General features: G+C 38.2%; 46 protein-coding genes and 9 pseudogenes (2 of these 55 only partly in view). 18 read left to right on the top strand and 37 right to left on the bottom strand.

All coding sequences use genetic code 11. The features are described from left to right. On the bottom strand, positions 1 to 375 hold the 5' portion of the coding sequence (locus E4O00_RS02960) for a CbiQ family ECF transporter T component (protein WP_253678497.1). The gene continues 186 nt to the left of window position 1, outside the view; only the first 375 of its 561 coding nucleotides appear in the window; the start codon lies at positions 373 to 375; the stop codon falls past the left edge of the window. 102 nt (positions 376 to 477) lie between these two features. Further along, a pseudogene (locus tag E4O00_RS02955) lies at positions 478 to 1,329 on the bottom strand (Rpn family recombination-promoting nuclease/putative transposase). A gap of 249 nt (positions 1,330 to 1,578) precedes the next feature. On the opposite strand from E4O00_RS02955, the pseudogene E4O00_RS14135 reads away from it, so the two are divergent. The 3 genes and pseudogenes from E4O00_RS14135 (at position 1,579) to E4O00_RS02930 (ending at position 8,251) form a co-directional block, all read left to right on the top strand. Next, positions 1,579 to 7,139, top strand: a pseudogene (locus E4O00_RS14135) (alpha-2-macroglobulin). A gap of 1 nt (position 7,140) precedes the next feature. Further along, positions 7,141 to 7,524 carry an ankyrin repeat domain-containing protein gene (locus E4O00_RS02935; RefSeq protein WP_253679627.1) on the top strand — a complete coding sequence of 128 codons (384 nt, stop codon included), beginning with the start codon at positions 7,141 to 7,143 and terminating at the stop codon, positions 7,522 to 7,524. Positions 7,525 to 7,558: 34 nt separating this feature from the next. Then, positions 7,559 to 8,251: a class I SAM-dependent methyltransferase gene (locus tag E4O00_RS02930; protein ID WP_253678493.1), complete on the top strand. Its 693-nt coding sequence runs from the start codon at positions 7,559 to 7,561 to the stop codon at positions 8,249 to 8,251. 78 nt (positions 8,252 to 8,329) lie between these two features. Here E4O00_RS02930 and E4O00_RS02925 read toward each other — a convergent pair whose 3' ends face one another. Beyond that, a complete protein-coding gene (locus E4O00_RS02925) occupies positions 8,330 to 10,387 on the bottom strand; it encodes a S9 family peptidase (RefSeq protein WP_253678492.1) in 2,058 nt (685 codons plus the stop codon). A 179-nt stretch (positions 10,388 to 10,566) separates the two neighbouring features. On the opposite strand from E4O00_RS02925, the pseudogene E4O00_RS02920 reads away from it, so the two are divergent. The 3 genes and pseudogenes from E4O00_RS02920 (at position 10,567) to pbpC (ending at position 15,111) form a co-directional block, all read left to right on the top strand. Continuing rightward, positions 10,567 to 11,456: pseudogene (locus tag E4O00_RS02920) on the top strand (Rpn family recombination-promoting nuclease/putative transposase). A 526-nt stretch (positions 11,457 to 11,982) separates the two neighbouring features. Continuing rightward, entirely contained in the window at positions 11,983 to 12,744 is a 762-nt protein-coding gene (locus tag E4O00_RS02915) for a hypothetical protein (RefSeq protein ID WP_253678491.1), read from the top strand. 80 nt (positions 12,745 to 12,824) lie between these two features. After that, positions 12,825 to 15,111, top strand: a pseudogene (gene pbpC, locus E4O00_RS14130) (penicillin-binding protein 1C). On the opposite strand, the gene E4O00_RS02900 reads toward pbpC, so the two are convergent. Both E4O00_RS02900 and E4O00_RS02895 read right to left on the bottom strand, forming a co-directional pair. After that, positions 15,108 to 16,403 (bottom strand): L-cysteine desulfidase family protein, encoded by a 1,296-nt coding sequence (locus tag E4O00_RS02900; protein WP_253678488.1) that lies wholly within the window; start codon positions 16,401 to 16,403, stop codon positions 15,108 to 15,110. The pseudogene pbpC and the gene E4O00_RS02900 overlap by 4 nt on opposite strands. A 76-nt stretch (positions 16,404 to 16,479) precedes the next feature. Continuing rightward, positions 16,480 to 17,580 (bottom strand): formylglycine-generating enzyme family protein, encoded by a 1,101-nt coding sequence (locus E4O00_RS02895; RefSeq protein ID WP_253678487.1) that lies wholly within the window; start codon positions 17,578 to 17,580, stop codon positions 16,480 to 16,482. Between the two features lie 172 nt (positions 17,581 to 17,752). On the opposite strand from E4O00_RS02895, the gene E4O00_RS02890 reads away from it, so the two are divergent. Further along, positions 17,753 to 18,667 carry an alpha/beta hydrolase gene (locus tag E4O00_RS02890; RefSeq protein ID WP_253678486.1) on the top strand — a complete coding sequence of 305 codons (915 nt, stop codon included), beginning with the start codon at positions 17,753 to 17,755 and terminating at the stop codon, positions 18,665 to 18,667. A gap of 12 nt (positions 18,668 to 18,679) precedes the next feature. Here the strand turns inward: E4O00_RS02890 and E4O00_RS02885 are convergent, their stop codons facing one another. The 10 genes from E4O00_RS02885 to infC form a co-directional block, all read right to left on the bottom strand. Then, positions 18,680 to 19,159: an outer membrane protein assembly factor BamD gene (locus E4O00_RS02885; protein WP_253678485.1), complete on the bottom strand. Its 480-nt coding sequence runs from the start codon at positions 19,157 to 19,159 to the stop codon at positions 18,680 to 18,682. Between the two features lie 90 nt (positions 19,160 to 19,249). After that, on the bottom strand, positions 19,250 to 20,599 hold the full coding sequence (locus E4O00_RS02880) for an OmpA family protein (RefSeq protein WP_253678484.1): 1,350 nt from the start codon (positions 20,597 to 20,599) through the stop codon (positions 19,250 to 19,252). 20 nt (positions 20,600 to 20,619) lie between these two features. Continuing rightward, positions 20,620 to 21,909, bottom strand: coding sequence for a lytic transglycosylase domain-containing protein (locus E4O00_RS02875; RefSeq protein WP_253678483.1), 1,290 nt, complete (start codon positions 21,907 to 21,909; stop codon positions 20,620 to 20,622). After that, on the bottom strand, positions 21,909 to 22,952 hold the full coding sequence (locus E4O00_RS02870) for a tetratricopeptide repeat protein (RefSeq protein WP_253678482.1): 1,044 nt from the start codon (positions 22,950 to 22,952) through the stop codon (positions 21,909 to 21,911). Before E4O00_RS02870 ends, E4O00_RS02875 begins: the two co-directional genes overlap by 1 nt. A gap of 56 nt (positions 22,953 to 23,008) precedes the next feature. Next, positions 23,009 to 23,464, bottom strand: a complete 456-nt coding sequence (locus tag E4O00_RS02865; RefSeq protein WP_253678481.1) for a YaiI/YqxD family protein — start codon at positions 23,462 to 23,464, stop codon at positions 23,009 to 23,011. Next, on the bottom strand, positions 23,461 to 23,760 hold the full coding sequence (zapA, locus tag E4O00_RS02860) for a cell division protein ZapA (RefSeq protein WP_253678480.1): 300 nt from the start codon (positions 23,758 to 23,760) through the stop codon (positions 23,461 to 23,463). The genes E4O00_RS02865 and zapA overlap by 4 nt, the downstream gene beginning before the upstream one ends. Before the next feature lie 5 nt (positions 23,761 to 23,765). Beyond that, entirely contained in the window at positions 23,766 to 24,227 is a 462-nt protein-coding gene (locus E4O00_RS02855) for a cell division protein ZapB (protein ID WP_253678479.1), read from the bottom strand. A gap of 1 nt (position 24,228) precedes the next feature. Then, positions 24,229 to 24,588 carry a 50S ribosomal protein L20 gene (gene rplT, locus E4O00_RS02850; RefSeq protein ID WP_253678478.1) on the bottom strand — a complete coding sequence of 120 codons (360 nt, stop codon included), beginning with the start codon at positions 24,586 to 24,588 and terminating at the stop codon, positions 24,229 to 24,231. Between the two features lie 30 nt (positions 24,589 to 24,618). After that, positions 24,619 to 24,819 carry a 50S ribosomal protein L35 gene (gene rpmI, locus E4O00_RS02845; RefSeq protein ID WP_002668131.1) on the bottom strand — a complete coding sequence of 67 codons (201 nt, stop codon included), beginning with the start codon at positions 24,817 to 24,819 and terminating at the stop codon, positions 24,619 to 24,621. A gap of 26 nt (positions 24,820 to 24,845) precedes the next feature. Next, entirely contained in the window at positions 24,846 to 25,373 is a 528-nt protein-coding gene (gene infC / locus E4O00_RS02840; protein WP_253678477.1) for a translation initiation factor IF-3, read from the bottom strand. 103 nt (positions 25,374 to 25,476) lie between these two features. On the opposite strand from infC, the gene E4O00_RS02835 reads away from it, so the two are divergent. The 3 genes from E4O00_RS02835 to E4O00_RS02825 are packed head-to-tail and all read left to right on the top strand — an operon-like array spanning position 25,477 to position 28,523. After that, positions 25,477 to 26,352, top strand: a complete 876-nt coding sequence (locus E4O00_RS02835) for an energy-coupling factor transporter transmembrane component T (RefSeq protein ID WP_253678476.1) — start codon at positions 25,477 to 25,479, stop codon at positions 26,350 to 26,352. 11 nt (positions 26,353 to 26,363) lie between these two features. Next, complete coding sequence (locus tag E4O00_RS02830) at positions 26,364 to 27,902, top strand: ABC transporter ATP-binding protein (protein ID WP_253678475.1); 1,539 nt, start codon at positions 26,364 to 26,366, stop codon at positions 27,900 to 27,902. A gap of 15 nt (positions 27,903 to 27,917) precedes the next feature. Continuing rightward, the gene (locus tag E4O00_RS02825; RefSeq protein WP_253678474.1) at positions 27,918 to 28,523 is read left to right on the top strand and encodes an MptD family putative ECF transporter S component; all 606 of its coding nucleotides are present in this window, start codon (positions 27,918 to 27,920) and stop codon (positions 28,521 to 28,523) included. A gap of 87 nt (positions 28,524 to 28,610) precedes the next feature. Here the strand turns inward: E4O00_RS02825 and E4O00_RS02820 are convergent, their stop codons facing one another. Continuing rightward, complete coding sequence (locus tag E4O00_RS02820) at positions 28,611 to 30,215, bottom strand: ATP-binding protein (protein ID WP_253679625.1); 1,605 nt, start codon at positions 30,213 to 30,215, stop codon at positions 28,611 to 28,613. 108 nt (positions 30,216 to 30,323) lie between these two features. Here E4O00_RS02820 and E4O00_RS02815 point away from each other — a divergent pair, with 108 nt between their 5' ends. Continuing rightward, positions 30,324 to 30,875, top strand: a complete 552-nt coding sequence (locus tag E4O00_RS02815) for a GNAT family N-acetyltransferase (protein ID WP_253678473.1) — start codon at positions 30,324 to 30,326, stop codon at positions 30,873 to 30,875. A 38-nt stretch (positions 30,876 to 30,913) separates the two neighbouring features. Next, the gene (locus E4O00_RS02810) at positions 30,914 to 31,705 is read left to right on the top strand and encodes a class I SAM-dependent methyltransferase (protein WP_253678472.1); all 792 of its coding nucleotides are present in this window, start codon (positions 30,914 to 30,916) and stop codon (positions 31,703 to 31,705) included. Between the two features lie 2 nt (positions 31,706 to 31,707). Here the strand turns inward: E4O00_RS02810 and E4O00_RS02805 are convergent, their stop codons facing one another. Together E4O00_RS02805 and E4O00_RS02800 are read right to left on the bottom strand one after the other, a co-directional pair. Continuing rightward, positions 31,708 to 32,388: a zinc metallopeptidase gene (locus E4O00_RS02805; RefSeq protein WP_253678471.1), complete on the bottom strand. Its 681-nt coding sequence runs from the start codon at positions 32,386 to 32,388 to the stop codon at positions 31,708 to 31,710. A 15-nt stretch (positions 32,389 to 32,403) separates the two neighbouring features. After that, a complete protein-coding gene (locus tag E4O00_RS02800) occupies positions 32,404 to 33,111 on the bottom strand; it encodes a hypothetical protein (RefSeq protein ID WP_253678470.1) in 708 nt (235 codons plus the stop codon). A gap of 293 nt (positions 33,112 to 33,404) precedes the next feature. Between E4O00_RS02800 and E4O00_RS02795 the strand changes: the two genes are divergently transcribed. After that, positions 33,405 to 33,797, top strand: coding sequence for a DUF3784 domain-containing protein (locus E4O00_RS02795; protein WP_253678469.1), 393 nt, complete (start codon positions 33,405 to 33,407; stop codon positions 33,795 to 33,797). A gap of 374 nt (positions 33,798 to 34,171) precedes the next feature. On the opposite strand, the gene E4O00_RS02790 is transcribed toward E4O00_RS02795, so the two are convergent. The 12 genes and pseudogenes from E4O00_RS02790 to E4O00_RS02740 form a co-directional block, all read right to left on the bottom strand. Continuing rightward, a complete protein-coding gene (locus tag E4O00_RS02790) occupies positions 34,172 to 34,936 on the bottom strand; it encodes a class I SAM-dependent methyltransferase (protein WP_253678468.1) in 765 nt (254 codons plus the stop codon). Between the two features lie 142 nt (positions 34,937 to 35,078). Continuing rightward, positions 35,079 to 35,383: pseudogene (locus tag E4O00_RS14125) on the bottom strand (DUF3847 domain-containing protein). Between the two features lie 230 nt (positions 35,384 to 35,613). Further along, the gene (gene arsB, locus E4O00_RS02780) at positions 35,614 to 36,585 is read right to left on the bottom strand and encodes an ACR3 family arsenite efflux transporter (RefSeq protein ID WP_253679620.1); all 972 of its coding nucleotides are present in this window, start codon (positions 36,583 to 36,585) and stop codon (positions 35,614 to 35,616) included. A gap of 56 nt (positions 36,586 to 36,641) precedes the next feature. Next, the gene (locus E4O00_RS02775; RefSeq protein WP_253678467.1) at positions 36,642 to 36,791 is read right to left on the bottom strand and encodes a low molecular weight phosphatase family protein; all 150 of its coding nucleotides are present in this window, start codon (positions 36,789 to 36,791) and stop codon (positions 36,642 to 36,644) included. Between the two features lie 67 nt (positions 36,792 to 36,858). Beyond that, positions 36,859 to 37,167, bottom strand: a complete 309-nt coding sequence (locus E4O00_RS02770; protein ID WP_178947118.1) for a thioredoxin family protein — start codon at positions 37,165 to 37,167, stop codon at positions 36,859 to 36,861. A 12-nt stretch (positions 37,168 to 37,179) separates the two neighbouring features. Further along, positions 37,180 to 38,190, bottom strand: a complete 1,011-nt coding sequence (locus tag E4O00_RS02765) for a permease (protein WP_172621801.1) — start codon at positions 38,188 to 38,190, stop codon at positions 37,180 to 37,182. 81 nt (positions 38,191 to 38,271) lie between these two features. Next, positions 38,272 to 38,541, bottom strand: a complete 270-nt coding sequence (locus E4O00_RS02760; protein ID WP_253678466.1) for an ArsR/SmtB family transcription factor — start codon at positions 38,539 to 38,541, stop codon at positions 38,272 to 38,274. Positions 38,542 to 38,634: 93 nt separating this feature from the next. After that, on the bottom strand, positions 38,635 to 38,772 hold the full coding sequence (locus E4O00_RS14120) for a hypothetical protein (protein ID WP_371922251.1): 138 nt from the start codon (positions 38,770 to 38,772) through the stop codon (positions 38,635 to 38,637). A 144-nt stretch (positions 38,773 to 38,916) separates the two neighbouring features. After that, positions 38,917 to 39,606, bottom strand: a complete 690-nt coding sequence (locus E4O00_RS02755) for a flavodoxin family protein (protein ID WP_253678465.1) — start codon at positions 39,604 to 39,606, stop codon at positions 38,917 to 38,919. A 134-nt stretch (positions 39,607 to 39,740) separates the two neighbouring features. Next, a pseudogene (locus tag E4O00_RS02750) lies at positions 39,741 to 39,943 on the bottom strand (recombinase); the annotation flags it as partial. Positions 39,944 to 40,023: 80 nt separating this feature from the next. Then, positions 40,024 to 40,164 (bottom strand): annotated as a pseudogene (locus E4O00_RS02745) (PcfB family protein); the annotation flags it as partial. A gap of 107 nt (positions 40,165 to 40,271) precedes the next feature. Then, positions 40,272 to 42,347: a hypothetical protein gene (locus E4O00_RS02740; protein ID WP_253678464.1), complete on the bottom strand. Its 2,076-nt coding sequence runs from the start codon at positions 42,345 to 42,347 to the stop codon at positions 40,272 to 40,274. Positions 42,348 to 42,551: 204 nt separating this feature from the next. Between E4O00_RS02740 and E4O00_RS02735 the strand changes: the two genes are divergently transcribed. After that, positions 42,552 to 44,168 carry a ClC family H(+)/Cl(-) exchange transporter gene (locus tag E4O00_RS02735; protein ID WP_253678463.1) on the top strand — a complete coding sequence of 539 codons (1,617 nt, stop codon included), beginning with the start codon at positions 42,552 to 42,554 and terminating at the stop codon, positions 44,166 to 44,168. A 7-nt stretch (positions 44,169 to 44,175) separates the two neighbouring features. Here the strand turns inward: E4O00_RS02735 and mnmE are convergent, their stop codons facing one another. The 4 genes and pseudogenes from mnmE to E4O00_RS02715 form a co-directional block, all read right to left on the bottom strand. Beyond that, positions 44,176 to 45,594 carry a tRNA uridine-5-carboxymethylaminomethyl(34) synthesis GTPase MnmE gene (gene mnmE / locus E4O00_RS02730; protein WP_253678462.1) on the bottom strand — a complete coding sequence of 473 codons (1,419 nt, stop codon included), beginning with the start codon at positions 45,592 to 45,594 and terminating at the stop codon, positions 44,176 to 44,178. Further along, on the bottom strand, positions 45,581 to 46,369 hold the full coding sequence (locus E4O00_RS02725; protein WP_253679618.1) for a phosphatase PAP2 family protein: 789 nt from the start codon (positions 46,367 to 46,369) through the stop codon (positions 45,581 to 45,583). The genes mnmE and E4O00_RS02725 overlap by 14 nt, the downstream gene beginning before the upstream one ends. 16 nt (positions 46,370 to 46,385) lie before the next feature. Then, a complete protein-coding gene (locus E4O00_RS02720; RefSeq protein ID WP_253678461.1) occupies positions 46,386 to 46,622 on the bottom strand; it encodes a hypothetical protein in 237 nt (78 codons plus the stop codon). After that, positions 46,622 to 48,701 (bottom strand): annotated as a pseudogene (locus tag E4O00_RS02715) (putative glycoside hydrolase). Before E4O00_RS02715 ends, E4O00_RS02720 begins: the two are co-directional and overlap by 1 nt. A 106-nt stretch (positions 48,702 to 48,807) precedes the next feature. Here E4O00_RS02715 and E4O00_RS02710 point away from each other — a divergent pair. The 4 genes and pseudogenes from E4O00_RS02710 to E4O00_RS02695 all read left to right on the top strand — a co-directional run bounded on the left by E4O00_RS02710 (position 48,808) and on the right by E4O00_RS02695 (position 54,797). After that, complete coding sequence (locus E4O00_RS02710) at positions 48,808 to 49,464, top strand: CpXC domain-containing protein (RefSeq protein WP_253678460.1); 657 nt, start codon at positions 48,808 to 48,810, stop codon at positions 49,462 to 49,464. 6 nt (positions 49,465 to 49,470) lie between these two features. Further along, positions 49,471 to 51,816 carry a hypothetical protein gene (locus tag E4O00_RS02705; RefSeq protein WP_253678459.1) on the top strand — a complete coding sequence of 782 codons (2,346 nt, stop codon included), beginning with the start codon at positions 49,471 to 49,473 and terminating at the stop codon, positions 51,814 to 51,816. 10 nt (positions 51,817 to 51,826) lie between these two features. After that, positions 51,827 to 53,072: pseudogene (locus E4O00_RS02700) on the top strand (carbohydrate ABC transporter substrate-binding protein). A 66-nt stretch (positions 53,073 to 53,138) separates the two neighbouring features. Continuing rightward, a complete protein-coding gene (locus tag E4O00_RS02695; RefSeq protein WP_253678457.1) occupies positions 53,139 to 54,797 on the top strand; it encodes an AMP-dependent synthetase/ligase in 1,659 nt (552 codons plus the stop codon). 37 nt (positions 54,798 to 54,834) lie between these two features. Here E4O00_RS02695 and E4O00_RS02690 read toward each other — a convergent pair whose 3' ends face one another. The 3 genes from E4O00_RS02690 to E4O00_RS02680 form a co-directional block, all read right to left on the bottom strand. Then, on the bottom strand, positions 54,835 to 55,242 hold the full coding sequence (locus tag E4O00_RS02690; protein ID WP_253678456.1) for a ParB N-terminal domain-containing protein: 408 nt from the start codon (positions 55,240 to 55,242) through the stop codon (positions 54,835 to 54,837). 23 nt (positions 55,243 to 55,265) lie between these two features. Further along, complete coding sequence (locus tag E4O00_RS02685) at positions 55,266 to 56,834, bottom strand: hypothetical protein (RefSeq protein WP_253678455.1); 1,569 nt, start codon at positions 56,832 to 56,834, stop codon at positions 55,266 to 55,268. A 76-nt stretch (positions 56,835 to 56,910) separates the two neighbouring features. After that, on the bottom strand, positions 56,911 to 57,671 hold the 3' portion of the coding sequence (locus E4O00_RS02680; protein ID WP_253678454.1) for a M23 family metallopeptidase. Its footprint extends 190 nt past the window's final position; the window shows 761 of its 951 coding nt (coding positions 191-951); its start codon lies off the right edge, out of view — the gene reads right to left on this strand; it ends in the stop codon at positions 56,911 to 56,913.

Genomic DNA, 57,671 nt, shown 5'->3' with positions numbered 1-57,671 from the left:
TAAAAAATTGGGAAGGCCGAGCTTCATCACGCCTTCGACCAAATAAAGGTAAGAATATTTTGAAGAAATAAATGAAATCGTCATCATCGCACACATGAGGCGTAGGATTAGCTTTGCAGAAAAATATCTTTGCTCTATCGGCACATTGTAAAAACCGCGGATAAAAAATGGGAGCAAAACCATTATCACAAAGGGCAGCACACCCAAAACCGATTTTAAGTTTTTAATTCTTTCAGGCGAAAAAATCAAGATCATTGAAATAACTATAAGAACCCAGAGTATTAAAACTTCTATATGCTTAACGCTCGAAAGATAAAACAAAAAAAAGAAAAGAATGTATAAAGTTATGTGAGGCGCCTTTTTTAACTCTTCCATTATTTACTGTCCTTGTAACCAGCTCTTTACTTTATAGCACTTTTGGAAGATAAAGACAAGGGGTTCGGTTAAAATCGGACATCCTTGTTTCTCTCCCCTAATTTATAATTTCTCGATTTCTTCAACGGGAAGGCCTGTAACTTGTACAATCTTTTGGATTGGATCTCCAAGCTGCTTTAATAGTTTTGCAGTTTCAAGTTTATTTTGGTATGCACCTTGATCAAGCCCCTCTCGATAACCTACATGTTTCCATGAGGCTTTGTCGTGTTCATATTTCATTCGGTTTTCATAGAGCCATTTTTCTTTAGGGCTCATTTCCATTACTTGTATTACCGCATCGGCTTTTGCAATCATAGGAGATTCTTGTGCCAGCATCTTTCTTACCTCCGGGTCATAGGTTTCAATAAATTTCAGCCAATTATAAAGTTTCTTTTTCTTTTCATCATGCTCAATATTTTCTTGATCTTTAACCTTGGCTAGGTTTAAAAAGTGGATTTCAAGCTCATCGGAAAGCTTATCGTGTAAATGTTTTTCAACTACATTATACTCGCTGTGAAGAAGATTGTTTAAATCAAAGCCTTCACCCACTATGTTTATTGTAATACATTTAGGCAGTTTTGTATACACTTCACCTGTTTTTAGATTTTCCGTGTACATTTTGGCCCAATAAAAAATAGTTCGTTGAGCAAACTCACTGTTCCACCTATTCTGAATTTCTATGTCAATAATTGTGTTGTTCTTTAGGCGTAATTTTACGTCTAAAATACCTGTTTTATCGCTTATAGCATCCTTATGAAACTACTTATCAAGAAGTTCCAAGCAGGCGATGGTCTCAGACGGAATATCCAGTATACATTCCAAAAAATCCTGTAGAATATCTTTGTTCTCTTCAGATCCAAACACCCTCTTAAATGCGTAGTCGTTTCGTAGGGTAATGTTAAAAAGTTTTTCCATTTTTACCTCTTCAATAACTTTTTTAAAAGAAGAAAAATTTCCCCCTTTCATAATTATTGTATGAAGAGTTTGCAATAAATAGTAAAATTTGAAAAAAGAATTTTGGAAAATACGAATGTTGAAAAGTTCGAATGCCGAACGATAGGAAGTACGAATGTCAAGTGCCGAATGTCGAACTTCGTACTTCGCCATTCGCTCTTTTTTCTTTCTGCAATTGAAAATTTTTAACCTCTGTGCTATTATATAGCTATGAAAAGTTTAACCCCCTCATTAAAACAGCTTTTAAAAGCTCTTATTATTGTTTTGTCGGTATCGGTTTTTGTTGCCGGTTGTAAAAAAAATGAACAAGGCTTGCAAAATGCAATGGATGATATTGAAAGCGTAAGCTACGGAGCCTTAAAGCGGCTTGAGCCTATCAATGTAATTTTTAAGGAAGAAATAAAAAATCCCGAAAACATCGAAAAGGCCTGCGTTTTTAATCCCAAGCCCACAGGCGAATGGAAGATAATAGGTAAAAATCAAATAAGCTTTATCCCCTCATCGGCCTATAATTTTAAGACTGACCTAAACTTGGATTTGGATGTAGGCCTCCTCTTAGAAAACACCGAAAAGAAAAAGACTGTAAGTCTTACATTCAGCATAGCCCAGCCTGAATTTACTTTTTTATCGGGCGAACTCATTCCTGACGAAAGAAGAGAAAATATTTTTAGATTTGAGGGTATAGGCGAAACGGATATCCCTGAAAACTTATCTTCAATAGAGAAGATGCTTACAGCCGATCTAAAATTGGGAAATACAAAGTCGAACCCGGCAATAAAGGTAAGTCAAGGACCAAATTCCAATCAATATAAGATCATCATAAAAGAAATAAGCAGGAAAAAAGAAGTGCAACATTTAAATATCTCATGGGATCTGGCAGCCCTCGGAGGAGCCGGAGGAGACTCCAGGGGTTTTACTGTTGCTGCCCAGTCGGTTTTTCAGGTAACTTCCTTTTCTCAAGAAACCGGAAGCGAAATAAGCGTAAACTTTTCGGATGCTCTCGACCCGTCACAAGATTTAAGGGGTTTTATAAGAATTGCTTCTTCTCCCGAAATTCCTTTTAGATACAGCATCGACGGATACAAGCTTAAAATATTTTCACAAAGCGGAATATTCCCCGACGATACAAAGATATCGATTCTTCCCGGAATAAAAAACTCAAGAGGAAAAAAGCTTGAAGCTGAGGCTAATTTTTCTATTATGGTTGCTTGGGAAAAACCTATCATACGCTTTACAAAGACCGGAAACATTTTACCGCCAAAAGATATGCAGGTAATTGTTTCTACAACAAACATAAACGGACTCATGCTTGAAGCATTTCAAATTTACGATAAGAACATGACGCAATTTCTTCAAGTAAACAGCATAGAAGGAAACCGAGAACTAAACCGTGTAGGAGAACCTGTTTGGAGACAAAGTTTTGATTTTGAATGGAACAACTCGATGAAGAATAAAACTATTCATCGCTCACTCGATATAAGTAAACTGATAAAAAAATTCCCCGGAGGAATGTTCGAGCTTCGTGCGAGCTTTACAAAAAAACACAGTATGTACCAATCTCCTTCAAAGAATAACGAGTTTGCACACCTTCCATTCCCCAAGGACATAAGCGAACTTGAAAATTTTAAAAACATTGAAACAGATTATTGGAACACTTCGGAGATAGAAGACGAGGATAGATACAACTTTTGGCAGCATAGAGAAAACCCGAATCATCCGGCCTTCTACCTCCCTTCTTACAGTAAATACTGTATGGCGACGAAGAAAGTTCTGGTTTCTAACATAGGCCTATCTGCAAAAAAAAGACAGAGACGGTAAACTCTATATAAGCGCCGCCGACTTATTGACGGCAGAACCTATGAGCGGAGTCAAGATAAGCTTATTCAACTTTGCTCAAAAAGAATTGGAGTCCGGAAAAACCGACAGCGACGGACTTTTGATGCTCAAAAACGAAAACCAAGCATTCCTTATCAAAGCCGAAAAAAACGGAGATGTCAACTGGCTTCCCCTTAATTCCGATATACTTTCTACAAGTCACTTTCAAGTAGAAGGCGAATCTTCAAAAAAAGGAGTCAAGGGCTATATTTACGGGGAGCGCGGAGTTTGGCGGCCCGGTGACGATATTCACCTTGTATTTATTTTACAGGATTTGGAAAAGAACCTCCCCAAAGATTATCCCGTTAAATTCTACCTTGAAGACCCCTTAGGCAAAAAAACGGAGTCCAAGGTCTTTACCTCTTCGGTGGACGGTTTTTACAGAATAGATACTAAAACTAATCCTCAAGACAAGACCGGCACTTGGTATGCAAGGGTTACCGCCGGAGGAAAAACTTGGTCTAAGAGCATAAAGGTTGAAGCCATTGTGCCCAACCGTCTTTTTGTAAATCTTAATCCAAAAGCAAAATATTTTTCGGAAGGATACAATCCGGCTGTAATCGGAGGCGAATGGCTCCACGGAGCTAAGGCCTCAAATCTAAAGGCCGAGATTTCCGCCCGCTATGTCTTAAACAGAAATCCATTTGAAAATTATAAAAACTATAATTTTATAAATCCCGAGCTAAGCGTAAGCCAAGATCAAAATCAAATTTGGGAAGGAAATTTAGACGATTCGGGAAAGGCCGATATAAATCTTTATCTTTCCACGGAAGCTAAATCTCCCGGAAAATTAAAGGCTGTTTTTGAAACAAGGATATACGAACCTTCCGGTGCCTTCTCCATGGAAAACAAGGTCTTCGATTATTCTCCTTATTCCCGTTATGTCGGAATGCAGATTCCTAAAAGCGATGACGAGTACCGCGAGATGCTTTATACGGGAAAAGATCAGAGTTTAAATTTTGCGGTTGTAGACCCTGAGGGAAACCCGATAAAAGAAAATGTAAACTTAAATGTTAGCCTTTATAAACTCGAGTGGTATTGGTGGTGGGAAAAAGATGAAGAAACAGCCAACTATACAAACTCAATACATACCCGTCATGTAAGGGACTGGAGCATATCGGCAAAAGACGGAAAGGCAAGGCTGAACATAAAGGTAGACAACGGAAGCTGGGGCCGATATTTGATTATGGTTTCGGATCCGAGCGGCGGACACAGCTCTGCTCAGGTTGTATACTTTGACTGGGAAGGCTGGGCAAGCCGAAGAACAACTGATGAGTCAAGCGATTCAATCATAATGCTCACAACCGACAAAGCAAAATACTATGCAGACGAAACGGCCGAAATTACCTTCCCCGGTTATGAGGGTGCAAGGGCACTCATCACGGTCGAAAAAAACGGCAAGGTTTTAAAACAAGAATGGGTAAAATCTAAGGGGAAGATTTTTTCGTACAAAATAAAACTGGATCCTTCTATGGCACCGAATATCTACGCGCATGTAAGTTTAATACAGGAGCACAGCCAGACAAAAAACAGCCTCCCCATAAGAATGTACGGTATAACACCGGTAATGATAGAAAACAAATTATCCCGCCTAAGTCCCGTCATAAATACGGAACAAAGCTTTGAACCTAACAGCAAGGTTTCGTTTACGGTAAGCGAAGAAAAGGGAAGACCTATGACCTTTACGGTTGCCGTTGTAGACGAGGGCTTACTTGGACTTACAGCCTTTTATACGGGCAATCCTTGGGACAGCTTTTATAAAAAAGAATCTTCACAAATTGCCTCTTGGGATATTTACAAATACGTAATCGGAGCTCACAGCGGAATGATAGAGTCGATTCTTTCAGTAGGAGGAGGAGGCTTTATAGACAATAAGACCTCAAAGAATGCTGAACGCTTTAAGCCCATAGTTTACTTTTTCGGCCCCTTCGAAATCAAGGCAAAGGAAAAGAAAACAATCGAATTCGATCTTCCTCAATACATCGGAGCCTTGCGCATCATGGCAGTTGCAGGCAAGGACGGAGCCTACGGTATAAAGGAAGAAACCGTAAAGGTAAAAAGCGATCTTATCGTAATGCCGACCCTTCCCCGCACCATGGGCATAGGAGAAACAATAGAGGTTCCCGTAACGGTTTTTAACGGAACCTCTTCCGAAAAAAAAAGTAAGGGTAGTTTTAAAGAGCGAGGGAGCCGTAAACTCAAACGAAACAAAAGAAGTCAGCATCCCTGCAAATTCCGATTCTTCCGTTTTCTTTACGGTAAAAACGGATAAGGGAGGCATCACAAAATTTACGGCGGAAGCTTCAGCCTCAGGCATTTCAAAAACGGCAAAGGCCTTTACGGAAATCGATGTACTTTCCAGAGGAACGCCCTACTCTACGGTTGAGCTTATAAATATCGAAGCCGGAAAAACTTTTGCAAAAACTCTTCCGCTAAAAGGCGAAAACGGAACAAAGAGTTTAAGCGTCGAAATATCCCAAATGCCGGCCCTCGGCCTTGAAAACCGGTTGACCTATCTTTTGGGCTATCCTTACGGCTGCATAGAGCAGATAACTTCCAAGGCCTTCCCGCAGTTATACCTGAACACTATAACGGCCTTAGACCAAACCGAAATCGACAGGGCTAAGAGCAATGTAAACTCGGTTCTGGACCGCTACATAAACTATCAGCTCAGGTCGGGCGGATTCAGCTATTGGCCTGACGGAGGATATGAAAGCGCATGGGCTACAAACTACGCAGGACACTTTATGGTAGAAGCCAAAAAGGCAGGTTACGAAGTAAACGACAGCATTTATCAAAGCTGGCTTTCTCATCAAACCGAAACGGCTAAGAACTGGGCCGGCACCTTTGCAGACAGCATGGAAACTCAAGCCTACCGCCTCTACACCCTCGCCCTCGCAGGCAAAGCCGAAATAGGAGCGATGAACCGCTTAAAAAATATGGAACAAAGCCTTAACTCTGTATCAAGGGCCTTCCTTGCAAACGCTTACAGTCTTGCAGGCCACAACAGTACAGCCAAGACCATGCTCGAAAAACTCTACGAGCCGACTACAGTTTATAGAAGCACAGGAGGAAACTTTTCGTCGAACATAAGAGACCTTGCCTTAATCTTAAATGCCTACACCACGGTCGGCGAAAATGCAAAGACGACAAACCTTATTTCGAAGCTTGCAAAAATTTCTTCAAGCAATGAGTGGCTTTCGACACAGGAAACGGCTTGGCTTCTTTTAGCCCTCGCTCCTCACTATGCCTTTGACAAGAATAAGAGTGTAAGCTACGAAATTGTAACCGAAGCAAACGTCATCAAAGATAAATTAAACAATGCCTCAAAGCTTCATAAGATTCCTGTAAATACCGAGACGGCAAAAAAGATAGAAATTAAAAATACGGGAAACGCACCTATCTTTGCAGCAATCAACACAGCAGGAAGGCTTAACCCCGGAAGCGAAACACGGATTGAAGAAAACTTAAAGCTCGATATTGTCTATAAAAATGAGGACGGGCAGGAAGTTTCTCCTGACAACTTAAAAAAAGGACAGAGGTTTAAGATGAGTGTAAGAGTTCACAATAAGACCCAAGGAGCTCTTGAAAACCTTACCCTTTCAATCCCCATCCCGACAGGCTGGGAGATTACAAACACAAGGCTCGGAGGAGATGACGATACGGATTCGGAAGACAAGCGTAACACAAAACGTCTATACGACTTCCAAGATTTAAGGGACACCCATATTTACACCCACTTTGCCTTGGACGGCTACGGCACAAAGGCCTTTGAATTTACCGGAACCGTAACTTACGGAGGAGAATACTATATACCTGCAATCTTTGCCGAGGCAATGTACGATTACGCCTATAGGGCCATCCACCCCGGCACAAGGGTAAAGGCTTTTGAGTAATATGCACATTGACGAATTTATACAAGCTGCAAAAAAGAACGATGTTGGACTGATAAAAGCTTATTTACAAAACGGCTTTGATATTAATACTCAAGACAAGGACGGATTTACGGCTGTTATGAAAACAGCCGAATTCGGCCATAAGGCCTTATTTTGGTTTTTAATCGAAAAAGGAGCAGATGTTTTAATTAAAGCGGATTATAATTTTTCGATAATTCACGCCGTCGCTTTAGGCGGCGACAAAAAAATGCTTGACTATGTAATCTCAAAAGGTGCCTGCATAGATGAAAAAGTTACAGAAGGAGAACAGAGCGGCATGACAATAAAAGATTACGCTCTTTTAGCAAAGAATGATGAATTAAATGATTACTTAAAATCTTTATAACTCATAGGAGGTCTTATGAAACTTTACGATTTAATTGCAGAAAATTACGAGGATATTTTTCCTCTCGAAAAAGAAAAAAGTTGACTTTATTAAAACTTTTTGTAAAGAAGGAAAAATTCTTGATGCAGGATGTGCAACGGGAGAACTTTGTTTTACTCTTTTAAATGAAGGTTTTACACCAATCGGAATAGACCTAAACACAAAAATGATTTCGATTGCACAAAATAAAATAAGTCCTGCCGCTTCAAACATAAGATTTGAAGTTGAGGACATGCTCAATATTGTAAAATTCGGGCAATTCAATGCCGTATTCTGTTTCGGCAACACTCTTCCCCACCTAAAAAATAGGGATGAAGTTTTTTTATTTTTTTCTCATATTTATAAAAGTCTTTTAGAAGACGGAGTTTTTATTTTTCAAATATTAAATTACGATAAAATTATTTCAGAACAAAAGATGAATTTTAAAATAATCGAAAACGGGAATTTGATTTTTAAACGTTCCTATGATTTTGCAGAACAAGAAAGGCTTAAATTTATCATAAACTTTACGGATAAAAAAAATAACGAAAGTCTATCAGATCATACTTTTTTGCTCCCCCTAAAACAGGAATTTTTAAAAGAAAGTTTAAAAAAAGTAGGCTTTAAAAAGATAGGCTGCTATTCGGATTATAATTTTACCCCAAGCGATCTAACGGAATACTCGACAATCTACGCTGCAGAAAAATAAAATATTAAAGTATAAAGAAACCGTTAAAAATTCACCGCAAAGCCTTGAACGGCATTGCGGTGATTAAAGTAAAAAAAACTACTTATTTATCCCAACCATGTTAAGAATAAAGGCGTATTCAAAGGCAGTGTCCTTAATCCTGTCATAGCGGCCTGTAGCACCTCCGTGGCCTGAATCCATATTCATGCGGAGGATTAAAATATTATCTCCAGTTTTATTTGCACGCAGCTTTGCCGTGTACTTTGCAGGCTCGTGGAACAGAACTTGTGAATCATTTAAGCCGCCCGTCACAAGAATGTGCGGATAATTTTTTGCTTCGATATTGTCATAGGGAGAATACGAAAGCATGTAGTTATAGTACTCCTCCTCGTTCGGGTTGCCCCACTCTTCGTATTCTCCTGTGGTAAGAGGCAAGGAATCATCGAGCATGGTGGTAACAACGTCTATAAAGGGAACGGCAGCTACAACCGAATGGAAAAGATCAGGACGCATGTTTGTAACGGCTCCCATAAGAAGACCGCCCGCACTTCCGCCCATGATTGCAATTTTTTCCGAAGAAGTATATTTTTGAGAAATCAGATGCTCGGCACAGGCGATAAAGTCGGTAAAGGTGTTTTTCTTCTTTAAGAGCTTACCGTCCTCATACCATTGCTCTCCCATGTCGCTTCCGCCTCTGATTTGGGCAACTATGTACACAAAGCCCCGCTCGACAAGGCTGTAAACACTAGGACTAAAATACACATCTGAGCTGTAGCCGTAGCTTCCGTAAGAGTAAAGAAGGGCGGGAGCCGCCCCATTCTTTGCCAAGCCTTTTTTGTAAACGGCAGCCATAGGCACCTTCACTCCGTCTTTTGCCTGAGCCCAAAGCCTCTCCACAGTGTAGTCATCGGGATTAAAGCCTGACGGAACTTCCTGCTGTTTTAAGAGCACAGATTTTCCTGCTTCTATATCGTAATCGTATAAGCTGTTCGGGCGGTTTAAGGAGGTGTAATTATATCGAACCTTGCAGGATGTGTATTCAGGGTTAGCTCCCAAATAAGCCGTATAAACCGGTTCCGGGAAGGAAATGTTTTTTACCTCTCCGGTTTTAAGGGATTTAACTTCAATCTCGATAAGGCCGCTTTTGCGGAGCTCTAAAACAAGGCAGCCTTCAAAAACGGACACGTCTTCGATGCGTACATTTTCGTCATGGGCTCTTTCTTCCTTCCATGTGGATTTATCGGAATATGAAGAAAGAGGAGCGGAGTAGATCTTGCCGTTTAAGTTTTGCTTGTCCTTCCAGCGGATAAAAAACTTTTCCTTGTGAGGATAAACAAAATACTCAATACCCTTAACTCGCGGAAGGAAGATTGTAAATTCCGAATGAGGCTTATCGGCGCGTATAAAACGCTCTTCGGAGGTGGTGGAGCTTCCGCTTGTTATAAAAATAAATTCCCTTGTCTTTGTTTCATGCACATAGCAGGAAAACTTTGCATCCTTTTCTTCATAAACAAGAGTTCCTTTTTCTTCATTAAGACCTTGGCGGAAGATTTTGCTTGAACGCAAGGTGCTGTCGATTGCACTGTAAAAAAGAGTTTCGCTGTCCGAAGACCAAGCAACGGAAACGGCTCCGTCATAACTCAAACTTAAATCTTTTCCCGTTTCCAAATCGCGTATTTTTAAAGTGAACTCGGCAAAGGAGCCTGTTTCGTTATAAAGATAAACAGCCTTTTTATTATCGGGACTTATCGTATAATCGTCGAAGATAAAGGCTTGCTTGCCTTCCGCCATTTTATTTACATCGAAGATAATTTCTTCAGCTGAATCAAGCGATGATTTTTTTCTGCAATAGGTTCTGTATTGTTTTCCCTTTTCGACACGGCTATAGTAATAATAACCGTTTTCAAAAACGGGATAGGTTTCATCATCTTCTTTTATGCGGCCTACAATTTCATCGTAAATACTATTTTGTAAATCTTTTGACGAAGCCATTATCTTATCAGTATAAGCATTTTCGGCATTTAAATAATCTATAACCTTTTTATCGGTTTTGTCCTTAAGCCAATAATAATTATCGGTTCTTGTTTTTTCAAATTTCTCAAAATTCGTTGCCCTTATTTCTGCAATAGGCGGTTTTTCAAAATCTGATTGTTTCAATTTGTTTCTCCTAAATTTTTGTAAATATGTTAGTACAATATTATGCTTGTATACTTGAGCCTACATTATAAGGAGATAAAGGCTTTCCGTCTATAGGGGAAAAAGACATAGCTAAGACGCATATCCAACTTGTTCTTATTCTTATCTTATGCTATAATAAAAACACAGGAGGCATAGCTATGAGTAGTTCAAACCGCAAATACAAAGACTCGGTTTTGTCGACCTTTTCAGCGAAGACGAAAAAGCAAAAGAAAACTTTTTATCTCTTTATAATGCCTTGCATGGTACAAACTTACAAATGTCGTGTCCGGTAGAAAATATAAAACTTGATAATGTTATGTACATGAACATAATCAACGATGTTTCCTGCCTTGTAGACGGTAAAATTATCGTATTGGCTGAACATCAATCCACAATCAATGAAAACATGCCTTTGCGCTTCTTACAATATATAGCAAGGCTATACGAAAAACTTCAAAAACCGACTGATAGGTATTTAAAAAAGTTATCAAAAATACCTACACCGGAATTCTATGTTTTTTACAATGGTAAAGAAGACTATCCTGAAACTACAACGCTAAAGTTGTCGGATGCTTTTATTACGAAACCTGAACGGATACCGTTGGAACTTGAAGTAAAAGTATTTAACATAAACAAAAGCAAGGGAGCAGAAGTATTAAACCGTTGTAAGCCGCTTGAAGAATACAGCCTCTTTGTAGAAGAGGTAAGAAAGCAAACTCAATTCGATCCTGAAAACGGCTTTACCAATGCGGTAAAAATATGCATAGAAAAAGGAATCTTAAGAGAATATTTAATGAGAAAATCACGGGAGGTAATCAATATGTTAGTAGCCGAATATGATTATGATACGGACATAGCAGTACAAAGGCAAGAAAGCTTAATGATTGGTATACAGCAAGGCCTTGAGCAAGGTATATCACAAGGCATCGAACGAGGTTCTTACCAAACTAAACTTGAAACAGCAAAAAACCTAGCGGAAATGGGTTTTGCCTTAGAGGCAATTTCAAAAGCTACCGGTTTGAGCATTGAAGAAATTGAAGCTCTATAAAAAGCAAAAAAACGCCCTTGCAATTTTGCCCTTAATCCTGTATACTATTGCTATGTTAAAGACTGCTAAAAGTTACATAATTTATAAAAAACTTAATAAAAAGCACTTGACACAAAAAACCGGAGGCTCTAAAATTCGCAGCCTCGCAGCCTCGCAGCCTCGCCCAAAAATTAAACCACCGGCATCCGTGCCGGTTAATGAATGTCCAAATAAAATTAAATATAAACTACTCAAAAATCGCCCAAGAACAGCGAGTCTTTCAAAATCGGCCTCTCTGCCCTTGGGCTTTTTTTATACTCGTTCAAAAATATACATCCTTGTACATTTTTGAGCTTCAAGCTTTAGCCTTTCGGCTAAAACATCACATATAACACCCCCGAACATCCTGTTCGCCAAAGAGGCGGAAGCGGACACGGATGTCAGTGGTTAGGACTTCGAGAGTTTTGCTGCAAGCAAAACTCTAATAGGAATTGACCTTAATTCTTAATTAAGCATTGTAAATTGAATATTTTAAGGAGAAAAATTTATGAATAATAAAGATCTTGAAAAAGAACTATTAAATCTTGTATGTAAACCTATAAACCCGAAGTTACAAATAACAAAAAAGTCAACGCCTATTCCTTTTTTCGGTAATTACAAAAAAGCCAAGGTGTATACAATTTCATTAAATCCAAGCGATAGAGAATTTTATGATAAGAAAAATAATTTGCTAATTGGTGAAAAAAAGCGTTTATGCTCACGGGAAGTCTTTGGAAAGAAAGATGAGGATTCTCTTTCAGAAAATGAAGGGTTTCAAGTCCTAGAGGCTTGTGAAAAATACTTTGATAATAATCCATATAGATCATGGTTTGATAAATTTAATCGGTTTTTACTTAGTTTTGATTCATCGTATTCTTATTATGAAGGAACTGTTGTTGCTTTAGATTTAGTCCAATGGGCGACAACCGCAAAATGGTCAGCTCTTCAGGAAGATATTAAAAATAAATTATTAGAATCAAGCCTTCCTTATTTAAAAAAATTATTTGCAAGAAGAAACATAGATAAAATTTTTTTAAACGGAAAAACTGTATATTCAGTAATTAAAAAAGAATTAAATTGTAATTTTATTGAAAAATCTATAAAAATTAAAGAAAAAAATATTAAGGTATATTTAGGAAGATTTAATAATATTGATGTAATTGGCTGGAATATATATTTGCAATCTCAAATAGGTTTATCATCCAACGATATTATAAATATTGGGTCTTTAATTCGAGCCGAATATGACAAATGGCATAATAAGAGTTAATTTATAAATACTTAAATCCCGCTTAAATACTATTATCTTTTTTTCCCTTATGCTATAATACCTCCCGGAGAACAAAAAGAATGTATTTTCCTGAACAGCTGCCTAAAAAGAAAATCTTAAAAGCCCTACTCCCGGCCCTTATTTTTACCCTCATAGTTTTATTGTCAATAGTTTTTTTTACTCCCGACTTTAAAAACGATTATTCTTTTACCCTATACAGCTTTGACGGGAAACTATTGGGGGCCTCAGCCGCACAGGACGGACAGTGGCGGTTCCCTCAAAGTTCAAAACTATCTGAAAAATACAAGGAAGCCCTCCTCACATACGAGGACAAAAACTTTTATTTTCATTTCGGAATAGATCCCCTTTCGGTTTTTAGGGCGGTCAAAGAAAATATGGTAAACGGAAAAATAGTTTCGGGGGCTTCGACAATTACGATGCAGACCGCCCGCCTTTCAGAAAAAAATTCTTTAAGGACTTTTAAGCAAAAACTAAAAGAAAGTTTTTTGTCTCTTTTTTTGGAGCTTTCCTATTCAAAAGAAAATATCCTTAATCTTTATTCTTCCCATGCGCCCTACGGCGGAAACGTGGTCGGGCTTGAAGCCGCCTCATGGAGGTACTTCGGAAGAAGTCCCGATGACTTAACATGGGCAGAAGCGGCCTGCTTGGCGGTTCTTCCTAATCAGCCCTCTCTCGTCCGCCCGGGAAAGGGAAGCGAAATCTTAAAACAAAAAAGAGATAATCTTTTATACAATCTTTTTTTGCAAAAAAAAATAGATGAAGAAACCTATGAGCTTTCCCTTGTAGAGCCTCTTCCCGATAAGCCTAAGGCCCTTCCGCAAAAGGCCTACCACTACCTTGAGCTTTTAAAAACACAAAGCACCTATCAAAAAAACATAAGCAGTCTGGATGCTTCTTTACAGGAAATAGTTTTTGAAATTGCAGATCATCATTTTAAAAGAAATCTTTTAAGCGGAGTTTACAACACGGCAGTTTTAATTTTAGATACCGAAACGGGAAAGCCCTTAGCCTATATAGGAAACACAGGCCTTCAAAGCCCGAATGCAAAAAAACGAACATGTCGATATGATTCATGCAAGGCGGAGTTCGGGGAGCTTACTAAAACCTTTTTTGTTCGCGGCCATGCTCGACGCGGGAATGATTTTACCTGATCAGCTCCTCATCGATATTCCGACAAAGATTGCAGGCTACACGCCTCAAAACAGTAACTACACATATTCGGGAGCAATCCCTGCCCGAAAGGCTCTTTCATATTCCTTGAACATTCCCTTTATACGGGCCTTACGAGAATTTACCGTACCTGCCTTTTTGGATATTCTAAAGCGGTCGGGCTTTACCACCTTTAACCGCTCTGCCGATGACTACGGCCTTCCCTTGATTTTAGGCGGAGGAGAGATAACGCTTTACGAAATTACAAACACTTACAGGAAGATGATGTTAAGGGCGCAAAACAAGCTTGGCGAAAAAATTCCTTTTTCTTCCGCTGCCTGTAGGATCACCATGGATGTCCTCACCGAGGGAAACCGGCCTGAAGAAGAAGCCGTCTGGCAGCTCTATGCAGAAAATCAAAAAATTGCATGGAAGACCGGAACAAGTTACGGAAACAAGGATGCTTGGACCATAGGCATTACGCCGAAATATTCCGTGGGTGTTTGGTGCGGAAACGCCTCAGGCGAAGGAAGGCCGGAAATTACAAGCACAAAACTCGCTGCCCCCATCCTCTTTGAAATTTTTAATATTCTTCCAAAGTCAGAATGGCCGGAGCAAGAGTTAAAGGACTTTGAATTTATCAAAACTTGTGCTGATTCGGGCTATCCTGCAGGAGAGTTTTGCAACAGCACAAAAGCGGTTTTAAAACCGAGGGAAAGTCATTGCCAAGACACCTGCCTTTACTGTAAAAGCGTTTCTTTAAGTCCCGACGGCAAGTTTCAGGTTAAGGCAAACGACATAAACGAATTACCTAAAATAGAAAAAAGGTTCGTCCTTCCGGCTGCTGCGGAATATTTTTATAAACAGGGTCATCCCGAGTATAAGCCCCTCCCCCAATGGCTTCCTAAAAGCACAGCATCAAATAAGGGTGAGTTTGAAATTCTATTTCCCGAAGACGGAACATCGGTTTATATCCCGACAGAGCTTGACGGCTCTCTCGGTGCCTTGGTTGCAGAAGCCGCTCATAAAAATCCTGAGGCGGTAATTTACTGGGATTTGGATGGAGAATATTTAGGAAGCACTAAGACTTATCATCAAATGAAGATTCAGGCTGTAAGGGGGAGGCATGAGCTCACCCTTACAGACAATCGTGGAAATACCCGCAAAAGAATTTTTTACGTCTTAAACGAAAATTAGTCCTTGAGCATTACTTGAAGCACAACCTCGTCGGTCTTGTGCATTCCCTCGGCGGCGACAACCCCGATACCGGCTATGGTTTTTTCGATGTCGTCCTTAACCACACCGTCGCCCCCTGCAAAGAAGTTTCCGTCCATTGCAAGCTCATGAGCAAAGAGGGCCGAATCCAAGGCAGAAGCAATTTTGGCAGCACAGGATTGCTTGGCTCCGTCACAAAGAATTCCCGATACGGTTCCCAGAGTGTTTGCTATTGTTCCGCAAACCTGTTCATAAGAGCCGCCCTTCATATAAGTAATGGCAGCGGCACAGGCAGCACCGGCAGTTACGGCTCCGCAATAGGCAGAGAGCCTTCCGATTCCCGTTTTTTGGTGAATGGCTAAAAGATTGCTTACAATTAAACAGCGGATCAGTTTTTCTTCGCTTATCTTATTTTCTCTGGCATATACGACAACCGGAACAGAAACGGCTAAGCCCTGATTTCCGCTTCCTGAATTGGTAATAACGGGATAAGAACAGCCGCACATACGGGCATCGGAGGCAGCGGCCACTTCGCCTTCAGCCTGAACCTTAATCGAAAAACCGTCTCCCTTTCTTTGATTATATTTTAAAATATTTTTTCCGGTTTCAATACCGTAAGAATTTTTTAAACCGTCTTCTGAAACACGCATATTATATTCTATCTGCCTGTTTATTATCGGAGCCACTTCATCGATGGGAACGGTATCGGCAAATTCCAATATATCTTTTACATTTAAGCAAGACCTGTCTGTCAAGGCTCCTGCGGCAGATGTTAAGCTAAAAGGTTTTTCAAAAATAATTTCATCATTCTTTTTAAGAAGAACGATATTGGTATGCTGATGGATTAGCTCGGCAACTCCCTTATCTCCGTTTAGTTTTCCGGTAATCCTTATGTGAAGGCTCGCGGGTGTATCCATTAGCTTAAGTTTAGTGCAGGACTTGGCCAAATACTCATGAGCCAGCTTTACATGTTCCTCAGTAACATCGGCCAAAACTTCCAAGCCCTTATCGGCATTTCCTCCGATAAGACCTATCAATGTTGAAGCCTCCATTCCCTTCATTCCGCCGGTATTAGGCACAATAACCGACTTTGCATTTTTTATTATATTACCGCTGCTTTCAATCAAGATTTCATCGGGAATGCCTCCCATGATCTTGCGTAAATTGGCAGCCGTGTAAGCAATTGCTATAGGTTCAGTACAACCAAGCGCCGGAACCAATTCTTCTTTTAAAATTTGAACATACTTTTCTTTTTTTGCGTTATCCAAGCTCATACTCTTTCTCCAAGTTAAAATTATAACTCAAGTATTTTATTCATATATTAAACTCATGTCAACATATTGCAGATAATTATTGGTTACCTTTTACAATTGTCCGGGCCAATCTAAAGCCCAAAATATATCCGGGATTTACAGGCACTGCATATCCCCAAGATTGAACACGGGAAAAACTTAACCCCTGCTTTACCGAACCGCTTTTTATGATACGAGGTCTGCCACCTACATTATTGATAGGATCAGTAAAATCTCCGGGCTGTCTGCTGTTGTATCTGTCAAAACACCATTCCCAGCAATTTCCCGACATATCATGGAGGCCAAGCCTATTCGGCTTTTTTTGGCCTATTGGATGAATATCTATAATTTCGCCCGAAGAGCCTATATTAAATACAGAGCTGTTATCCCTGTACCAAGCATATTCTCCGGCTTTTTCAATGTCGTCAGTTCCTGCAAATCCGAAATTCCAATCGGCAGCTTTTATATCTCCGCCTCGTGCAGCAAACTCCCATTCGGCCTCAGTCGGCAAGCGGTAGCCGTTATTTTTCATCCGTACATCAGGACTTTCGCTCTTTGTAATATCCAAGGCACTCCTCACAACTTTTCCGTCATAATAATAAACAGGATCAAGCCCTTCTTTTTCGCTTAAAGCATTGCACCAAATAACAGCATCACTCCACGACATTTTTGTTACGGGATAGACTCCGGCCTTTACTGTATTATAAACTTTTCCCAGTTTTTCGGCCTTTTTCTTTAATTCAGGAATCTCATACATTGCTTCAGGATCTGCCGAAGCCCCCATATAAATACCCGGCTGTCCTAAGGACTGGAATTCATATTTATGTCCGCTTTCTTTGATAATCCACTCATAGACCTCATTCCAAAATGAATATGAAACTTCATACTTGCCTATTTCGTAAGGGCTCAAGGTAATTTTTCTGCCTGAGGTAAAAAAGCCTTCCGAACCTTCGCCTTCTATTGTTACCGGTTTTTCAATGACGGTTATCATAGTCTTAAAATTTTCGATTGAATCATAAGGATGATTGACAATTTTTTGTCTGGTCGCAAATAAAATCCCGCCTATCAAAAGAACCGAAAGCAAAAAATAAATAAAAGTCTCGTTTTTATAAGTTCCGGGATTTTTTATAGCCTGTAAGATATTTTTTATAAGCTTCATACTTTCCCCATAGGTAAAAATTTATCAAAAGTTTATAACATATTGAAGCAAAAAAATCAATCGGAATATTTCAATATTTAACTTTTGAGGTTTCTTCTAAAATGTAAATTTATAAAAAAATTATTGAAAATTTTATTTTTATGGATTATACTATTTTTATGGAGGATGATTTATGCAGACAATTTATCAAACAATGAGTGACGGCTCGGCTATTGCAGTTCATCAGTGGCTGACTAAAAAAAGGCCTAGGGCCGTAATTCATATAGTTCACGGCATGGCAGAACATGCTTTAAGATATGCCGGCTTTGCAGAAGATGCATGTACACGAGGCTTTACGGTATTTGCACCGGATCACCGAGGCCACGGTAAAACTTGCGGAAATATAATGCAAAAAGGCTACCTTGCCGATAATGACGGTTTTAAGCGTGTAGTAGAAGATCAAAAAGAAATAAATGAAGAAATTAAAAAGCTTTATCCCGATACACCTATTATAATACTAGGCCACTCTTTCGGTTCTTTTATAACTCAAAACTATATAGAAAACTACGGTAAAACCGTTAATGCCGCTATCTTGGTGGGAAGTGCAGGCCCGAACCCTATGATGAGCATTGCAGGTCTTGCCGCCGGCCTAAATAAAATCTTTTCGGGAAGAAAAAAGCCCTCCAAATTTATGGACAAGCTTAGTTTTAGTGCCTACAACAAAACTGTAGATTCCCCAAAAACAAATTTTGACTGGCTTTCGAGAGATGAAAAAGAGGTTCAAAAATACATTGATGATGAATTTTGCGGCTTTGTATGCACTGTAGGTTTTTACCAGGATTTGGTTAAAGGATTAAAAGAAACACATAGAAAAACAGAAATGGCAAAAATTCCCGCGGAGCTGCCTATTCTCATTACCTCAGGCGGCAGAGACCCTGTTTCAAATCTGGGTAAGAGCGTAAAAAAACTATACGATATTTACAAGGCCAACGGCATAAGCGACCTTAACTTAAAACTATATGAAGGAGCCCGACATGAAATCTTAAACGAAACCAACAAAGAAGAAGTTAAGGCCGATATATTTGAATGGATAGAAAAAAGGCTATAACATAAAACCGGATTACATCTGTTCTTCGGTTTTTTCGGTTTTATCCTTTGTTTTTCTTAAGTTATATTTTTGGATATGCTCTTGAGTTCTTTTATAGTCCTTCCTTGCAAGGACAAGATACTTAGGAGCAAGGCCTGCACCGCCGGCAGTTTCGTATCTTTCAATAATGGCTTTAAGCATATCATCAGCTTCAAGCCACTTTTTTTGATTTATGTAAATATGGGCAATTTCATATTCTGCAGCAGTTTTAATCGAAGGATCATTCCCATAACGCTTTATAACAATTCTATAATATTCAAGGGCATTTCGTAAATAACCGTTATCAACCTCTTCTTGAGCTCTTTGATTTAACTCAATTGGTGTAAGATTTGCAGGAACGGTTTCGTCGGTAGGCAAACTTGAACACGAAAAAAGCAAAAATGATGCAGCCGTCAAAACTGCAAAACCGATTAAATTAAAAATAAAGGATTTAGCCCCAATTTTTTTTGTCATTTTTATTCTCCAAATTTTATTTAAAATCTATTATCAATATATCCTAAACAAATGATATTGCAAAAAGTATCATCCGTTTAATATAAGCATTTATTCACGGATGACCGTAATCTCAACACGCCTGTTTTTTGCCCTATTTTTTTCATTATCGCTTGGAGCCAAGGGTCTTGTACTTCCGTAGCCGGTAGTCATTATCCTTGAGCGGTCAATTCCTCTTTTAGAAATTGCATCTGCAATTCTTTCAGCTCTTCTTACGGAAAGAATTTTTTCGTCCTCAGGTCTATTAAGATCTGCCGTATGACCCTCAATCAAAAACTTTGTATAGGGACCAAGCTTTAAAAGAGCTTCGGCAATTAGATCGATCTTTCCCATTTCTTGAGGAAGAACATCAGGCATATCTGCAACAAAGCGGATATCGTACATCGTTATCTTGATGATATTTTTAGGATTGGATAACTCAATTCCTTTTTCTTTGTGTTTTTCAAGCAGGAGTTCAATGTCATGATAAGCAAAGTAATAGTTTTCATCCGGAAGATTAAAGGGATCGGTTACCCGAAGCATATCCTCATCACATATTATCACAACCCTCCCCTCTTCTAAAAGCTTTAAGTTTTCAGGTCTCGACAAAATACGGCTGCTATCTTCCATAGAGATAATCGGGTCAGTTCTATTTTGACCGAAAACCCCTCTTGCTATGATACGCAGGGGTTCTGTACCGACATATTCCCTATAAAGTTCTTCATTCAAACTTGAAGAATATAAAACAATTCCCAGTTTTTTTGCAATTTTAGGATCTACCATATTTTTTTCATATATCGTAGACATATCTGTATTCCAAATTTTAGGGAAAATACAGGGCTGAAGTTTTTCCTTTGTGTACTCCCCATGAACAGGCAGCAAACCTCTAGCATCTATTAAAATACCGGTATAAGCCTTGCTTACCGTGGTACTTGGGGGGATTAAAGGAACATAAGGCGTAGAATGCTTGATAAAAAGTTTTGCAATTTCATGCATTTCGGTGCTTGTTGTAATCATAGCATGAGATAGATCATTTGAAAAATGAGGATTTTTATAATTCCCCTTTTCAATTATCTTGTTTATGGTGTTTAAATTTACTTTTTCTTCGGCAAGATAGTTTCCCAAACGGTGCGATGAGTCGACTATAACCGAAAGATAAATATCCTTTAAAAGAGACGGCATGTATTTTTCTATTGTGTTAAAAGCCGCATCTCTGTCGCTCGGAAGATAAAACCCGCTCTTATTTATATCAAGTTTTATCAAGGATTCGATTGTGCCGGTTTTCCAGTTTTGTACAGAAGAAGATTCAAGAAAAGGCTCATAGGCGTTTAAGGCTAAACTAAAAAGGAAAAAAAACAAAAAAAAGCCGCTTAAAGCCTTGGCATTTTTTAAAGCTTTGTTTTTATTTAAAAATTTATTCATTTGCTTTATCCCCTTGCTTATCAGTTTATTATCGGCACCTTTAGTTTTTGACCTAAGGAAAGCACCGAATTTACTTCTATTCCGTTTTTTGAGGCAAGAGTTTCAACTTGAACATCATGTTTTAAGGCTATCGACCAAAGGGTATCTCCCTTTTGAATTATGTATATACCATTAAATTCAACATTTTGATCGTCTTTTTTACGCCTGTATGAATTCACCGTTTTTAAGGCCGGTATCCTAAGCACCTGTCCTATCCTAAGAGCCGAAGCCTTGATACCGGGATTATAGTTTATAATGGACTTAATGCTTACGCCGTAGTGTTTTGACAAGGCGTACAATGTATCACCGGATCTTATCTTATAACTGTAATATTTTATAAGAAGGGTGTTTTTTGAAAGCAAATCCTGAACAGCCTCCTTATGTTCCATAGGAATACGCAGATTATATTTTACATTGGGAGGTGTAATATTAAATTTTAAGGACGGATTAAGGGCCGAAAAAAGATCGGTGTCGGCCTTAACTTTTTCTGCAAGTAAAATAAGATCAACAGAGCGTTTTATCGGAATAAGCTCTGTGGCTTCATAATCAAGAGCTTCGCCCCAATCAATACCGTATTTTTCGCTATTCATAAGAATTTCTGCAATAGCTAAAAATTTGGCAACATAGAGGGCTGTTTCGGTTTTTAGGAATTTCTTTTCAGCCAGGTACCAATAGTTTCGGCTTCCTGCCTTTTTTATTGCCTTGTCCAAGGCCCCTACCCCGCAGTTATAAGCCGCAAGAGCCAAGTACCAGTCATTATAATAATTATAATTCCATTTAAGTTTTTTTACCGCGGCGGCACTAGCCTTCCAAGGATCCCGTCTTTCATCCATCCATTCATCAATTTGAATATCATAGCCGCCTATACTGTTCCGCATAAATTGCCAAATGCCTACAGCCCCGGACTTTGAAACAGCCTTAGGTGAAAAGCCCGATTCTATTACCGGTAAAAATAAGAGTTCAGGCGGGAGATTTTCCCTGCGTAATTCTTCAATAATAAAATTCCGGTAAGGGATAGATCTTTGCATTATCGCTTCCAAATATCTTAAGCCGTTTTGATTAAGATACTGATTTCTAAATTTTTCAATTAGAGGATACTTCGGAGGAACAATAACCATACCGTGAAGCGATTTTTGACGGTTATAAACTAGGGAGACCTTGCTAAACTGTCTGAGTTTAGCGGATTCGTCCTCTGCAAAATTTAAAGAGGCTGAATGAATGAAATTAAAACTAAAAAAAATAAAGACTATAAAAAAAAGCCGTATTTTCACTAAATTTTTTCTCCGTAGTAAATGCCTGCCCACTCCCATCTTCCATGAATTTCAGGATCTGCCGGGAAGTTTACCTTCCTAAAATACAGGTACCATATTCTTGAATATTGATTCCAGCCTGAGGTTTTAAGATAGGCTTCGTAGGGTGTAGAAGAAGGGTCTATCTCCGGTTCTATTTTTATATAGCTTCCGCGCATAAAATTTCGTAAAGAAAAATCGGGAGAACCGTAAATATCAGAAAGCTCCTGCTTCCATGCCATCGAAAAAAAGTTGACCTTTGAGCGGTATCTTTCCAAGGTATCAAAGTCCTTCCTTTGAATTGCAGCCTTTATAATCGATAAAAGTTCGTCAAGGCTTTCCATAGTCCAGCTCTTTGTTGAAGAGCTGTAGTCCACGATTTTTCGGGCATAACCGTAATTGTCGGGAATACCGGGTATAACCAAGTCGAAACGGCCGAGGCCTATAAATTTTGAATAGCTTTGAATCGCCAAATGCCATTCTCCGAGTTTTTCGTAATTTTGTGCAAGCATAAAATAAGAATAAGCCGGATCTATGCTGTCATAAAAGTTGGAAAGCAAAAGAGAATAATACTCTACAAGGCGCTTGGGATCAGTTGTTATGTTTATCAAATTTTTTAAGCTCAAATACTGAATGGACTTTCCGGAGATTTCCATATCCTTATCCAGTTTTATAACTCTTTCAAAAAAATAGGCGGCCGGCTCATTCATTTTTTGTTCCATGTATTCGTTTGCCAGCATTAAAAGCCAATACCCCTTATAAGTGTCATCAGGGTCATTTTCTACAAGGGAGCTTAAAAAGACAATCAAAAGCTTATGCTTTTTTTTAACCTTGAGATTTTTTGCTATTCTATCCTTAACGGCAAAGCTCATTTCCTTGCTTTCCGTCTTTTTTAAGACTTCAATAAGAGTTCTTTGCTCGTCTTTTAAGTTATCCATATCATCATATAAATAAAAATCGGGATCTTGTTTGCAGCTTATAAAAATAAGACAAAGCATGAACATCAAAATAAGTTTATTTTTCATTTGCGTTATAATATCATTTTCTCCCTAAAAGTACAATAAGGACTTAAAACTTCTAATCAAGGAGCTTTATGTTTTAAAGCCTTTGTTAAAAGGCTGTCTAAAAGATTTGAAAATTTGTGAATCTCCTTTTTGCCGAAAGAGGCAGTTTTTTCCGGAGCGAGACCGTTGGCTTGAAGCTCATACATGAAATTCCTTGCAGACAGGTAGGTATTTATATTATCGCGGGTAAAAATAGTTCCCCTGTCGTTTATAACATAAAGCCCTTTATCTACCAAAAGTTTCGCCAAGGGGATATCCCTCGTTATAGCCAAATCTCCCTCAGCCGAGTTTTCGGTTATGTAGAGGTCGGCCGCCTGTTCCGTATTTTCGGTAACGATCATGCTTGAACCCTTAGGCACGGGGATTTCCCTGTTTGCTGCAAAGATTACGGGCAGATTTAGACGTTCTCCCGCCTTGGCCGTAATTTGTCTTATTCTTACAGGGCACGAGTCGGCATCCACCCAGATTTTCATATTACCTCATTGATTTTTTCTATCATCCGCATAGCGGATTTTTCTATGTCACAAGCTTTTTGGATAAGATCTTGTGAATTTTGTTCCGAAAATTCTTCCTTGTAAAGCTCATCGGTAATTAAAATGCCCGTAAGAATGGCAAGTTTTAAAGGATCGGTAACCTTTGAGCTTTGCCTCACTTGATCTAAAACATTTAGATAGTGATTGTAAATTCTATTCAGATATTCATGAGTTTCGTTAGCTTGAATGGCAAAGGAAGTTCCCAATACATCTATATTTAATTGTCCTTTGCTCATTTTGCCTAAAATATATCCATCTGTTTACTTGTATCGGAAGTTTGTCCAAGTACATCGTCAAGATCTTTTTGAAGATTACCGGAACCGGGGTCTTCCGAAACAGGATCTGCTGCAGGAGCTTGTTGTAAAGGGGGGGTAGGAGGAGGTGAAAAAGACTCCGGTTCAGATTCGGCTGAAACAGGGACTGCAGTTTCAAATTCAGAGGCAGAAGGCCTCATTTCGTGTTTTTTTGTATAAGAGGCATCCTCAAACGCACTTAATTGATTAAGTGCGTTGATTATTCCTTCCTCGATCTTAGATTGGTCATCCTTAAAAGTTACTATAAGCTTCTCTAATTCGGCAATCCGCTTGTCTCTAGCTTCAATTTCCTTTTTTAGAGAATCTTTTTCGGTATGAAGGCTTTTTATCATCTGTACAGCCCTTTCTACCTTGTTTTCAAGGAGCCTTACCTGATCGAGATTGAGCATATTAGACTCCTAAAGCCTTTTTTGAAGCTTCTACGACAGCCTTAAAAGCGGCAGGATCTTCGATTGCCATGTTTGACAGGGCCTTTCTGTTTAATTGGATTCCGGCCTTGTTCATTCCGGCAATAAAGCGTGAATAAGAAATACCCTCAGCTCTAACGGCTGCATTGATACGGGTAATCCATATCTGCCTCATATCGCTTTTTTTATCTTTTCGTCCTACATAACTGTGAAGCAAGGCCTTTCGAACTGCATCGCGGGCTGCCTTAAAGTTGGTACCACGGCGGCCTCTAAAGCCCTTGGCTTGCTTCAATATAGCTTTTCTTCTTGTAATTCTTCTATCACTGCTTGTTGATCTTGACATTATAAACTCCTGACTTCTATTTCAAATAAATTAACCGTAGGGCAATAGCTGCTTTCGCATCTTCATGCTGTCAGCCTCTGAAAGAATGGCCGATTTCTTAAGACGGCGTACCCGTTTTTGAGATTTTTTAGTCATAATATGACCCTTGTTCATCTGCTTGTATTTTACCTTACCGCTTGCAGTAAGAGAAAATCTCTTTTTAGCAGCTCTTTTGCTCTTCATCTTAGGCATAAGTACCTCCAAAAATTATCATAAGCTTATTTTTTTTGCTTGGGACTCAATGTCATAGACATTGTCCGTCCCTCCATAGCAGGTTTTTTCTCGAGGGTACAGACTTCTTCACCCCCCAGTTTTTCCAAAACCTTGTTTAAAACTTCATAACCGAGCTCTGTATGAGCAAGTTCGCGTCCCCAAAAACGCACGGTTACCTTTACTTTATCGCCGCCGTCAAGGAATTTTTTGATATGTGCGGATTTAAACTCAAGATCATGGTCGTGTATCTTAGGCTGCATTCTGATTTCTCTCATCATTTGCTGCTTTTGATTTTTCTTGGAGTCACGGAGCTTTTTCTCCATTTGAAATCGATATTTACCGTAATCTATTATTTTGCAAACCGGAGGCTTCGCGGTAGGTGCAACTTCAACAAGGTCAAGCCCGGCTTCTGCGGCCATTTTTACAGCCTCAATAGTGGGAACAATACCTGCTTGTTCGCCATTAACCCCAATTAACCTAACCTCTCTTACGCGGATTTGATCATTTATCCGCAAACCTTTTACTTCAGCCAACGATTCTCCTTCTGCACCTTCCTTAAGCGTGCGATATAATAAAATTTAGGGTTAATTATATCTAAAATAAAAAAAATAGTCAAGGTCTGAAGGAAAAAATCCATTGACAAAATTTTTCTTTTCAGGTAATATGTCTGTCATGTCTAACAATATAGTATACTTAAACTCTGAGCTAAAAGACTACGCTTTTTATACGGAAAATTCAAACGATATTTCGGTTCTTGCAGAACAGATAAGAACCTACACTTCAAAAAAAAGAACTATCTTGGATCCCCGAACAATAGTATTTTTAAACATTGTGCTTTCACTTATAACTACGGTTTCTTCATCTCTTTCTGCAAATATTTTTATTTTTTTTGTGTCCTTGAGCATTGTCTGCCTTTTTAAAATGTACAAAAAGGCAATAAAATATACCTTAATATTCTTTTTAGCGCTCGCTCTTCCTTTCGGGATAAGAGCCCTGCCCGATCTGCCCATACAATTTTTGATTAACTCCGTTTCCCTCATTGCCATGGGTGTGCAAAAATTTTTACCCTTCCTTATGGCGGCAATGGTAATTTTTAACAAGGTAGATACAAAGAGCCTCGTAAGTTCTTTAAATAAAATGAAGCTTCCTAAGGGCATAATGCTCGGCTTTACGGTTGCAGTGCGTTTTTTACCTACAATAAAAAAAGAAATGAACATAATCACAAACAGCATGAAAATGAGAGGAATCGAGCTAGGAGCAAAAAGTATTTTTTTTCATCCTATCAGAAGTCTGGAGTATGCCCTTGTTCCGGTTCTTTTTAGAGCGACCTCGCTTGCAGATGACATGACGGCTGCAGCCCTTGTCAAGGGAGCCGAATCCCCAAAAACTTCAGCCGAACTTTTTAAAATAAAATTCGAAATAATAGATTACGCCTTTACTCTTATCTCCCTTTTTGTTGTCGGTGCTGCAATAATCTTCGACTTAGATTCCGTATTTACGAGGCTCTTTTGAAGGACGATAAAATGAATACAGCAGTAGAATTAAAAGATGTTTCTTTTATATACGAATCTTCAAAAGACGGAAAAGCAAATTTAAAAAAGACTTCTCTTAATATAAAAAAAGGAGAATTCTTGCTTGTTACCGGCATAAGCGGCTGCGGAAAGTCTACGCTGACAAAATGTATTAACGGCCTTATCCCGCGGTTTTACGAGGGCGAATTTTCAGGTTCCGTTTTTATAAACGAAGAAGATGTTTCGAATTTCAGCATAGATGAAATTTCAAAAGATATCGGCTCGGTTTTTCAATCTCCTAAGAGTCAGTTTTTTACCGATGACGTAATTTCGGAGCTCAGCTTTCCTTGCGAAAACTACGGGCTTTCCCGCGATGAAATAATAGAAAGGATTGCCGAGGTTTGTTCTATTTTACACATCGAAAACCTCTTAACCGAAAAACTTGAAAACCTTTCAAACGGACAAAAACAAAAAGCAGCCGTCGCCTCAATTTTAACCTTGCGGCCTAAAATTATAGTTCTTGATGAACCCTCGTCCAATCTGGATTTTAACTCCATCCTAATCTTAGCCGATATTTTAAAAATTTTAAAACAAAGAGGCTTTACTATAATTATAGCGGAGCATCGTCTTCATTATCTAAAAGATCTTTTTGACAGAGTTATCTATATAAATGAAGGAAACATACAAGACGAATACACTCGTGAAGAATTTTTAGCTCTTGAAAATGCAGACTTAAATTCGAAAGGCTTAAGAAGTTTGCATCTTTTTAAAAATGAAAATGAAACGGAAGCTATCAGCTCTATAACAAATAAAGATTTAAACGATAAATTTGATTCAAATAAATTTAATTCCTATAAGGAAGGCGAAAAAATTTGCAGTCTTTCCGATATTTCGTTTTCGTTTAAGGACGGAACCGAGATTTTAAACTCGATCAACTTAAACCTTTACAAAAATGACATTGCCGCCCTTACTGGGAAAAACGGAGCAGGAAAAACAACCCTCGCAAAAATCATATCGGGTATTTACCGCCAAAGTTCGGGCTGCATTAAATTCGGAGAAAAAATTTTAAACGAAAAAGAAAGAGTGAGCCGTACAAATTTTGTTCTTCAAGATGTTGAATATCAGCTTTTCGGCGCCGATGTTTTTTCGGAACTTTTGATAGGAAACAAGCAGCTTGAAAACATAAACGAAAAAATAGAGAAAGCCTTAAAGAAGCTCAACCTTTACGATTACAAGGATGAGCACCCCTTTTCTCTTTCGATGGGACAAAAGCAAAGGCTTATAATTGCCGCCACCTATGTAAGAGGCTGTCCGCTTACAATTCTTGATGAACCGACAAGCGGCTTGGACTACGGAAACATGATCAGGGTAGGAGAACTTATCGAAGAGATAGCAGAGACTTCTGCAGTGCTTATAATAACCCATGATTTTGAATTTATCTCGAAGATATGCAACAGGTTGATTCTTTTAAAAGATAAAAAAATAGCCTTAGATTCAAGGCTCGAGAAACACGACAAAAAATTGGAAAGTATTTTTTCTACATATTTATAGATTATGGAGGACTTTATGGAAAAGTCAAACAAATTTAAAACAAAGGATTTTGTTTTTATCGGAATAATGACTGTGGTTTATATTGCGGTCTTTATGGTCATAGGTTTTGTTACTGCAGCAATAAACCCTTTTTTACATGCCTTTTCCCCGGCAATTTCGGGACTTGTAGTCGGAACAATTTATTTATTCTTGGCTATTAAGGTTCCCAAATTCGGCGTTTTTACTATCAGCCAACTTTTACTCATCATGGTTGTTTTAATTTTGGGAATGGGATACCTTCCTTGGTTGATAGGTATGTTTATCGGAGCCTTGCTGGCCGACATTGCAGCCAATACCTCGAAGTATAAGAACAAATACACGATAGCCGTTGCAAGCGGTTTTATGTGTTTGGGAAGCGCTTCAGGAGGCGTTATCCCCATTCTCTTTTTCGTAGAGCATTATAAAAAATTCTGCTTTGAAAGAATGCAGATGAATGAAGCTCAGGTTGAACAAAGCGTTGCTGCAAGTGCAGGCTACCTCGGAGTCATCATCTTAATTGCAACCTTTGTCTTGGGCTTTGTAGGAGTTCTTATAGGCTCAAAAATATTGGGAAAACATTTTAAGAATTCAGGAATAAAATAAAGTTAAAATTGCGAAGTGTGAAGTTCAAGTGTCAAAGCACGAAGTACATATGACGAATAACGAAGAGCGAATGACATTTGAACTTTGTCATTTATCAATCAGCCAGTCTTTAATTGTGCGTTTATCTTCATCAAAGCTTGAACCTATTGCTATTACCTTCTTGCCTGACCCCGAGTACTTGTCTGCGTAGCCCTTTTCTTTTATTTGGTTTATAGCATCTTCGGCCGTTCCGTTTGAGGTAAGTTTAAATTCAAAGATATAAACCTTATCGCTGAATTCCACAACGCAGTCAGCTCTCCCTGTTGCACATCGGACTTCAGTATGCACAAACTGGTTCATAAGGGCGAAGACAAGATAGGCGGCGGTCTGATAGTTTTGCTCACGCAAGGCCAGGTCTTTTTCTGTTAAGCTGTCGTAAGGGATACCGGATATTATTCCCTTTAATTTTTCCATAAAGCCGTCTACATCTCCGGCCTCTATTTGCTCGTAAAATTCCCAAATTGAAAGACCTGTTTTATCGGTCCTTATCGGGGTGTAGGCCGGAAGTAAATTATCCAAAAAACCGTAACGCACCTCATCATTAGGAAAACCTAAGCGGAAAAGTCTTGAAAAGTCGTTATAGTCTTTGATTGTTAAGTAGCCCGATTGGAACAAAATAGGCAGGGGGTTGATTGCATCCGCTCTGTAAGTTTCCAGGCCTGCCTCGTTCATTTTTACATTTCCATCGAGGTCGGGAATATTATAATAGGCTTTTTTAAGATACTCAACCAAAAAGGTCGGCGTGCCTGTTGCAAACCAATAACTTGAAAATTCTCCGGAAGCGAAGACATTCAATAGGCTGAAAGGATTATACATAGCGCTACCCTTTCTGGCAAAAAGGTAGCCGTCATATCTTTGTTTTAATTTTGCGAGGGTTTCCTCATAGGTCAAATCATTTTTTTCTGCAAGGTTTTTAATTTCAGGTTGAAAATCCTTTTCAAGTTCTTCTTGGGAAATACCGCAGATGGCAGAGTAATCCGACAAGAGGCTTAAGTCTCTTAAATTATTTAAATCGCTGAATATGCTGACCTTACTGAATTTTGTAACTCCTGTCAAAAAAGCAAAGCGGAGATATTGGTCTGCACTTTTTATTACTCCGAAAAAACCTTTAAGAATTGTGCGGTATGTTTCGTTTAAGGCTTCATCCTTCCACATAGTTTGAAGAAGGGGCTTATCGTATTCGTCTATGAGGATAACTGCCTGCTTGCCTGTTTTTTCATAAATCTGTTTTAAAAGATTTCTAAAGCGTCCGTCAGGAGATTCCTCCGTTTTTTCTATCTTAAATTCATCCTCCCATTCAGATAAGTGGGCATTAAGAATATCATTCAAAGCCCTAGTGTCGGCGTAGTTTTTGGGATTAAAATCCAAATAGAGTACAGGATACTTTTGCCAGATTTCTCTTTTGTCTTTTTCACATTCCTCAAGTTTTTCGATAGCCAAACCTTTAAACAGCTCTTTTTGCCCGAGGAAGTAGGCTTTCAAGGTAGAAAGCAAGAGGCTTTTCCCAAAACGGCGCGGCCGGCTTAAAAAATGAACCTTACTCCCATCAATCAATTTCCAAATAAATTCCGTTTTATCGATATAGATAAAATCTTTTAACCGTAAATCTTCAAAACTTTGAACGCCGATAGGCATTTTTCTTTTAGTACTCATAAATATAGTATAACATAATAGGCGGCCTAAAACAAGTTCTTGACCCTGCCCCATCTTTTAATTATAATCCTTTCAAAAAGCTTTTATTGAATTTTTATGGGAGGACTCATGTACATAAAAAAACTTGTCGGAAAAAAATGTTATCTCGCCCCGATGCGGATTGAAGATGCGGAAAAATATGCTGTTTGGGCAAACGATCAAGAAGTCGCCGAATATCTTAACTTTGCTTCTTCTATTATAGGTCTTGAAACAGAACGCCTCATAATCGATAGGATTTCAAAGGAGCATAATTACGCAATCGTGGATACAGTAAGCGATGAGCTTATAGGAAGCATGGGACTTATGAAGATCAATCATTTGGATAGAACGGCAGAGCTCGGCATCTTTATCGGTAACAAGGCTTACTGGTCAAAGGGCTACGGCACCGAGGCTATGTGCTTACTTATAAACTATGCCTATCAAAAACTCAACCTGCATAACATAATCTTAAATGTGTATTCTTATAATGAAAGAGCTATTAAGGCTTACGAAAAGGTAGGCTTTAAAAAAATAGGAGCAAGGAGAGAGGCTCTAATCCGCAACCGAAAAATGCACGACATAATCTTAATGGATATTATCCCTGAAGATTTTTACGCAAAGCATCCCGAATTTGAACGATAGCTATTTATGGTTTTATTTATCGAAAAACTTTTTTAGTTATGAAAAAACAAAAACTAAGCGGGGCAGAAGGTTTTGAAAACTACTATCTTTCCGTTTTTGGAGAAAGGTGGCCTGCCCTCAAAGCGGCCCTTTTAAAAGAAAACAAGGCGGAAGCCTACAGCGAAAACCTCATACAAAATTACTATCTGGATTATGCAAGCATTCAAGCCGCCAAGGCAATGCCTCTTCTTGAAGAAGGAAGCTGCCTCGACATGTGTGCTGCCCCCGGAGGGAAGACCCTGGTTCTTTTAAGCAGGATTAGAGGAGACGCCGAAATACAGGCAAACGAGCTTTCGGCCGATAGACGGAACAGACTTATAAGGGTTCTCGATGAGCACTTAAGCGAAGACGGCCGAAAACGGATAAGGGTTTCCGGCTATGATGCTTCCCGAATGCCCCGCTACGGTCAAGAGCTTTACGAGAGAATTTTACTCGATGCCCCCTGCTCTTCCGAAAGGCATGTGCTTCAAAACGAAAAATATCTTAAACAATGGACAGATGCCCGCATAAAAAATTTGAGCCAAAGACAATGGGCTCTTTTATCTGCAGCCTTTTTGCTCCTTAAACCTAAGGGCTATCTGATCTATTCGACCTGTGCTCTTGCCGATGAAGAAAACGATTTTTTAATCGAAAAGCTTATAAAAAAGTATAAGGAAAGAGTAAGGCTTGAAGAAAAGCCTGACAGCCTTGGGCCCGTCATCCCCGAAAAAACAAAATACGGATTCCGTTTTCTTCCCGATAAGGCGGAAGGAGCAGGCCCAATCTATTTTTCTCTTATTCAAAAAAATTAGGCTTACCTTCTATCCCGCGAAATTAAAATTAAGCGTAAGAGGTTTGCCATTGCAGTAAGGGCTGAGGCAACATAGGTTAAGGCTGCAGCCGACAAAACTTTTTTGGCACCTTTTAGTTCTTCTTGGCTTAAAACGGCATTTTGTTCCAAGACTTTTAGAGCGCGCCTTGAAGCATCTATTTCAACCGGCAGGGTTACAAGATAGAATAAAACGGCACAGGCAAAAAGAATTATACCTATGTTGAGAAGCAAATTCATTCCGAAGATTATACCGGCGAGGGCCAAATAGGGGCCGGCAGCCGAACCTATGTTTGCAACCGGTACCAAGGTGCTGCGCAAAACCAGCGGGCCGTATTTTTCTTTATCCTGAATGGCGTGTCCTGTTTCGTGGGCGGCAACACCTACTGCTGCTATCGAGGTCTTATCGTAGACCGGATCCGAAAGGCGTAAAACCTTGTGAGATGGGTCATAGTGATCGCTTAAACTTCCGCCTACCCTTTCGATATTCACATCGGATATTGCATTTGATCTAAGCAAGAGGGCTGCAGCTTCTTTGCCTGAAATTTTCCTCATGGTCTGAACCTGAGAGTATTTTGAAAAGGCTGCCTTTACCTTAAATTGAGCATACAAGGATAAAAGCAAAGTCGGAACAACCAAAACCAAATAATAGTAATCGAAATACATAAACTCCTCCAAAAGTTAGAATTTAACCTCAACGAAAATGGGGTCTCTTACACAAAGTAATTCTGAAAGGGGGATATCGACTGTCCCCTTGTTACCGTCTTTAGAAGAATATCCGAAAGGAGTAATCTTTATACTTTTAATTTTTTTAGGACAGGTAATTGAAACATGAAACTTTGATCTTTTTAAATCGGAAGCAAGTTTATCTCCGTAAGCGGCCTTAATAAGATCTTCATATTCAGCTGTTTCTATAGGCTCTCCCGTTATAGCCGGAGCCATTAAAAGTTCGATATATTCCCTGTCGTCTTCTGAAAGCAGGCTTACAAATTCCTTTATATTATCGGGACCTATACTCAACGACAAAAGACCGGCCTTCATATCGGTTTTGACAAAGGAGGTTTCACCATCCATGTCCTTGCTCATGATTTTGATTTTTGCATTTATGCCGGCTATCGAATTGGTAGTCATGTTTAAAACTTTTATCCCCTTGGCTTCAAGCTCTTTTTTTATTTCTTCCGTATTAAAGATTGAAGGACTTTTAGCCTTTTCTTCTGCGGTAAACTGAGCCGCATTTTCGAGAAGGGCATCTATTGTTTTTCCTGTTTGGATATCCAAGGTTACCACAACATCTCCCGACGGCTGAACAAAGACATCGGCCTTAGGCGCACAAGATGTCAAAACAAGACATGCAATCAGCATAAGCATAATGGTTCTAATATATTTCACTTTAACTCTCCTATAAAATATCGATAAACAGTGAGGCAGAATTCCTGCGAGCTGTCTATCGTATCTCCTACTATTTTTATACCATATACAAATATAAAGTACAATAAGCTCAAAAAGTTTCAACTAAAAATATTTTTGAACTTTGCCATTCACCTCCCTCTATCCCAGCGCTGTTATAACAAAACATAGAAATAATGGCTAATTTGGAATTAATTACACATTAAGAATCAAAGCCTTGCTAAATACTAATTACCATGTTATAATTTAAATATAGCAACTCTTTGGAGGAAGGTATGATTGGCTTTTATATAATTGCAGCGGTGCTTGCGGTTTTCGGTATTTTAATTCACAAGTTTAAATTCTATTTTTTGATTGCGGGTTATAATATGATGAGCAAAGAGGAAAAAGAAGAATACAATGCATCTTCCATAGGTAAGCATGTAGGGCTTAGCCTCTATCTTCTTTCAGGCCTTTCCTTGGCCGTCGGCCTTTTTTTTCGGTTTTTTCAAATGTCCAAGCAAACCGAAAAACTTGTAATCGCAGTCTATATAATTCTTACAATGATTGCAGTTTCAATTCTTTTAGTAAAAGAAAATAAAAAAAGACTAAACGAAGTTATTCCCTTTATTGTGTTTATAAATATTGTCGTTTTAATTATTTTGGCTCTAGTTATTTTTGCAGGGTAAACGATATTTGAGCGCTAAAAAAACTTGTCGGATTTTTAGAGATGCTCTTTAAATGTAAAGCACAATTCGCAAGAAAGGGGATGATGGAATGACCAATGGTGCTCCATCTCCCCTTTGTGTGTCTCCGGTTTTATTTCAGATTGAACGGATAGATACCTGTTTTTTTAATAAAGTAAAAATAGCAAAAAACACCGGCGGCTGCAAGCAGCAAGATTAAAACGGCAATCAACAATCCCTCCGCACGAATAAAAATATTTCTGCCTACATTGCCATACATCCCTTTGCCACAGCAAGAGTATTTCAACAAGTCGGACAGAAATGGTAATGATGGGGATTCTTTTTCTCAATCTTCTTGGCCTGCGTCTTCCTTAACATTATAGTTTAATGCAGAGTGTAGCTATATAGTCATTTCCATAACGTGATAATCTATGTCTTTTATCACATGATTCATAAAAATCTATCATAGCGAGACCATTTTTAAGTTGTCCTCTAATCTGAGTTTCTAAGGTATGGCTAAATTCATATCCATATTCCGGATTTATGGTTACTTTGCCTTCCTCTTCAAGCTTTTTTGAATTAAAAGGTATTGAAAACTTTAAAAGTAATTCCTCATCGGGTTTGTCCCATACAATGTCAGCATCATACATGTATATCCAAGGATTCATAAATCCGACCATTAACAGTCCACCCTTTTTCAATACTCGAGAGGCTTCTTTATACATGTTTTCTAAATCTTCTATATATACATTTGAAACCGGATTAAAAATAATATCAAAAGTTTCATTTTCAAATGGAAATGGTTTTGTCATATCGCCTTGAACTGTATTGATTTTTAAGCCTTCTCTTTTAGCAACCATATCATCTCTTTGTAATTGTGATTTAGAAAAATCCATTATGGTTACATCATAACCTTTTATAGCAAAAACCGGACCCTGCTGTCCACCACCGCAAGCTAAACCTAATATCTTTTTTCCGTTGGCTTTTTCAAACCATTCTCTCGGAACTTTTTTCCCAACAGTTAATGCAACAGAAATTGAATTATTTCTAACTTCTTCTAATTCTTCATGTGTCAATGGCTCAGTATAGTCATTTTTTACATTATTCCATCTATCTTCATTTAATTTTATATAATTGTTCATCTTATAATCTCCTCGTAATTTTATATTATTTCGATTTAAGTTGAATATGTTGCCATTACATTTTTCTCACCTCCACAAATTCTAATTTGTTTTACTCGATGTTTGTAATATTATACCATTTTTTTAGCCAATTTGTACAGGTCTAATTCTTGCTTCTTTCCTGTGATAGTTTTCTGTTTTCTTGTTGCAATTTTTCTACTCTCTATGATTTTTAAGATTGATTTCATCTTTATTTCTTTGACTTGTTATTAGCTGATAAAATTCATCTTTGGTTAGATTTTTACTTTCTGTAAAGATACTTTCAAAGACTGCTCCTTTTTCATATATTCTTTTATCTCTCTTTTTTCTTTCTTCCTGTTTCTGTTGACTGATGAGCTTTTTTCTTTTGTTTTGTAACTACTTGATTTCTTCATCTGCCATTAAGATTTTTTCTTCTATGTTTTTTATTTTTTCGTTTCCTCTCTTTTTAATTTTGAGCAAATAAAAAACAGTAAACCTTTCGATTTACTGTTCCTTTAGTTTTTATTAAGTTGTCCCTTAGGAAAAATGGAGTTTGTTGAATGAATTTGACATTTCTACTAAATTAGCACTTATCGCTCATTTATCAAATTATTGTATGGTTTTAACTAAAAAACATACTATTTAGATTAAGTAATTTATACTCCAAACTTATTCCCTTAAAATTTATATTCCATAGAATTTGAAAATTTTACTAACATAAGCATAACCGGAACTTCAACCAAAACACCAACTACAGTTGCCAAAGTTGCCCCAGAGGATAAGCCGAAAAGAGAGATCGCTACTGCTACTGCCAATTCAAAGAAATTAGATGCTCCTATCATACCGCAAGGTGCAGCTATAGAATATGGTAATTTAGCATAATATGCCATCACAAAAGTTATGCCGAAAATAAATAATGTCTGCAAAATAAGCGGTATAGCTATTAAGATAATATTTATTGGTTGAACGATAATTTTCTCACCTTGAAATGAAAAAATAATAATCAACGTTAGTAAAAGACCCACCATAGTATACTTGTCAAAAGCAGGAATAAATTTATTATTTAAATAATTCTCTCCCTGTTTTTTTATAATCAATCCCCTGGTTATAATACTCAAGATTAGAGGAACAACAATAAAGAGTAAAATTGATAAAAATAATGTTTCCCAAGGTATGTTGATATTACCTATCTTTAATAAAAAACTTACTATTGGAATATACGCTATCAAGATGATTAAATCATTGCTAGCTACTTGAACAAGTGTGTATGCACTATCTCCTTTCGTTAATTTGCTCCATACGAACACCATTGCTGTACATGGAGCGGCTCCTAATAATACCGCACCTGCTAAATATTCAGAAGCAAGCTCTTTACTGATAAATCCTTTATATATAATAAAGAAAAATAGACCGGCAATTAAATACATAGTAAACGGTTTTATTATCCAATTCACAAACCATGTAATAAAAAGACCCTTTGGATTTTTACCTATATCTTTGATACTCTTAAAGTCAATCTTTAACATCATAGGATAAATCATAATCCAAAGTAGTATTGTTGTTGGTATTGATACATTATAAAACTCTAATTTCCCCAAAGCATTTGGAACAATTGGAATAAAACGACCAATTAAGACTCCAATAACCATGCAAATTAAAACCCATAATGTTAGATTTTTTTCAAAGAAACTTATATCTTGCTTTTTCAATTATTTTCCCATTCCTTGACTTCTTCAATTAAATCAAGTACCTTTCTTTCAATTTTTTTTATGACGGTTATAAATTCTTCATCTGGTTTTCCTGATGGATCAGCTAACCCCCAATCAGCTTTTTTATAAGTGTACTTTTTCGCCAAAGCTTAAGCAATCTGACTCCTGCAAGAATTGTGCACGCACACAAAGGCTACCTTAATTTTCATAGTATTATCCTCTTGAATTCTTGATAAGCTGAACGCATTCATCCGTAGTTAAAACTTTTCCATAACTTACAACCTTATTATCAATCACAAGTGCAGGTGTGGTCATTACTCCCATAGCTGCAATAAGTGTGAAATCTCTTATGTGTTTTACTTCTTCTTTAATATTTAGGCAGGCTAAAGCTTCTTTTACATTTTCCTCTAAAGAATTGCATTTAGCACATCCTGAACCTAAAACGTAGATTCCTTTTTCTTCAATTTTACTTTCCCCTTGTTCCGATGCCCCGTTACAACAGGCTTTTTTCTTAAATAACATTTTTCTTCCTCCTTAAATAAACAGATTTTGTAATAAATTAAAAATATATCCTACTATTATAATTCCTAACGTTGTTATGCCGATAAAAATATATAAAAGTTTCGGTTTTATTGCCTTTCTTAACATAATCATTGACGGTAAACTCAGTGTAGTTACTCCCATCATAAAAGCTAAAATCGTTCCAAGCATCGCTCCTTTTGAAAGTAAAGCTTCTGCAATTGGTATAGTTCCAAAAATATCAGCATACATTGGTACACCAACTAATGTTGCTAAAACTACACCTAACGGATTATTACCTCCTAGTATTTTTTCTATTAACGTTTCTGGTATCCAATTATGAATAATCGCTCCAATTCCTACTCCAACTAAAATATATGGAAACACTTTTTTAAATGTTTCTACTACTGCATTTTTCGCAAATAGCAATCTTTCTCTCTTCTCAATTTTTGCATCTTCAATTTGAATTCCTCTCGGTGCATTTAATATAAAATCTTCCACTTCACTTTCAAGACCGAGTTTTTCAATTATAATTCCTCCAATAACAGCAATTAAAAGTCCTAATAAAACATACACTATTGCAACCTTAGCTCCGAAAATACTCATAAGCAGTACTAAAGAACCTAAATCAACCATAGGTGATGATATTAAAAAGCTAAATGTAACACCTAACGGAAGTCCGGCTGATGTAAATCCTATAAAAAGAGGAATCGATGAGCAGGAGCAAAATGGTGTAACTGTACCTAATAGTGCAGATATAATGTTTCCCCATATACCTTTAAACTTTGATAATATTTTTTTGCTTCGTTCAGGTGGAAAATAACTTTGAATATACGAAATTATAAAGATTAAGGTACATAATAAAATACCTATTTTTATTACATCATAAATAAAAAAATGCAGTGACGCTCCAAATCTGGAACTTAAATTTACACCTAAAATATTTAATATATGCCCTATTAAATCGTTAAGCCATTTCATTCCTAAAATTTGGTTTTGTATAAATTCACCTATTAACAAAATCATTACATTACCTCCTAACATATCAAATATTTTTGATGTGTTATCTATAAGTTTTTAGTCATCCTACATTGGATGACTAAAAACTTATAGATAATCGTCTAATATTTTTTTTGCTTCTTGTATCCATTTTTCATTAATACTGTAATGCGTCCATTTTCCATCCTGTCTGAAATTTACTATACCTGCTTCACTTAAAATTCTCATATGATAAGATAATCCAGACTGAGTCAAATCAAGTTTTTCAAGTAGTACACAGGCACATTTTTCTTCGTCATGGATTATATCTAGTATTTTTAATCTTTTTGAATCGGAAAGAGCCTTAAACACCCTAGCATTATCTTCATATTTTTTCATAGACAACCTCACATCAAATATTTTTGATGTATTTACTATATACCAAATAAAACAGTTTGTCAACATCAATTCAAAAATATTTGATATGTTTTTTTAATTTCTCTTAGAGTTTATTACCTTAAACAGCTTATCTTGAAAGGTATCCTTGCTCTTTCTATCAAAATATATCTCGCTTACAAAGGTCTTTCCTCTAATCTTTTTTATTAAAATGCCGTCAGGTTTTCGGGACATGGCTCTATCGCTTTTGTAAGTTCATTTTCTGTTTTCCTCTCTTTTTATTTTTGAACAAAGAAAAAACAGTAAACCTTTTTTAGATTTACTGTTTCTGTGATAGTTTTTATTAAGTTGTTAGTTCAACAAACAACCGGGATTTGATTATTTCCATGGACGATTTTTAGCAAGCCATCCTTTCTCTTGCCAATATGTCTTATCTCTCTCATTCCATCCCTTTTTTTGAATAATTCTCATGATATTAAATAAAATCCTTGTTTTTATTGAAGGTCTTACCATTGTATAGTTGCTTTTTATTTTATTCGAGAGAGTTGTTGTTTGGCGGTCAACCTTTGATTTTATCTTCTCGTCAACTCTCTTCCAATCCGTCTCCCAAACTGCAATACCTAATTTATAAGTTTTAGCACATCCCCAAAAGAATGTGCTATCTGCCATATCTTTATTAGCTTTTTTCATTCCTGCCCCAGCAGCTGTTGAAACACAGACAGCTTGTTTTGAAAACATACTTTCACTTGGTCGGTGAACCATCCATCTATAACCATAATGGTCAAGAAACGCTTTCATTGAACCTGTAACATGATATACATATACAGGACTTGCAAGAATAATTATATCCGACTCATCTATGGCATTTGTAATTGGCTGTAATTGTTCGAAATGCGGACACATACTTTCTCCTTTAGTAAAGCAATTCCCACACCCAATACAGAAATGATTAAAATCTTTTGGTAGAAAAAATTCCGATACTTCTCCACCCAATTTATCTGCAAGCATTCTTGAACTATTATATGTTGAACCTTTATGACTTTGACCATGTATAATAACTATTTTCATAAAATCACCACCGTAAATTCAAATTTATTTGTCTATATCGGCTAATATTATAACATTTTTAAGCGATTTTTTTCTACTGCCGGATTTCCCACTTACTCGCTACTATTCCCCCTTAGAATGTATTACCTTAAATTCATGATGACAATTCCGATTTTGCCTTGTTCTACATCGTTTATCATCTGTGTATAGGCTGAGCGGTCAAGGAACCTACCGCTTTCATCATCGTCGGTATAGCGGCGAATGTTTATCAGCTTTTGCTCTCGCCACCGTCTCTATCTTCATCACCAACTGAAAGGCGGGAGTATAGTGCTGTGATTTTATTATGATATTCTATCATGGCATTATCCTCCTTTTTTGTGTCTATATATCACTCCTGTTTCCGATGTGAAGAATCACTCATAGCTCCACCCCACGATCTTTCTTAAAGGCTGCTTCCATCACATCTGCATCACGGCCCTTGAAGAAAACTAAATATCTTGGTGGATTTTCTGAAATGTCCTTCTTCAAAGCAAAATCAATTCCATACTTCTTGGCTGTTCCTTCAAAGTCTTTGATATTGTCAAGGAGCAGTGATTTTCACTATTCCGAAAGTGCGTCAATTCGACAAATAAGAGGAAGATGGAATGACGAATGGTGCTCCATCTCCCCTTTTTGTGTTTCCGGTTTTATTTTAGATTTAACGGATAGATACCCGTTTTTTTAATAAGATAAAAATAGCAAAAAACACCGGCGGCTGCAAGCAGCAGGATTAAAACGGCAATAAAAATATTTCTACCCTTTTTCTTTTCGGCGAACGGGTCAAGGTGTGCGAGCCGTGCGTTTTTCGGCAATGATGCCAATTTTGTAAGCGAGCTTCCAAGAGGAATATTGATTTTTGCATGTGCATTAATCGCCCAGCCGTTTGCTTCAAGAATTGGACCGATACTTCGCTTGCGCAATTTCATGGCGGCGAGTATCATCGACGGCCCCGATACAATCAGTATAAGCCCGATGAGTCCTAGAGGGACCCACAAGCCTAAGCCGAATAATGCTTGAAGTAAGCTTCCGATGAGGGTTGAAATTCCGCCTATTGCTGTTCCGATTAAAGCAATCGTCCCGAGATCAAGCTTTTTGTTCGGCAAACTCGCCGCCGCTTCTTTCGGCATATTGACCGTTTTGTCTGCGGCCGTTGCAACGAGGGCATCCGATTTTTCGTTTGCTGCATTTGCCTTTTTTGCAATTTGCTCTTCAATCATGCGGGCTAAATTTTTATACGGTGAGAAAAACGCTTCACGCACACTGACCGGATTGGCAATAACTTTAGTAATAGTTGCGTTCCAATCGTTTCCATCTCTGTCATAAAACAAACCATTTCTTCCAACAACAATATTGTCAGAAGCGCCATTGGTTAAAAGAGCCAAAAGTTTTCGCTTGGCTGTTCCTCGTGTTATATCACAGTAAAGTAAATACGCTCCCGACAAAATATCCAAGGTTGCATGTCGGTCATCTCCGTTTAATTCAAAGCACAAGGTTGTTGCCCTTGTGTCAAAGAATAAAACGCCTGCCTGAAAGGCCGTTTCTCCTCCGGTATAAAAGTTAGAAAAGCTGACATAATTTTTCAAAAGTGTAAAAAAGTTTTTTCGAAGGAGTAACAATTTTTTAAGCGATTGGATGTGCTGTTTTTCCTTTTCAAATGTCAGCTGTTCATTTATTTCCGTGATAATTTCATCTTTTTGATTTAGCTTTGTTTCCAAAAACTGCGGATTGATTTTTGCAGCCTTAATTTCAGCCTGCTTTGAATATACCGCAGTAAAGCCGGAAATTTTTTGTGAAATATTTTTCCAATCGTTTTCTGTCAGTACCAAAATCTCTCCGCATAAAGGTGAAACAGCATCTGCGTAGAGCTTTTTTATTTCATTTGCCCAAGCCGGGTTTATTTTGCTTTGTGTGTCCAAAAGCATTTCGGTATTCGGCAATGCAATGGGAAGCTCGCGTAATTTTTCACTGGAGGTGTTCAATTCAACAGCAGTGAAGGTTTTAAAAATTTCACTGTAGTCGGTGAGCGGAGTATTATTCCCGTTGACATAGGTCAAAAGTTTACAACGAACAAAAAAGTCATCTATCTTGTTTTTAACGGCTTCAAAAGCGGCAACGGCTTTTAGCATCGATGCGCTTTCTAAACCGGCACTGACGGCTTTTAAATCTTCGGTGTTTTGGAGGCATTGGTTCCTGTCATTAGTAAACATGTCAAAGATGGCTTCACTCGTGCTGTTTATATTTTCTTTTACATACAGTGAAAGCACTTTTTTCAGGCGGAGATCATCGCTGTCATTATCAGATAGTTCTCCGAGTTCATTTGATTTTATAATTTTATTTTCGTTTACAATATCCGCAAGTGAAATTATACTGCCTGTTTTTCCCTGACTTCTTAAAGCCCATTCCGCTGTCTTGGCAATTGCAGTACTTTTTATATCGCCGAGAGAAAGTGTATCACCGTCTTTCATGATGATACCGACATCCTGTAAACTTTCTGCTAAAAAATCGACGGCATCTAAAACTTCCGGAGGGCTGATAAATCCGTCGGCATCCGTATCCAGTATGGCAGCCGTTTCGGGATTAAAGAAAATGCCTTTTGTCGGCATCGCTAATGTAGTCCAAAGCTTTTGATCTAATTGCCTCAGATTAAGAATATCATCGGCAGTTTCAAACACCAACTGAGTTACCCCGCCGAATCTTGCAAATTTCCAAATATGTTTTTTCAAGTTTTCCTCCAATCTAAAAGTTAAAGTAGCACGTCATTGTTTTTTTATCAAGAGGGTATTTATGGTTATGAAAATCGATTTTTAATATTTTTATTAAACCGCCTGTGATGTCAAAAAAGCGCAATAAGACACTGTCAACCGACACGGTAAGGATTTACATTTTTCATTAATCTTGCTTTCCATGATATTTGGAGCGCATTTTAATTGACAGGCAAAAGACTTATTTATATAATATCAAAGATGAAATACACAGGTTTAAGCACAAAGAAAATTCTTGAAAATTGGTACGGCAATCATCTTATTATTGCCGGAGAAAGTTTTATTGTGGGTATTCTTACGGGACTAGCCATTACCGCATTTAGAAAATCTATCGATTTTCTTTCAAATCTTAGGATTGATTTTTATAACAAGGCGGTAGGCGGGAATTTACTTAACCTTGCCGTTTTGATTTTGGCGGTAATCGGTTTAGGGCTTTTTATGGGCCTTATAATCAAAAAATATCCTATGATCAAGGGAAGCGGAGTGTCTCAAATCAAGGGCAAGTTTATGAAAAAGCTTGACATGACACCCTGGCCCGAATTACCTTTGAAATTTTTAGGAGGGGTTTTAAACATAAGTGCAGGTCTTTCAATCGGACGGGAAGGTCCTTCCGTTCAAATCGGTGCCTATATAGGAAGCGCCTTTGAAAAAATCGGCAAAACCTCCCATATAGAAAGGGTCTGCCTGGTAACAAGCGGAGCGGCGGCAGGGCTTGCAGCTACCTTCGGAGCTCCCTTTGCAGGTATTGTCTTTGCAATAGAGGATCTTCATCAGTATCTAAGCCCCCTCCTTTTAACCTGCGTAATGCTTGGAGCCTTTGCGGGAGACCTTGTATCCTCGGTATTTTTTAAGCAGGGAGCTATCTTTGATTTTCACGGCCTTCAGCTCTTCCCGATAAAATATTTCGGCTGGCTCCTTTTGATGGGCGCTGCGGCAGCGGTAATAGGACATCTCTTTAAAAAATCGATTTATACTTCTCAAAAGGTTTACAAAAAGCTAAATATTCCTCCTCAATTTGCGCCCCTGATTCCCTATCTTATTTCGGTACCCGTCTGTCTTTTTTTGCCTCTTGCGGCAAGCGGAGGAGATCACCTTATCGAGGCCCTTGCGGAACACAGCTTTCCGCTTTCCATGCTGATTTTGATTCTTGCGGCAAAGATAATCTTTACAGGCCTTTCGGCAGGTTCGGGGGCTATAGGCGGCATCTTTGTTCCCCTCCTTTCATGCGGAGCCTTGACCGGAATTATTTTTTCGAATATTTTGGTTTATTTTAATTTAATCGAAGCCCAATATGCCGTAAACCTAATGGTCTTTGCGATGGCGGCCTTTTTTACTACAGTAATAAAGGCTCCGGTTACAGCAATAGTGCTTCTTGCAGAAACGAGCGGAGACCTTTTCCACCTAGGCGGCTTGGTGCTGACCTCGGCCGCTGCCTACATTACGGCAAACATAATAAAGTCTCCGCCAAATGACGAGGTGCTTTTAAAGCAGATTTTAAACAGCGAAGATTTTTCAAATCAAAAAGAAAAGGAAGAAGATCACGGCAAGCAGGTTTTTGAAGTCTGCGTTTCTCCCGAATCCTTTTTGGACGGAAAGCCGATAAAGGATGTTACATGGCCCGATGAGTGTTTAATCGTAAGCATTGCCCGCGGCGAAGAAGAAATCATCCCAGACGGAAGCACATCTATTTCGGCAGGCGACAGACTGGTGGTCTTAACCCACGGCCGACATGTAGAATCCCATTTGGAGCAAATCGCAGAGATGGCTCAAGTCGAGGAATAAACCGATTTTACTTACCGACACAAAAACCTGAAAAGACCTTATCGAGGATATCGTCGGAGCGGACTTCGCCGGTAATTTCTCCTAAAAAGCTTAAGGCTTCTTCAAGGTCTTCTACAAGAAGATCGAGGGGGAAGCCTGAGACAGCGTTTTGATAAGCCGTTTCAAGCACATCCAAGGCCTTTTGAACGGCATCCCTTTGCCTCTCGCTTCCGAGGGAGGCAGCCTTTGAAAAGCCTGACCTATCGGTGTTTTTTGCTAAAACAGCATAGGCCTTTTCGGACAGGGCCTTGATCCCGCTTGAAGCCTTTGATGAAATTATAAGGGCCTCTTCAATTTTTTCTTTACTTAAAATTTCCTGTAGCTTTTCTTTTGACTCGGCATCAAGCAGGTCTTCTTTTGTGATAATGGTAATTACGGGAGGCCTTGCATTTTTTATAAAGTCTAAATCATCTTTGTTTAAACTACCCGAAGATAAAATATCTTTAGGATCGCAAAGGTAGAGGATGAGGTCTGCGTTGCGGCTCATCTCCAAGCTCCGCTCTACCCCGATAGCCTCAATGGAATCTTGGGTATAACGAATACCTGCCGTGTCGTAAAGGCTTACAGGGATTCCGTTAAAGTTTAAGGAGGCCTCAAGCCAGTCCCTTGTCGTGCCGTGAATGTCCGAAACTATGGCCCGGTCTTCTTTTAAGAGGGCGTTAAAGAGGGAGGATTTTCCGGCATTGGTTTTACCTGCAAGAACAACCTTAGCCCCTTGAATAAAGATTTTTTCTGCTGCCCATGAGCCGGCTAAATTTTGAAGAGGCTCTATCACCTTTAAAATCAAATCAGGCGAAAAGGCTCCTTCTGTAGTCTCCTCGTCTTCAGGGTATTCTATTTCGACATCGGCGGCAGCGATAACCCTTGTGAGACCTTGCTTTATTTCCTCTATCCCCGAAAAAAGATTTCCCGAAAGGCGGCCTGCTGCAAGTTCTATATTTATATCGGTTTTTGAATTGATAATTTCGTTTACAGCCTCTGCACGCGTCAGGTCGGCCTTTCCGTTCGCAAAGGCACGGAAGGTAAACTCACCGCCCTCGGCGGCCCTAAAACCGTTCTCGATTAGTAGGCGGTATATTTTTAAAACGACGGCAGTGCCGCCGTGACAGATAAACTCAACAGCATCTTCTCCCGTAAAGCTCTTAGGCTCCCTATAAACGCAGACCGTAACCTCATCGACTTCTTTTTTTGATTCGGGATCCAAGATCCAGCCGTGCAGGATAGTGTTGCCTTTAGCCTCTTTTAGTTTTTCGGGCCTGGAAAAAATTGCGGAAGCAAGGTCTATCGACCCCTTCCCTGAGGTGCGTACAATTCCGAGGGCGGCAGGGCTTAGGGCAGTGGCTATTGCGGCTATCGGATCGTCTAGGGAATATTTACCTGTCTGCATTCTCTCCCCCAGAAAGTTTTAAACGGCAAAAGATTATCGGGGCAAGACCGGAGGCAAGAGCTCCGACCGCAAAGAATTCCAAAAAGCGGTAGAGCCTGTATTGAGCATAGCTTGAATCTATTTTTAAAAGATAGAAAATTAAAATCGGAATACATGAAAGAGCGGCCCCGATAATAAATCTTAGAAGCTTTTGAAGTGCAGAGCCTGAAGAAGCATCAAAATTATATTTAGAATTTTCCAGGATTCGGATATTTCCAAAAGCAAGCCCAAGGATAACGCCTGCCTCATTTACCTTTTCCTTCGAAATTAAAATGAGTATAAATGAAAAAATAGCCGCAAGCGTAAACCTTATTGATGCATCTTTTTTGAATTTAATGTTTTGCAGATCTTCTTCATAAGTCTTGCTTGAGGAAGAAAGCCTTGCTTCAACTGCGGGAAGAAAAAACATCAAAGCTAAAAAGATAAAGGTTCCTAGTGCCCAGCCTAATAGAACATCGGTCGGATAGTGTACTCCGAGATAAACCCGTGAAAAACCTACCAAGAGCGGAAGGATAATTGCTGCCGCTATTTTTAGCCTAGCTGAAGCTGTACCGTTTTTTTCGATATTATTCGATTGGGAATCTTTCGAGAGTTTTTCTCTAAGCGGCTTATAAAACAAAACAGCCGGATATATAAAAGAGCTTATCGAAGAGTGCCCCGAAGGCATCGAATATCCTCCTATGCTTTTAAGCATAATTTCCGGGGCATGAGTAAAAGGCCTGGGGACTTTTAAGATACGCTTAATTCCTCCGTTAAGCCCTGAGGTAAAGGCTGCGGCGTAAGCAAGGTGAAGACCCTTTTTGTAATCGATGCACCAAAGATATAGGCCTATAATAAAAACTACAAAGCCGTAGGTTGAAGCATCCGTAAAAACTTTTAGGATTTCGGTAAGAACCGGATGTGAAAAAATTTTGTACGGCCCTGATTACTTCTATTCCCCATTGGTGCACGGCATGAAGTTCTTTTGAAGCTGCTGTAAATTCCGTCATTATAAGCCCTCCCCGTCAGGACGCAGATCCAAGTAGCGGCCCGAATTATTCCAATAAATATAACCCTCATCTATGGAATCCTTAATTCCTAAAATTTGGCGTTTTACATAATTTTCATCATAGTATTTTTTATCGTAAGAAACCGGAATAAAAAAGGCTTGGGCCCAGGGGCGCACTATCACCTTATTGCGTGCCATCAATTTGTTTCTATAAGAACCTTGATGATAAATTCTATAAGGTCTTTCTTCGGCAGGCTTATAGGCTAAAAAGCTTTGAGCAAAATGGCTGGGATAAAACATAGGACAGATAACATCTACATATTCTGCAAGGAGTTCTACCTCCTGACCGGTGCGGGCACCCGTGCGGTACCAGCCGTTTGCTCCGTAAATATCTATCGAAATGGGAGCTTTGATTCTTTCACGCGAGTAAGCCAAAAACGACATAAGAGCACTGACCTTATCCATGCCGTTTTCCCGTGCAGGATACCGGGCATCTGCAAGGTTTAGGCCGTCTGTAGGAAAACGGATGTAGTCAAATTGAATCTCGTCAAAGCCGAGCGAGCAAAGCTCTTCGGCTATATCGACATTGTATTTCCAAACATCTTCATTATAAGGATCGGCCCAATACTCCTGTATAAGTTCTTTTTCGCCGTTATAAATATTATAACCCTGCCAAGGTTTTCCGGTTGCCTTATCCTTGACGGCGTATTGACCTTCATTATATCTGTATAAGTTTTTATCTTTAAACACTACAATGCGGGCAATAAGATAAATATTTTCAGCCTTTGCCTTTTTTATAAATTTTTCGATATCGAGCGTATATTTTATTCCGTTATATTTTTTTATATCTTCGTTTTTACTTTCATAACGGACAAAACCCGCCTCATCTTTCATGTCGATGACAAGGGCATTGAGTTTATTATCCTTGATTGTTTTAAGATGGCGAGCAAATGATTTTTCATCTTTCATTTGATGGGTAGGCGTATAAATTCCTTTTTTACCGTCCGATATTTTTAAATAAGGATTGCTTTGATTTTTTTTATCATGTAATAACCAAAGCTCCGATAATGATAGGTTACCGTTAAACAATGTTAAACTATTCGGCACAAAGGCACAAAGATAATTTGAGTCTTTAAGGTATTTTTTTACCTTATTATAATTTTTCAATATTTTTTTAGAAGTGTAAACTTGAGTATTCGGCATAATTAAATTAGTTTCAAACAAGCCGCCTTCTATCACACCGAAGACAGTGTTGTCTATTATATTCAAACTATCTACACAGACAAGTTTTTTATCGTTTGCTTCTTTTTCGTTTAAGAGTATAAAGATTTTTTTATTCCAATCAAGCCTGTACATCAAGCCTGAAAATGTTTGAGCACAATAAACTTGAGACTCGTTTGAAATTTGATTAAAAACAATATCGGATACTTCTTCAACTCCTTCAGGGCCTTTTTTTAAACCGTCGCTTATATCGTTCCAAATTTTAGAATTTACATCGGGCTGCTTCCATGCCATACCGGCGATGGAGTGCGAAACAAAAACAGTTAAAACTTTTTCGCCCCTTGCATTAGGCATATCCAAAACACTTACAGCCTTTATTCCGTTTACCGAATGATTGGCACCAAGGTCTTCCCAAGTTTTTCCCGAGTCTCTCGTCAAAAAAACATTGCTTGAAGTTGCAGTAACAAAGATATTCGGATTAAAGGGATGAACTTCCAAATCTTTAAGCTGAGGAATTTTTTCTATAAAGGTTTTATTTCCGTTTTTATCTATATTTTTAATTATCTTTTTCGGAAGTTTATCGTTTAGATAGTAAAACTCTTTTAAGTTTTTGCTTGCAGCAAGACCCTTGTCCGTTAAAAAAAAGCCATTGATTTCCGGCCTTAGATATTTTCAAAACCGCCGCATCACTCCAAATTTTTTTTGTCCTAAAATTATCTATTCTAAACAAGCCCGCAGAACTTCCTGTCAAAAAAATATCTTGAGCATAAAGCGGGAGCATAAAAATCAACAAAACAAAAGCAAGCCTTAAAGCCCGTTTACCGCAATAAAAAATTTTCATAGGGCAACATAATGCCATAAATTGAAGATATATGCAAGCGGTATTTTTACCCTGAACAGAGGCTCATCAGCCCTTACATTTTTATCTAAAATTTGGTATAATATGAGAATATTGGAGTTTTATTATGAAGATAAATTGTCCTTGCGATACAAGCTTTGAAATTGAACATAATGCCGAAATCAATTTGGATAAGGAACCTGAAATATTAAAAAAAATAGCTGACGGTTCATATTTAACATTTAAATGCCCTCAATGCGGAAGAAAAGTGCGTTCCGAAATAAAGACAAGAATCGAATGGCCCTCAAAAAATCTTACATTGCTATTCGTGCCTGAGGCAGACAGGATAGCCTGCCTTTCAAGCTGTTCGGGATTAAAAGAAATAAACGAAAAAACAAAAAAAGCAGAAAAGATAGAATATGAAAAAGCCGATGAAACTCCGGTTATAGGCTATTCGGAATTGGCTGAACGGCTTGCCGTTGTGGAAGCAGGGCTAGATCCTCATGCAATGGAAGTTTTAAAATTCTTTATCTTGGATAGCGGAAAGGATATAAAAGGAAAAAAGATAAAAATCTTTTTTCACTCGGTAAACGATGACGGCAGCTTTGAGTTTTATGTTTACGGCTTAAAAGAAAACCAAGTTGCAGTTATGAAAATTCCGGTCAAATTATATGAATCGGTTTGCCAAGATATAAAAAATAAAAAAAAGTCTGAGGTCTTTACGGCTGTTTATTTGGGAAACTATCTTTCCTATCAAAATATTTTTACCGAAGGAAGGGATTAATAGTTTATGAACAAAAAATATCTTTGCTTATTTTTTGCTTTAATTTTTTTATCTGTTTCGTTAGGAGCCCAAAATCAGGATCTCCCTTGGAGCGAGGTTGCCGAGCAGCCGGAAGCAAATAAGGATGTGTCACCAAAATCTAAAAATGAAACAAACCCATCAACAAAAACTCAGCCTGAAGCAAGCACAAACACAACACAGCAAACTCAAACTGAAACAGGCACGAAAACAAATTCCTCAACAAAGGCACAGCCTGAAACAAGCACTAATACATCAGCAGCATCACAACCTGCAACAAGCACTAATACATCAGCACCATCACAGCCTGACACAAGTACTAATACAAACATGCAAGAGCAGCCGGAAGAAAACTCAAACGCAGCACAGCCGGCTCAGCCTGTAACAAGCGAAAACACAGAAACAAAACCGGAAGAAAAAAAAATAAACGCTCTTGTATTTGCTCAGGCTATGACCCTTGCAGTTGCAAACGACAAGACTCTTTATTCACGCAACACAGCTTCAAGGACAAACGCTCCCGAAAAAGACAGATTCCGCTCAGCAAAGGTTGTACACAAATTTTCGGGCGGAGTTACCGAAATAATGAACTCAGGCACCTTACCGATATTTTTTGCGGCGGGAAAGGACGGCTTTGTTACAAGATATTCCTATCCCAAATTTGAGCCTGATACTTGGCAGCTTTCAAGTATGCCCATACAAAAAATAGCCGTCCATCCTCAGGGAAAACTTGTCGCTGTTTATGAAACAAACGGATTCAGCATCCATCAAGTTTCCCTTTGGGATTGGGCAAAAAAGAAAGCACTATTTTCAAAACGCTTATCCGATTCTGTCGTATCCCTTTCATGGTCGGCCAACGGAACCTACCTCTTCGTAGGCAATAGGTCTACCGACGGCATTACCGTATTGGATTCAAAGGGCATCGTACAAAATATTTATCAGGAAGCACCCGGAATAGTTTTTTTGGCAGCGACAGCATCAACCGAAAGAAGCATTGTAACTTACGGAGAATCGGGACGCCTTGTTTACACCGATATATCAAAGAAAAAAAAGCTAAAAGAATTCAGGACAGAGAACAAACTTGAAAATCCGAATCTTATAAAAAACTTTACAAGAATTATCGGCTATAAGGACAATAATGTCTACGTAATAGATGCCGTTACCGGGGAAACGGTATCGAAACATCAGGCCCGATATGCCCTCTTCGCTTCCAAAATCCAAGACTCGGTTCCTATTTGGATTGAAAGAACAAAACGAAAAAATGAATGGTGCATCAGACAGGGAGATGCTTCTTCAAAGGGCTTTTATGTACCGGGGAATTCCAAAATAACGGCAGCCCGCCATATTAAAAATCACATGATAATCGGAACCCGGGACGGCTCGATTTATATGATAGGCTTAAACGAAGACTCTTCGGTTAATCTTGAAAAACCTCTTGCCTACTCCGACTCAAAAATAGACGACATAACAAGCGACGGAAATGTTTTGTACATCCTAAAAGACGGAAAAATCTATGTTCAAAATTCACCTGAAGAAAAACCCGTTTCAATAATAGAAGGCCTTAAAACAAATAAGTTTACATATTATAACAACGGCTTTTTACTGTGGTCGGATATAAAAAAGGGAACTCCGATATCCCACTACTCTCTCGATACAAAAATCTTAAAAAGAATTATCACGCCTAAAGAAACGGTAATATCGGTTTCGGTTTATAAGAATTTATTTTTATATGTCGAGTCCTTTAACGGAGTTACACTGGTTAATTTTGAAAACGAAAAAAAAGAATTCGTCTATAATGCCCCCGGAATTCAAAATGCGGTTCAAGTAGACGATAGCACAATGCTGATTGCCAAAAGTGCCGTAGGCCGCTCTCAAACTCCGGTCTTTATAATAAACACCCTCACGGAAGAAACAAGCCCGATTCCTATGGAAGGAAATTTAGCCTTTTCCCTTGAACAAAATAGCTCGCGCCCTAACAGCCTTGCATGTTTTTTGACAGGGACAAATCCTTCACCTAAAACAGAACTTTTGCATATAGGCTTAAACCGCAAAAATTTAATCGACAGCACTTTTAAACCCATCCTTTCCTACAAAGAAGAAGATGTAGATGCTTTTTTGGAAATTTCGGGAAACGATATTTTAACAAACTTAGGGAACAGCTCGCTTGTTCACTACAATACATCCTCAAAGCAAGCCAGACGATTATCCCGCTCATATGGATTTCCTAAAGAAGCGATTATCTTAAAAAAATATTTTATAAGCCTCAACTTCGGCGATACAGTATCATGGTATGAGCGGAAAACCGGGGCGATTTTAAAAACAATAACGGTAGAATAAGAGAAAATTTATGAAAAGATATATTTTATTTTTTATACTTGCAGTGATAGTTTTTACCTCATGTTCAAAAACCGAAGAAGACAAGATAGCGGTAATTTGGACAGACAGAGCAGAGTTTGTTTCTTATTGTGAAGTTTTTAACAACTCTCAAAATAAATATAAAATTATTGTCGAATACAAAAAAAGTCCTGTTGATGCTCTAATAAATACGGATGTCCAGCCCGACATTGTTATCGGTGCCTGGCTTAAGGGAAAGTCCGCCAGAGTGAAATTCAAAAAAATCAATAATCTTTTTGGAGAAAAAAAGATAGACAAAAACGACTTTTATCCCGAACTTTTAAACTTAGGAAATATTTCGGGCAATCAATATCTCTTGCCTATAAGTTTTAACTTACCGATGATTATTTTCTCATCGGCAAACAAATTTAAAACAAAGAGCGACTTTTCAATTTCTCCTGATGAGATACGGGATTTTTCGATTAAGTTTAATAAGGCAAACAAAGGGAACTATACGGCAATGGGCTTTTCCCCCCGCTGGTCAGACGATTTTTTGTACATGAACACCAAGGGCTTCAATGCATCCTTTGAAGAAGAAAAAGACTTTTTTTCATGGAACGATAAATCGCTTCAAAATGCAATAAACTATATACGGGATTGGAGCAGCGAGGTCAATACATCAGCTGCGGCCGAGGACGATTTTAAATTTAAATACCTTTATGACTCGCCATATGTTTTGGTCAAAAACGGAAAATGTCTTTTTTATTATGCTTCAAGTGAAGAACTTTTTTATACACCTCAAAAGCGATTGGAAAATATAGATTTTAGGTGGCTTGCCTTTAACGGAAAAACCCCTTTAAAAGACGATATTTTATATGGAGGAATATGCAGCAAAGCAAAAAACTCTAAGGCCGCAGAAGCTTTTTTTATTTGGTTTTTTCAGGTTAAAACCCAAGAACAGCTTTTGAATCGGGCAAATGAGATGAATCTGATGATAAGCGCCTTCGGCCTTGCAGGAGGTTTTTCGGCTTTGCGGCAGGTAACCGAAAAACTTTTTCCCAGATACTACCCTCTTCTATTGTCGCATCTGCCTCAAACTCAAAGTTTTTATGCACCTCATATACTTCCGAGCAACTGGCCCATGCTAAAAAAAAGAGATTTTAATGCCTTATTTGAAAGAAACATGCAATACCTCAATTTATCCTGATTCGATTCCTTCGCTTAATAAAAAAATAGCGGAATGGTATAAAAATCAATAAAAATGCAACCTTATTACCGTTTAAGTGTCTTATTCATAGCAGATACTGTTTTTGCACGGAGGATTTATGCAGACAATTGATGATCTTGGAAAATACACATTTGATGCCTTATTAAAAAATTCGGTCTCAAAATTTTCAGATAGACCCGCTCTTTCATATGTATCGGACCAACCAATAAGCTATGAAGAATTGAATGAAAAAGTCAATTCGGTAAAAAAATTATTACATTCATTAGGCATAAAGCCTCTTGATAAGGTGGCGATATTCAGCACAAGCTCCCCCCAGTGGGCAATTTCTTATTTTGCCATAGTTACATTCGGAGCCATTGCCGTACCGCTTTTACCTGACTTTAATGAAAGCGAGGCAACCGCTTGCTTAAAACACTCGGAGGCAAGGGCAATCTTTGCCGGTGAAAAACTTTTGGCAAAGCTAAACAACACCGAAGACCTCGATATTATAATTAACATAACCGATTTTTCAGTAAAAAGAGGAGAGTTAAAAACGGACTCTCCCATGCCGGATCATGAATGTAAAGAAGAAGACATAGCTTCAATTATTTACACATCTGGAACTACCGGCCGCTCCAAGGGAGTCGTCCTCACACATAAAAACCTTATTTTTACTGCTATTGCGGGTCAACACTGTCAACGAATAAACCAATATGAAGTTGCACTTTCAATATTGCCCATGTCTCATGTTTATGAGTTTACAATAGGTTTTTTAATGTTTATGCTGAACGGAGCCTGTATCTACTATCTTGAAGGCCCGCCTATTCCCCGCAATTTGCTTCCCGCCCTTCAAAAAGTAAGACCTCATTTTATGCTGTCTGTTCCGATTGTAATCGAAAAAATCTACAAACAAAAGATTCTGCCGGCTTTTAATGCAAGTCCTCTTATAAAAAAGATTTACGGCACAAAAATTGGAAGAAAATTATTGTGCCGCAAAGCAGGAAAAAAGCTAAAGAAAACCTTCGGCGGCCGGCTTAAATTTTTCGGCATAGGCGGCTCAAAAACCGATCCTATTGTCGAACAGTTTATGGTCGATGCAAAATTTCCATATGCAATAGGATACGGTCTTACCGAAACATCTCCCTTGGTAGCCTACTCCGCAGTGTATAAAACTACACCGGGAGTAATAGGTGCTAATCTTCCCGGAGTCGAAATCAAAATAGGAGATAAAGATCCGCAAACCGGAGTCGGAGAACTCTTGGTAAAGGGTCCCAATGTAATGCAGGGATACTACAATGCCCCGGATTTGACAAAGGAAGTCTTTACCGACGACGGATGGTTTAAGACCGGCGATCTATGCGTAATGGACGATAAGGGCCGGGTCAGTTTAAAGGGAAGATCAAAAAATATGATTTTAGGGGCAGCAGGAGAAAATATCTATCCTGAAGATATAGAATTCGTTCTAAACCAGCATCCTCTTGTATCAGAAGCTCTCGTTGTAGAGGGTGAAAACACATCTTTAGTCGCCTATGTCCGCCTACAAGATGCAATAGGCGATGCCTTTTCAGAGCTTTCCAATGCAATACTTCATAAAAGGGAAGAAATGCTAAATGAGATAAAATTCTTTGTCAACTCAAAGGTCAACAAATTTTCAAAGATAGATAAAATTGAAGTTGTAGAAGAATTCGAAAAAACCGCAAGCCAAAAAATAAAGCGTTACCTTTATTCTCTTAGGCATGGAAAAAAACAGACAGAAGAAGAAAACAAAGAAGAGTAATAAAAAAGCCTCCTAAATTAAGGAGGCTTTTTTGTTTCTAATCTCCAGCCGATTCCTTTTTTTTACCGAAAATTCGCTTAAAAAATGACTTTACCGAACGCCAAAATCTTACAAAAAACCCGGGATTTTTTAAGCGGTTAAGACGCGTAAAAGCATTTAAAAGCTCCTCATCAGAAAACTGCTGTCTTTGTACATTTTCTTCAATCTCAATATCAAGAGCGAGGCTTTCATCCTCTAAAGAAAGCACTCTGGCTTCTATGGTTTTCCAACCAAGTTTTTTTGCAGCCTCCAACCGTCTCTGTCCGGCTATGAGCACCTTATTTTGATCGACAATGATCGGATTTAAAAGCCCTATACGGTTTAGACTTTCTGCCAGCTCATCAATTTCTATAAATTCTTTTCTGGCTCTTTGCCTTACTCTTATCTCCTCTATAGGAATCTGCATAAGTCCTCCTTGTATCAAAGGATTTATTTTTTATACTCCTTTGACATTGTTTCCATTTTCATCATAACCTCATTTTTAAGTTTTGTCCACTCCTCAGGGCTCATTTCAAGAACATTAAGTCTATCTTTAGGCATTTCGATATTTTTTAGAATCTTGCTGCTTATAACCATTTTTGATTCAAGCTCAGCTTCAAGGCTGCCTCCGCCAAGTTCTTCAGAAACATTTACATTCATTTTATTGATGGAGAATTCCGCAGTGTCGGCACTCTTATTAAAGCTGCCCGAAACCGACATTTCCATTCTTTCCATCATATTATCTTTATCCGTATAATCTTTATCTGCTTCGTTTTTTTCTGCATATACAGGTATCATTTTTGGGAAACCGAAATTCATTAAAACCTTAAAATTATCCGATTGCTTTGTTTTATCGATAAGCACGGAATAATTTGCATCTGCAAGTAAGATTTTTTCATCCATCGAATTCTTGGCATTAAACTGCATACTTATTTTAAAATCGGCCTTATTTTCGTTTGATGAGCCGCTGCTTTTTAATTCTATAGAACGGGAGGCGGGATCTATACTATCAGCCCATTCTATGCGTGCATTAAAACTATTCAGAACATAATCATAGTCTCCAATTTCATAGCTCAATCTGAGCATGGGTTTGTTTTCTACAAAAACGGTAAACATATCTTTTGAAATTAATCCGTCTTTTACGCTTATTTCTTCGGCAATACGGAAACCTTCAGGGATAGCCAATTTTTCGGGCGAAATCTCTTCGGAAAACTTATCCATTATTTCTTTTGTAAGAATATTTTCATACATACTCAACATTAACTTAAGCCGGTTATCGTTTTTTAATGCATACCAAAAAAGGGCCGGAACTTGTTTTAGATCTTCATTATTAAAACTAACCATATAACCGGAATCCGTTTTTTTGATGTCGGCATTTTTATAAAGAGATTTTTCTGCTTTGGCATATCTTTTTTGAGAATGTCTGTCAAGCTTCATAGTCATCATGTTTTTTATTTCGTTATATGAAAAATTCATATTAAAAAACGAAAGAAAATTGTTAGGCGAAATGAGAGCCAAGAATTTTCCTATACCGTTTGAAGGCATATAGAATGTTTTATTTTGAACAGCAGGACTTGCCACCTCAATATTTTTATTTCCCAATTTCATAATCAACATAGGAAGTTCCGGCATTCCCGGCCTCGGATTTTTAATACCGTAAGAATAAATTATAGATTTTTCTTTTTGGTCATTGATAAAAGTAAAATTTAAACCGATGTTGTTTTCGATAAGCTTCTCAATACCGGCTGTATTCAAAGGTTTCTTATCAGCCTCGGTTCTCTTAATAGTATTTTTAAAATCCTTAATCCCGGCATCAAAAGTAATCGAACCGTTTTTTTCCAGTTCACTGCTCATAAAATATTCATCTGCAAATTTCTTAATGGATTTTTCGGCTCTTACCCTCGACTCTTTTTTTAAAGCAATAAGGGCTCTTTCATCCTTGCTGCCGCAAGAAATAATCAGTAGTCCGGCAAGGATGCCGCTAAGGGTGAATAAAATAAAAGATTTAAAATTTTTCATATAGTACCTCACAAGAAAGATTATAGAGGATTAAAGAGTTCTTGTCAATACTATGTAGCTATATAACCATAAAACCCTAAAACAATTCTTTTTTGAGAAGAAGTTCGGGATCGGCAGGCACTTCGTTTATGCGAAGTTCCCAATGAAGGTGCGGGCCTGTAGAAAAACCTGTTGTCCCTATATCAGCTATTTTTTCTCCTTGCTTTACAAAAGAATTCTCTGATACATGAATCTTGTTGAGGTGATAATAAATGGTGTAAACGGCAGGAGCGTGCTCTATCATAAGGGTCCAACCCGTTACTATCCTGTTTTCGGCAAGCACAACCTTACCCTCCCCGGGAGCAAAGATAGGGGTTCCGATAGGGGCCGGATAATCGACTCCCCAGTGCCGGCTTACCGCAGTTTTCCCATCAATATATTTTGAGGTGCGTTTTTCTGCAAATGTAGAGCTTATTCTTTTAGCATCAAAGGGCATCGAAAAGGGGCCTTTAAAATAAAGGCTTTCAATATTTTGTACCTTTAAAATTTCTGCAAATCTGTTTCTTTGCTCATTTTTTTTGGGGCTTTTGTCTTTTAAAATTTTAGTGTTTTTTGCACTCAGCTTCATTACAAGTTCTTTAAATTCTTTTTCCAAAACCTCAAAGCCCCTGTCCTCTTCAAATAGGGCCTCATCAATTATCAGATGAGTCCGAATCTTCCATTTTCCGCTCTTCCACCAAACAGCAACAGCAGCAATAGCAGCCCATTCTTTTTTCGATTTATCGACGGGAAAGGCATTGATGGTTTGCACTTTTTTTTCTTCCGTATTGTATATGGTAATCCATGCTTTTTCTATTT

This window comes from Treponema sp. OMZ 788, from assembly GCF_024181245.1.
In the GTDB taxonomy this organism is placed as follows: domain Bacteria; phylum Spirochaetota; class Spirochaetia; order Treponematales; family Treponemataceae; genus Treponema_B.
The sequence above is the reverse complement of the archived record's forward strand: the minus strand, read 5'-3'. Positions and strand labels throughout refer to the sequence as shown.

Coding starts and splice junctions, on each gene's coding strand:
- E4O00_RS02935 (WP_253679627.1), top strand. CDS start 7,141: ATGCACATTGACGAATTTATACAAGCTGCAAAAAAGAACGATGTTGGA.
- E4O00_RS02915 (WP_253678491.1), top strand. CDS start 11,983: ATGAATAATAAAGATCTTGAAAAAGAACTATTAAATCTTGTATGTAAA.
- E4O00_RS02900 (WP_253678488.1), bottom strand. CDS start 16,403: ATGAGCTTGGATAACGCAAAAAAAGAAAAGTATGTTCAAATTTTAAAA.
- E4O00_RS02895 (WP_253678487.1), bottom strand. CDS start 17,580: ATGAAGCTTATAAAAAATATCTTACAGGCTATAAAAAATCCCGGAACT.
- E4O00_RS02890 (WP_253678486.1), top strand. CDS start 17,753: ATGCAGACAATTTATCAAACAATGAGTGACGGCTCGGCTATTGCAGTT.
- E4O00_RS02885 (WP_253678485.1), bottom strand. CDS start 19,159: ATGACAAAAAAAATTGGGGCTAAATCCTTTATTTTTAATTTAATCGGT.
- E4O00_RS02880 (WP_253678484.1), bottom strand. CDS start 20,599: ATGAATAAATTTTTAAATAAAAACAAAGCTTTAAAAAATGCCAAGGCT.
- E4O00_RS02870 (WP_253678482.1), bottom strand. CDS start 22,952: ATGAAAAATAAACTTATTTTGATGTTCATGCTTTGTCTTATTTTTATA.
- E4O00_RS02865 (WP_253678481.1), bottom strand. CDS start 23,464: ATGAAAATCTGGGTGGATGCCGACTCGTGCCCTGTAAGAATAAGACAA.
- zapA (WP_253678480.1), bottom strand. CDS start 23,760: ATGAGCAAAGGACAATTAAATATAGATGTATTGGGAACTTCCTTTGCC.
- E4O00_RS02855 (WP_253678479.1), bottom strand. CDS start 24,227: ATGCTCAATCTCGATCAGGTAAGGCTCCTTGAAAACAAGGTAGAAAGG.
- rplT (WP_253678478.1), bottom strand. CDS start 24,588: ATGTCAAGATCAACAAGCAGTGATAGAAGAATTACAAGAAGAAAAGCT.
- rpmI (WP_002668131.1), bottom strand. CDS start 24,819: ATGCCTAAGATGAAGAGCAAAAGAGCTGCTAAAAAGAGATTTTCTCTT.
- E4O00_RS02830 (WP_253678475.1), top strand. CDS start 26,364: ATGAATACAGCAGTAGAATTAAAAGATGTTTCTTTTATATACGAATCT.
- E4O00_RS02825 (WP_253678474.1), top strand. CDS start 27,918: ATGGAAAAGTCAAACAAATTTAAAACAAAGGATTTTGTTTTTATCGGA.
- E4O00_RS02820 (WP_253679625.1), bottom strand. CDS start 30,215: ATGAGTACTAAAAGAAAAATGCCTATCGGCGTTCAAAGTTTTGAAGAT.
- E4O00_RS02815 (WP_253678473.1), top strand. CDS start 30,324: ATGTACATAAAAAAACTTGTCGGAAAAAAATGTTATCTCGCCCCGATG.
- E4O00_RS02810 (WP_253678472.1), top strand. CDS start 30,914: ATGAAAAAACAAAAACTAAGCGGGGCAGAAGGTTTTGAAAACTACTAT.
- E4O00_RS02805 (WP_253678471.1), bottom strand. CDS start 32,388: ATGTATTTCGATTACTATTATTTGGTTTTGGTTGTTCCGACTTTGCTT.
- E4O00_RS02795 (WP_253678469.1), top strand. CDS start 33,405: ATGATTGGCTTTTATATAATTGCAGCGGTGCTTGCGGTTTTCGGTATT.
- E4O00_RS02790 (WP_253678468.1), bottom strand. CDS start 34,936: ATGAACAATTATATAAAATTAAATGAAGATAGATGGAATAATGTAAAA.
- arsB (WP_253679620.1), bottom strand. CDS start 36,585: ATGGTTATTGGAGTCTTAATTGGTCGTTTTATTCCAATTGTTCCAAAT.
- E4O00_RS02770 (WP_178947118.1), bottom strand. CDS start 37,167: ATGTTATTTAAGAAAAAAGCCTGTTGTAACGGGGCATCGGAACAAGGG.
- E4O00_RS02765 (WP_172621801.1), bottom strand. CDS start 38,190: ATGATTTTGTTAATAGGTGAATTTATACAAAACCAAATTTTAGGAATG.
- E4O00_RS02760 (WP_253678466.1), bottom strand. CDS start 38,541: ATGAAAAAATATGAAGATAATGCTAGGGTGTTTAAGGCTCTTTCCGAT.
- E4O00_RS14120 (WP_371922251.1), bottom strand. CDS start 38,772: ATGTCCCGAAAACCTGACGGCATTTTAATAAAAAAGATTAGAGGAAAG.
- E4O00_RS02755 (WP_253678465.1), bottom strand. CDS start 39,606: ATGAAAATAGTTATTATACATGGTCAAAGTCATAAAGGTTCAACATAT.
- mnmE (WP_253678462.1), bottom strand. CDS start 45,594: ATGCAGACAGGTAAATATTCCCTAGACGATCCGATAGCCGCAATAGCC.
- E4O00_RS02720 (WP_253678461.1), bottom strand. CDS start 46,622: ATGACGGAATTTACAGCAGCTTCAAAAGAACTTCATGCCGTGCACCAA.
- E4O00_RS02710 (WP_253678460.1), top strand. CDS start 48,808: ATGAAGATAAATTGTCCTTGCGATACAAGCTTTGAAATTGAACATAAT.
- E4O00_RS02705 (WP_253678459.1), top strand. CDS start 49,471: ATGAACAAAAAATATCTTTGCTTATTTTTTGCTTTAATTTTTTTATCT.
- E4O00_RS02695 (WP_253678457.1), top strand. CDS start 53,139: ATGCAGACAATTGATGATCTTGGAAAATACACATTTGATGCCTTATTA.
- E4O00_RS02690 (WP_253678456.1), bottom strand. CDS start 55,242: ATGCAGATTCCTATAGAGGAGATAAGAGTAAGGCAAAGAGCCAGAAAA.
- E4O00_RS02685 (WP_253678455.1), bottom strand. CDS start 56,834: ATGAAAAATTTTAAATCTTTTATTTTATTCACCCTTAGCGGCATCCTT.